The following is a 56,786-nucleotide window of genomic DNA, read 5'->3' as shown; positions in this document are numbered from 1 at the left end:
GCATCAGCCGGTCCTGCTGGATGCCGACGGCTATCTGGTCGGCGATGCTCTCCAGGACCGACAGGGTGGACCCGGGCAGGGTCAGCCGGGTGGTCAGGGACAGCACGCCGAGCAGCTCGCCGCCGGAGACCAGCGGATAGCCGGCGAACGCCCCCTTCGGCCGGGTGTCCTCGGGCACGGTGTCCAGCAGGGGACGGCGCGCGGCGGCGATCCGCTCGACCAGGGCCCGCTCGGTCTCCGGGTGGAGGGGGACACCGTCCCCGTCCACCCCGCCGTTCTCGGGGTCGGCCTCGGCGCAGGAGGTGTGCTCCGGTTCCCGGGACGGCCGCAGCGTCCAGATGCACACCCGGGCGGCGCCCAGCCGGTCCGCGGTGGCCCGCACACAGCGGTCCAGGCGCTCGACCAGCTCCCCCGGGGCCGTCATGGCGGCGGCCACCTCCGCGCTGAGCAGGGCGTGGCCGGTGCGCTCGGCGAGCTTGCGCTGCGCGTGCATCCGGTCGGTGACGTCCTCGGCGAGGACCAGGAGGCGGCGGTGGCCCTCGGCGTCCGCGACCCGCTGGGGCGCGACGCGCAGGGCCTGGCCGGTGCCGTCGGAGCGGGTGCGCTCGAAGACCACGTCGGGGCCGGCGGCGGAGTTCTCCCCGGAGACGGCCAGGTGCTGCCGCAGCGCGGCGCGGTCGCCCGGCGGGAACAGCTCGGCCAGCGGGCGGCGCAGCGAGTCGGCCCCGGTCAGCTCCAGGATGTCGGCGGCCCGGTGGTTCCAGGCGACCAGCGCGCCGCCGTCGTCCAGCATCAGCGCGCCGATCGGCGCCTGAACCAGCAGCTCGCCCAGCAACTGCTCCCCCGGCCGGTGGCCGGCCGCCGCGCCGGAGGCGAGCTGCCGCTGCGCGGCGGCCCGTACCGCGGCGCGGTCGCGCCGCCGGGCGATGCCCGCCAGCAGCTCGCGCGCCACGTCCGGCAGCAGGTCGGCCTGGGTGTCCGGCACCTGGCGGACGAGGTCGGCGGAGAAGAGGATCGGCAGGGTGGCGAGCCTGCTGTCGTGGGTGGCGACGGAGACCACGGCCACCGCCAGGTCCGAGGGGTTGGGGCGGACGGAGTGGATCAGGCCGACCGGGGCCGACACCCGCCGCCCGATCACCACCACCGTGGGGCGGCGCTCGCCGGGGGTGCCGCCGGTGTGCTCCAGCACCTCCGCGGCCGTGACCGGGACCAGCTCGACCCCCGGGGCGAGGACCGTACGGAACTCGTCCGCGGTCTCGCGCAGGACGTCGACCAGCAGGACGCGGTTCCTGGGACCGGTGGGGTCGGTGGACTCGTTCGGTGCGGTCTTCTCGGTCACTTCGGTCAGTCTTCCAGCAGCGGCTCGTCCAGCAGGGCGCGCCCGGTCCACACCCGCAGCAGGTCGGTGACCGGGGCCATCACATGGGCGGCGCGGGCGTCGCGCAGCATCCGCTGCAGCGGGGAGTCCTCCCCGTAGCCGACCCCGCCGACCAGGGTCAGCGCGTCGTTGACCGTCTCCACGGCCGCGTCGGCGACCTCGGCCTTGGCCGACGCCAGCGCGGCCAGGGCCATGGGGCCGCCGGCCTCCGCCTCGGCGGCGGCGTGGTAGATCAGCCGCCGGGTGCGCTCCACCCGCGCCCACATGGTGCCCAGCCGGTGCTGTACGACCGGCTGGCCCGCCATGGTCCGGCCCCCGCGTGCCCGCCGGGCCAGCAGATGGGTGCGGGCCTCCTCCAGGGCGGCGGTGGCCACACCCAGGTAGGTGCCGGCCATGGCCGTCAGGAAGTAGGGGGCGATGACGTTGAAGACGTACCAGATCTCGTCGCCCTCCTCTCCCAGCAGGCACCAGTCGGGGATCTCCGCGCCGGGCAGCTCCAGACCGCGCGAGGCGTTGCCGCGCATGCCGAAGCCCTGCCAGGGGGGACCCCACCGAAGGCCCGGCGTGTCGCCGTCGACCACCGTGCAGGAGAACTGTCCGGGCGGGGTGCCGGGGCCCGCCGCGACGGTGGACAGCACGTAGGAGTCGGCGTGGCCGCCGTTGGTGACGAAGCTCTTGGTGCCGGTCAGCCGCAGCCGGTCCGGCTCGGTGCGCTCCATGCGGGTCTGCGGCAGCCAGAACTCACCGCCCGTCCCCGGCTCCGACAGCGCCAGGGTGGTCAGGTGCTCCCCGGCCGCGATCGGCTCCAGGTAGCGCTCGCGCTGCTTCGCGTCGGCCTTCGCGGCGATCACCGCCGAGCCGACGAGGTGCATGCCGAAGCAGATGGACGTCGACGCGCACGCCTGCCCCGTCACCTCGCCGATCTGGGCCACCGCGGGCAGCCCGTGCCCCATCCCGCCGGAGTGCTCGGGTACCACCAGCCCGCCCAGCCGGGACCGCAGGGCGGTCACGCCCTTGTCCGGCCACCGCCGCTCGGCGTCCACCGCCGCCGCCTGGGGAGCCAGGATCTCCTCGGAGACCTCACGTGCCAGGGCCACCGCGGCGCCCAGTCCGATCCGTACCACCGCTGTACTCCGCTTCTTCGAACGTGAACCGGTCGAGAGTACCGGTGGGGAGGTGCTGCCGTGGGCCCGCCCGGTGAGCGGGCCGCGTTCCGCCCGGGTTGGTACGTACCGATCGGTAAGAATCCCGGACCCTCTGGACAGGACTCTGCCACAGTGTGCCCGGAATGACGTGACGGGCCACCCCCCGGTACGCGCCGGAGCGGAACGACGCTCCTGCCCTTCGTGCACGGGCCGTCGCGGACCGTGCCCGTGCGAGGGCCGGTCACAACGGGTGAGGCGGGCACAGCCGCGGTGCCGCCCGCTCGGCGGGGAGCGTCCCGGCCCGGAGCCGGAGCTCCCCGATCTCGTACGACTGCCCGCAGGGCTGCTTCCGGACAGCCGCCCCCGGCGGGGGTCTCCACCCGGTCGCCGCGGCCGCCCGTCCCGGGCCGCGAACGCGGCTGAGGTTCCCGTGCCGGGTCCGCGATCCGGCCAGGCGCGGGATTCGGGGAGCCCGGCCGATGCCGTGCGGAACCCCCTGCGGGATGTACCGGCTTCTTCCGGAGCCGACGGTGCACGGGAGCGGCGCGCTGGAGCCCGGCGCCGTTCGGGCTTCTCGCCACGGCCTGCTCCCGGCGCGGGGAGTCGGCGGGCGGGCCCCGGGAGGCATCGCCGGAACCGGACACGTACCCGGGAACCACCGCTTCGGGCAAGGGCCGGGCCGGGCCGGGCTGGGCCCGTCAGGGATCCGGCACGGTCACGGTCAGGGACCAGCGGACGCTCTGGTCCGAGGCGTCCACGCCCACGGTGAAGCCCCGCTCAGGGCCGGGCGGGATCACCGTCGAACCGGTCCCCGGAGTCCCGGCGGGGCACTCCGCCCGGAACTCCGCCGGGGCCTCCGCACTGTCCGGCTCCATCGTCACCAGCACCTCGCCGCCGCCCTGGCAGGCGACGGTCACCGTCGTCGGCCGGTCGGCGCTCATACCGCCCGAGACCGCCCCGCCGTCCCCGAACCGTTCCGGAATCCACCGGAGGACCCCAGGGCCCGGGTGCGGCAGCAGGGGGTCCTCCGGCCCGGTCGCGTGCGCCGTACCGGTGACCGCGGCCGGAGCGACGATCAACGCGGTGGCCACCGCCGGTACGGCGGCTGTGAGCTTTCCCGTCCTCATGGGCGGCCCTCTCGCGGACCGCGGTGGGCGGTGGTCGGCCGCCCCGGCCCGTCATCGGCAGATCATCGAGGCCAGTGGGGCGGGTGAGGCGCCCGAAGACGCTTTCAGGCCGATGTCCGGCCGATTCGGCGTTCGCCCGCCGGTCACCCTTCCGGGGGCTCCGGGGTTTGGCCGGGACTCCCCGGGTGACTTGTGGGCGTTGCCCGGCGTCCGGTTCGCCGGGTGCCGTGGAACGGACGCCGGACGACCGGCTGGAGGCGACGTGAGCCGGGTGACGGGTATGCCGGACGGACCGGTGGGCGGGCCACCGGCGCGGCCCCGTACGGCGTCCGCCGCCGGCGGCGCGCCCCCGGGATCCGGTGCCCCGCGGCGGGCGCACCGGCGGCTGCTGCCGGTCTGCGCGGCGGTGACCGTACTGGCCGCCCTGCTCGTGCCCGTCACCCTGCGGCTGGGCTGGGACGAACTCGTCTACGCCACCCGCTTCGGCCCGTACGGCCCGCCGACCCCGTTCAGCGCCCCGCGCACCCGGGGCGTACCGCTGCTGCTCGCCCCGGTCGCCTCCTGGAGCGACTCGGTCCTCCTGCTGCGGCTCTGGCTGCTGCTCCTGTCCGGTGCCGCGCTCTGGCTGGGGTTCCGCCCCTGGCTGCGGGTGCTGCCCCGGCCGTCGGCGGTGTGGGTGGCCGCGGCGCTGTACGGCACCCTGTGGATCCCCCTGTTCTACGCGAACTCCGCCATGCCCAACCACTACACGGCGATGGGCGCGGTCGCGGCCACCGGCTGCCTCCTGCACCCCCGCCCCGGCCGCGCGCGGTACGCCGGGGCGGGGGCGGGCCTGGCCGTGGTGACCCTGATGCGGCCCAACGACGGCGTGGCCGTCGCCGCCCCGCTGCTGGCGGCCGCCCTCGCGGTGCCCGCCCTGCGGGCCGGGGGGCGGTGGCGGGGCCGGGCCCTGGCCGTGGCGGCCGGGGTCGCGGCGGGCGCGCTGCCGTGGGTGGTCGAGGCGCACCTGCGGTTCGGCGGGGTGCCGGAGCGGCTGGCGGAGGCCGGTGAGACCCAGGGCGGCATCAGCCCCGTCCTGAGCCTGACCGCCCATCTCACCGCCCTCGACGGGCCGCTGCTGTGCCGCCCCTGCGACGGGGACGGCGTACGGCTGCCCGCGCTGGGGTGGTGGGTGCTGCTCCCGGCGCTGGTCGCGCTCGGCCTGTGGGCGGCGCGGCGCGCCGGGACGGCCGCGGGCGCGGGCAGGGGTGCGGGCGCGGGCAGGGCGCCGCTGTGGCTCGCGGTGGCCGTGGCGGCCGCGTCGATGGCGCCGTACCTGCTGCTCGTCCCCTACGCGGCACCGCGCTTCCTGCTGCCCGGCTACGCCCTGCTGGCCCTGCCCGCCGCCCTCGGCCTGCTCGCCGCCGGGGACCGGGCCCGCCGCTCCCGGCCGGCGGCGGCCGTCCTGGTCCTCGTCCTGGCGGGCCATCTGGCCGTGCAGTTCGTCCTCGCGCACGCGCACGGCGCCATCCAGGAGCAGGCGCGCGAGGACTGGCGGAGGATCGCCGGGGTGCTGCGCGAGCACGGGGTGGAACCGCCGTGCGGGATCAAGGCGACCAGCATGACCATCCCCCTCGCCCACACCGCCGGCTGCGCCCCGCTGGAGTACGGCTCCCCGGCCCGGCCCGACGCCGTGGTGCTGCGCGAGGCGGCGCCCCCGGAGTGGGCCCGGGACTGGCCGCTGCACCCGGTGCCGGACACGTACAACCCCGGCTGGCGGGTCGCGGTCCGGCCGTGACGACGTCCGGCTCCCCGCACCCGCACCGCGCAGGCCGGTCCGGTACGGCCCGGGCTCACGCGACCAGCGCGGCGACCTCCTCCGGCGTCCAGTGCCCGGCCGCCCCCGGCCGGGTGGCCAGGTACTCCGCCGCCCGTACCGCGCTCCAGCCGTGCGCCGCCGCCAGCCCCGCCGCCAGTTGCCGCAGATACGCGGCCGACGGCGGGTTGCCGGCCACCTCGCCGCGGTGCCAGGGGGCGGTGAAGGTGAGGACGGGGCGGCCGTCCAGCAGCCCGGGGCACACCAGCGTCTCGTAGCGGCCCGGTCCCAGCCGCACCCGGCCGTGCGCCACCGCCCCGGCGAGGTCCGGATCCGGGTCGGGGTCCGGGTCCGGACCGGCGCCCGGTTCCCGGTACATCTCCTGGGCCGCGATGTCGCGGAACTGGGCGGCGGTGAGGAGATGGGCGTACGCGGGCGTCTCGCCGCCGCCGTCGGGATCGTGGAAGGCCCGGCCGCCGCCGCCCCACACCGGTGAGGAGGTGGCGAAGTACAGCAGTCCCGGCAGCAGCACCGGCAGCGACCGCTCGGGCGGCCGGGGATCGCGGCAGCCCGGATACGTCCGGGCACCGCCGGGCGGGCGGCCCCCGGCGAGGTAGCACATCAGGCGCTCGCGGTGCGTGTTCGAGCCGTAGGCCGCGTACCAGACGCGCCGGGTGTCCACCGGGCGCCCGGCCGGCACGGGCCGCGGACGGTGCGGGGGGCGGCCGGTCACCGCGTTGGTGCCCATACCTCCACTGTGCCCCGTCCCGGCCGGTCAGCCCGTCACGAACTGCGTCAGGACCGCCTGCACCTCGTAGATGTCGACACCCTTGGTGAAGGTCTTCTGGACCGGCACGGCGTTGCCGGAGATCCAGATCTTCAGCTCGGCGTCGAGGTCGAAGGTGCCGGCGGTCTCCACCGAGAAGTGCGTGATGCTCCGGTACGGGATGGAGTGGTACTCCGTCTTCTTGCCGGTGATGCCCTGCTTGTCGACGAGGATCAGCCGGCGGTCGGTGAACAGGATGGTGTCGCGGATCAGCAGGTACGCGGCGTGCACCCGCTCGCCCTGCCCCAGCAGCCGCGCGTAGTCCTGCTGCGCGGTGGCCGGGTCTATCGCGTGCGCGTTCCCGAACAGAGCCATGTCGAGCCCCCAGTCGTCGAACCGTGAGTGATCGGTGCAATCTACCCCGGGCCGCCGACACCGGTTCGTCGGAACCGGGCCGCCGGCACCGGCCCGGTTCCCGGATATCCGGTGGTCCCGGCGGCCGCCCGTGCACCATGCTCGCGGCCTGTGACCACACCCGCGAACCCGGCACCCGCGACCCTCGTCCTGCCGCCCCGGCTCACCGGCTCCGCGCGCGTCCTCGCGGAGACCGCCCGGCGGCGCGGCCTGCGCACCGTCCGGCTGCCCTCCTTCGAGGTGCCCGGCGGCCTGCGCGCCCGGCACCTGCACGCCGGGCCGTCCTTCGCGGACGCCGTGGCACCCGTCCTGGGCATCGCCCCGCTGGAGGCGCCCGCCGACTGGCTGGCCCGGCTGCCCCGCGCGTACACCCGGCGCGAGATCCTGGCCGTGCCGATCCGCGAGGCGTACGAGCTGCGGCGGCCCGCGTTCGTCAAGTCGCCCAACGACAAGGGCATACCGGCGCGCGTCTACCCGGACGGCTCGCGGCTGCCCGGCCCGGACGCGGTGGACCCGGAGACGGCCGTGCTGGTCGCGGACGTGCTGGAGTTCACCGCCGAGTACCGGCTGTACGTGCTCGACGGCGCGGTGCACACCGGCAGCCGGTACGCGGAGCGGGGACGCCTCAGCCCCGGCCCGCTGCCGGACGGCGCCCGCGCCTTCGGCGCGGAACTGCTCGCCGCCCACGGCCGTACGCTGCCCACCGCGATCGTCGTGGACGTCGGGGAGACGGCCGACGGGCACTGGGCGGTGGTCGAGGCCAACGCCGCCTGGGCGAGCGGGCGGTACGCCGCCGATCCGGACCGGGCGCTCGACGTCGTGCTGCGGGCCGCCGGCCCGGCCGGCGCCGTCACCGCCCGGGACCGCCCCTTCGTCCGCCCGTCGTCCCGCGCGGTCCGCCCGTCCCGTGCGCCCGGGACGGCCCCGCAGGCGTAGCGCGCGGCCTCTGCGCGCGCCCCCGGCGTACGCACAGGGGGTGCGTACCGGCCGCGGCGCAGGGGAAACCTCGGTGGCGACACGGCGCCATGGCGGCGCGGTGCGGCGGGAGGGCGGGCGGGCATGGCCGAGGGGATGACCGAGGAGCAGGCGCTGCGGGCGGTCGAGCGGAGGATCGCCGAACGCGGCGGCCCGAAGGACCTGCGCGAGCTGGGCGAGCCCGACCTCACCCGGTACTCGGTGTTCACCTGCGAGGTGGTCCACTGGACAGTGGACTATGGGGAGGAGAAGGGGAGCTGGGACATGAAGCAGGGGAGGAGACCCGACCTGTCCCCCTTTCCCCGCTACCGGACCCCGGAGGAACTGAAGGCCCGCGCACTGGCCCCGCCCTCGGAACCGGTGCGGGAGGAGCGCGTCCTCCTGCTGCGCGACGGCACGGAGAAGGAGTGGCACTGCCCCGACACCGACCGCTGCGTCAACGGCAGGCTGGGGTGTCCGCAGTGCAAGGGCAGCGGGCGTTTTCCCTGCGAACCCCGGCAGAAGTGCCGCTGTCGCGACACCAGGCGCTGCACCGCGTGCAAGGGCAGCGGAAAGCGACGGAGCCCGGCACCGGCACAGCCCGTACCGTCTGAAAAGGACGGGACCGGACCACGGGTCATCTGCGAGAAGTGCGAAGAGACCGTGCAGCGGGTCACCTGCAAGAAGTGTGAGACGCCGGATACCGCCTGCCCCGACTGCGCGGGAGGGGGGAGCAAGGACTGCGAGCACTGCGGGGGCAAGGGCTGGTACCACTGCAGTACGTGCCGGGGCGGGGGAACGGTGGAGTGCGGTGCCTGCGGCGGCAAGGGGCACTGGATGACCTGGACCCAGGGAGTCATCGAGATCACCAGCCAGAAGGGGAAGCCACCCCGGCAGCGGCGGAGCCTGCCGCCCGTCGTCCGGTGGAAGGCCGCCCGGCGGGGAGCGCCCTGGAGGTTCCCCATGCGGCACGGCGGCCGTCCGCCGGAGGGGTACGAATCCGTGCACCGCGCGGAGGTCGAACGTCTCGCCGTCGAGAAGCGGGCCAACCAGGTGGCCATGGAGGCGGAGATCGAGGATCTGCCGGTGATCGGAGCCGCCTTCCCCGGCCTCCCCGGGCGGGTCTTCTACGCCTTCCCCGCCCACTCCGGCATCGAGGTCGTCCCCCTGCCCGCGCGGCAGCGGGTGATCAGGGCCGCCGCGCTGACCCTGTGCGCCGCCGTCCTGTGCGTCCTCGTCGTCCTGCTGCTGGTCTGACCGGATCGGACCGGATCGGACCGATACGGCCCGGCCCGGCCGCCGCGCCGGTCACCGAGCGGATCGGGCTCGGGCCGTACGCGGACACCGTCGGGCTGAGCGGGCTCGGCCGCACCTTGGAGGACGGGCACCGCCACGAGGTGCGGTGGCGGGCCGGGGACGTCGACCGGCAGGTCGAACTGGTCGAGCGGGCCGCCACCGGGCGGGAGAACGGGCCGGTGCGCGAGGCGCTCGTCCAGGTGGTGGAGGTCACCGACGACGCGGAGGCCGCCGCGCACCGCTTCGCCGGGCAGGTCGGCTGCGCCGCGCGGGACGTCCTGGCTGCGCCGCGCGGGACGTCCTGGCCGCGCCGTACGCCTGGATCGGCACCGAGGAGGAGAGCGCCGCCGCACTGGCCGGATACGAGCGGTGCTGGGGCATCACCCACCATGTGGTGCGCGAACCCGCCCTGGACGCCGCCGAGCGGCTGCTCGCCCGCCTCCACCGCCCGCCGGCCGGGGAACCGGGCCGCTGAGACGGAACGGTCGGCCGGGCCCGCCCGGCCGTGCGGCGGCCCGCACCGTACCGCCCCGGTCGCCGGTGCCCGGTCCGGCGCCCGGCCTGGGCCCCGGCCCCGGCACCGCTCCGTTTCGGCCCCGGCGCACAGAACGCGTCAATCCCGGTACCACCGCGCAACCCCGCCCTCCCCTCGTCCATGTGACGAAGTGAACGCACCACCCGGACCGTGTGAGCGCTCCGCACATGTGCCGCACCTCTGCTCCACGCACTCGCGGCGTGCTCGCACCGAGCGAGACGGGAGCACAGGGCACATGCCCGGAAGACATCTGAGACATCTGAGCCACCTGAGGCATCTGGCGCGCCTGAGACACCCGGGCACGCCCGCCGTGTCGGCGGGTCTGGCGGCGGTACTGGCCGTCACACCGACCGGCGGCGCCCTGGCGGCGCCCTCTCCCGACACCGGGGGGACCGCCGGAGAGGGCACCGGCGACCGGCGGGCGGTGACGCTGGTCACCGGCGACACCGTGCACGTCGGGGCGTCCGGCCGGGTCGTGGGGATCGAGCGGGCGGAGGGCCGGGAGAAGGTCGCCTTCTCGATCCGCAGCGTCGACGGCCACACCCATGTCCTGCCGGTCGACGCGGCCCCGCTGGTCGCCCGGGGGAAACTCGACGCGCGGCTGTTCGACATCACCGGGCTGATCGAGATGGGCTACGACGACCGGGAGCGGTCCGATCTGCCGCTGATCGTCAAGCACGCGGGCGAGCGGACCCCGCCGGAGAAGCCGCTCACCGAGGCCGGGGCGAAGGTCGGCCGGAAGCTGCCGGCCGTCAACGGCAGCGCCGTACGCCCCAGCAAGAACCGGGGCGACGACTTCTGGGCGGCGGTCACCGACGGCGGCGGCTCCGCCGGCGACCCGGCCCGGCTGGCGTCCTCCTCCGGCGTCCGGGAGATCCGCCTCGACGGCAGGGTCGAGACGGCCCTGCACGAGAGCGTCCCGCGGATCGGCGCCCCGGCCGCCTGGGAGGCGGGCTACGACGGCGAGGGCGTGACGGTCGCGGTCCTGGACACCGGCGTGGACGGTTCCCACCCCGACCTGGCCGGCCAGGTGATCGAGCACAAGAACTTCTCCGAGGCCCCGGACACCGCCGACCGGCTCGGCCACGGCACCCATGTCGCCTCCACCGTCGCCGGCACCGGGCAGAAGCTGAAGGGCACCGGCGTGGCGCCCGGTGTCCGGCTGCTCGACGGCAAGGTCCTCGACGACGAGGGCGGGGGCCGGGAGTCGGATGTCGTCGCCGGGATGGAGTGGGCCGTCGAACAGGGCGCGCAGGTGGTCAACATGAGCCTGGGCTGGCCCGACCAGCCGCACACGGACATCCTGGAGGAGGCCGTCAACCGGCTCTCCGCCGAGTCCGACACCCTCTTCGTCGTCGCCGCGGGCAACGAGGGGGCGGACGGCCCCGGCGCGCTCCGCTCCCCGGGCACCGCGGAGGCGGCGCTGACCGTCGGCGCCGTCGACAAGGAGGACCGGCTCGCCGGCTTCTCCTCCCGGGGACCGCGCACCGGCGACGGCGACGTCAAGCCCGACCTGACGGCTCCCGGCGCCGGCATCGTCGCCGCCGTCGCCGGACTGTTCGACGAGGAGGGCACCGGGGTGGCCTCCCTGGACGGCACCTCGATGGCCGCCCCGCATGTGGCGGGCGCCGCCGCGCTGCTGCTCCAGAAGAACCCCGGCTGGGACGGCGAGCGGCTCAAGTCCGTGCTGACCGGCAGCACCGAGCCCGGTCCGTACACCGTCTACGAGCAGGGCACCGGCCGGGTGGACGTGGCCACCGCCCTGGAGCGGGAGGTCCTCGCCGAGGGCGGCCCGGTCAACTTCACCCTGGTGCCCTGGCCGCACACCGTCCGGGAGCCGGAGACGAAGGAGGTCACCTACCGCAACATGGGCGGGGAGCCGGTCGAGCTGGAGCTGTCGGTGCGGACGGACGACGCCGCCGTCCCCGAGGGGATGTTCACCGTCTCGCCCCGGACGCTGACCGTCCCGCCCGGCGGCACGGCCACGGCGGAGGTGACCGCCGACACCCGGACCACCGAGAAGGAGGAGGCGTTCGGCGGGGTCCTCACCGCCGTCTCCGCCGACGGGGCCACCACCGTGCGCACCGCCCTCGGCGTGCACCGCGAGCCCGAGTCGTACGACCTGACCATCCGGCACCTCGACGCCGACGGCAGACCGGCCGAGGACGGCTTCACCTTCCTCCTCGGCCCGGACGGCTCCGAACGCCCGTTCGTCGGGGACGAGTTCACCTTCCGGCTGCCCAGGGGCCGCTACGCCCTGGAAAGCCTGGTGCCGGTGAAGGAGGGAGGGGACGAGACGGCCCTGCTGCTGCGGCCCGGGCTGAACCTGGACCGGGACACGACCGTCACGATGGACGCCCGCGAGGCCGAGCCGGTGTCCGTCGGCCTTTCCGGCGACGGGGCCGGCGAGACCAGGGCCGTGTACGCGGAGGTGGGGTACTGCGTGTACGAGTGCGCGGAGAGGCTGGCGCCCACGGCCGGGGGCTACCCCAGCTACTTCGACGCCTTCTCCCACTTCGGGGACGAACCGGACCCGGACCTGAACGGCACCCTGGTCGGCCACATAGGCCCCGAAACGGACGACGAGGCGTTCGTGCAGTACCAGGGCATCTGGGCCCGTGAGACGGGGGAGGGCGAGCCGGCGGACCTGTACCACCTGGCCTGGAACCGGCGCGGCGCGGACCTGGGCGGCTTCACCGCCGAGGTGGGGCCCGAGGACCTGGCGGAGGTCGATGTCACGGCCTCCGCACCGGTCCCCGGCGAGAGTGCCGCCCTCTTCATGGCCCCCGTGGACCCGTACGGCAGAAGCGGCACCCTGGCCAACTGGCTCGTCACGGACCAGCGGCGCGCCCTGCCGGCCACCTACACCACCCACGTCCTCGGCGGCATCGCGTGGCGGCCCCACCTGACCGCCGACGGCGAGGACTCCGGAACCGAGCGGACGCTGTTCGGCGACCGGCGGACGTACGAGGCGGGCCGGAAGTACCGGGAGCAGCTCGGCACGGGCGTGTACGGGCCCGGCCTCCCCGCGGACCGGATCGATCCGCAGGGGCTGCCGCTCGGCGCCGCCCGGCGGGGCGACACGCTGCACCTCCAGCTGCCGCTGTACTCCGACGGCGCCGGGCACGGCGGAGCCATGACCGCCGCCGAGGGACGCGTCTCCCTGCGGGCCGGCGGCGAGGAGGTCTTCACCGACGAGTACGACGGCCTCCTGACGGAGTACGGCTACGAGGGTCCCTTCTGGGAGCCGTTCCCGGAGGACGAGGACGGCGAACCGTTCGCCCTTCCGGCGGAGGAGCGGCGGTACACGCTGACGGCGGAGGAGTCCCGGCCCGCCTCCCACGCCTCGGTGAGCAACCGGGTGCGGGCGGAGTGGTCGTTCGACTCGGCGCGCACGCCGGAGGACACCTGGGAGCGGCTGCCGCTGTCGGTGGTGCGCTTCTCGCCCAGGCTGTCGCCGGCGGTGACGGTGACGGCGGGGCGTACCTTCACGGTGCCGTTCGCGGTGGAGGGCGCGGCCCGGGAGGCGGGGGTGCGGAAGCTGTCCTTCGAGGTCTCCTACGACGAGGGGAGGACCTGGCGGAAGGCGAAGGCGGTGGACGGAAAGCACCTGCTGCTGGAGCACCCGGAGGAGCCGGGTTCGGTCTCCCTGCGGGCCCGTCTCACCGACCGGCAGGGCAACACCCTGGTCCAGACGATCGAACGCGCCTACCTGACCACGGGGTAGCCCCCGCGCTCCGCTGGACACGGCAGCCGGTGCCCGGCCGACCCACCCGGTCGGCCGGGCACCGGACGTCCGTGTCGCGTCGGCGGGCCGCCGTTCCGCCGGCGCGCCCTCCGCGGCAGGCGCAAACCGGTGGCCGCCGGACCGGTTGCCGGGCATGATCACCAGGCACCGTTCCGCCATGGGCACCACCACCGTGCCGCCACCCCGGCCGGTCACCGACGAAGGGCCGTTCACCCGTGCGCAGACTCGTCTACTGCATCGCCGCCACCCTCGACGGCTTCATCGCCGGTCCGGACGGCGCCGACCCCACCGGCCCGGACGGTTTCTGGCCCATCCCCGAGGACTACCTGCGGCACCTGATCGCGCGGTACCCGGAGATCCTGCCCGCCCGGGCACGGGCCGCGCTGTCCGTCACGGATCCGGGCACCCATTTCGACACCGTCCTCGAGGGCCGCCGCACCTACGAGATCGGGCTCGCGGCCGGTGTCACCGACGCCTACCCGCACCTGCGCCACCTGGTCTTCTCCCGCACCCTGACCGAGAGCCCGGACCCGGCCGTCGAGCTGGTCGCCGGCGATCCCGCCGCGAAGGTGCGGGAGCTGAAGCGGGAGGAGGGCAGGGACATCTGGCTGCTGGGCGGCGCCGAGCTGGCGAGCGCGCTGTACGGCGAGATCGACCGGCTGATCCTCAAGGTGGGGCCGCTGACCATCGGCGACGGCATTCCGCTGTTCTCCCGCGGCACCGCCTTCGCCCCGGTGCGCTGGCAGGTCGTGGAGCACACCGCCCTGGAGAGCGGGGCGTTCTTCCTCACCTACGACCGTGTCCCGGAGGGTTCCTCGGACGGGGCCGTCGACGGCCGGTAGGCCGCGCCGGAGGCACACCGCCACCCCGGCCGTCGGAGCGCCCGCCCCGGCTATCCGATCCGATCGAGGAAGCCGAGCACTCGTTCCCTGAGCAGCGCGGCGGCCCGCTCGTCGTACGAGGGCAGGCCGCTGTCCGCGAGCAGGTGTCCCTCACCCGGGTAGAGGTGCAGCTCGGCGTCCTCGGCGGACTCCACCAGGGCCCGGGCCGCCTCCAGATCGCCCTCCCCGGTGAAGAACTCGTCCCCGTCCATGCCGTGGACCTGCACCGGCACTCCCCGGGGCCACGCACCGCCGAACTCGGCCACCGGTGCGCAGGCCTCGAACAGCAGCGCGCCCCGCGCCCCGGCCCGGGTCTGGGCGAGGTACTGCGCCGGTAGGACGCCGAGGGAGAACCCGGCGTACACCAGCCCGCCGGGCAGCTCCTCGGCCGCGTGCCGCCCTCGCCCGGTGAGGGTGCCGAACCCGACCTGCCGCGCGTGCGCGGCGCCCTCCGCCAGGCTGCCGAAGACCTTCCCCTCGTACAGATCCGGTATGTGGACGGTGTGTCCGGCCCGCTCCAGCTCCCCGGCGAACTCGCGCACGCCGGGCGTCAGTCCGCACGCGTGATGGAACAGCAGCACCTCGGCCATGTCCGCCCTTTCGTCCCCGCGGCGCCCGGACAGGGCCCCGCCGGTGCGAGTATCGCCCGTGGCAGTGACAATCCCGCTGCCGTCTCCGCCGCCGTCACAACTCCCGCAGTCCGAGGAGCGTACGGGCCACGAGCCCGGTCGGCACCTGCTCGCGCTGCTCGCCGGAGGCGGCGAACCTGCCTTTCTCCTCGTCCGGATAACCGTGCGGCAGCCGGAGGGAGAGCTCGGCCCACACGATCTTCCCCGGGTGCCGGTCGGGAAAGTAATAGCCCCAGTTCCGGCTCATCGCCGTGACCAGGAACAGTCCTCGCCCCTGTGCGGCCTCCGCGCCCGCATCCCGCACCACGGGCGCCTGCGGGTCGCCGTCCTCCACGAGGACCAGCAGCTGGTCGCCCGCCAGCCGGAGCCCCAGGATGACGGTGCGGACCCGGGAGAGCGGGGAGTAGGGGGAGACACCGGGGCCCGGCCGGGCGTGCCGTATCGCGTTGGTGGTCAGCTCGGAGACCAGCAGGTGCGCGGTCTCGACGACGCCCTTCGGCACTCCCCACCGCAGGAGGACATCGGACGCGTACCGCCGGGCCCAGGCCACCGCGTTGGGCGTGTCGGCCAGGGTCAGCCGGTCGGTCCTGGGGAGCGCTTCGGACACGGAAGGCGCCTCCGGTTCGGATGTCGGTCGGCGAACTGCGTTCACCTTCCGTGCTGCCCACACACCCGCCACTGACACGACGTATCCGGCAGATCATCCGGAACCGCTTGTTCCACCCACAACTTCCACCCACGGCCCGGAGCGTGCGGACGGTGACGCGACACCGGAACCCCCGCACCGCACCGCACTGCCCCACCCCGGCCCGTCCCGCACCGCGAACGCGCACCGCGAACGGCAGGGCCGGAAACGCCCGGCCGGAAATGCCCCGGCCCGGACGGGGGCGGAGAACGCCTCCGTCCGGGCCGTAGAGGGGGAGGATCCGGCGGGTCCCGCCGCTCCGGCCGCCGCTCAGCGTGCGGCCTGCGCGGTGACGCGTTCGATGGCCTCGGCGGCGACGTCCGGCTGGTCGACGTGGATGTAGTGGCCGCTCTTCTCGGCGGTGGAGAGCCTGCTGTCGCCGGACACCGCGAGCCACTTGCGCTGGCCCTCGGCCCAGGTCCGCTCCAGAAGCGGTCCGTACTCGGGGACGGCCGCGAGGTACGGCTGCCCGTGCTGGACCACCTCTACCGGGATGTCCCCGGCGGAACGGACCTCGCCGTCGGGGATGACGAGCTGCTCCGGGTTCTGCCCCTCGTGGATCGCGAGGGCCTGGGTCCGCAGTTCGGCTCCCGGGCCGGTGGCGGACTCGGGTATCACCTTGTTGACGTCGGCGACGTTCGTCGGCGAGGTGGCGTCCAGCAGCACCAGTCCCTTGACCCTGTCCTGGTGGTCGGTGGCGTACCGGGCGGCGATCACCCCGCCCAGCGAGTGCCCGGCCAGGACGACCGGGCTGTCGCCGGCGACCCGGTCGAGCACCGCGGTCAGCACCTCCCCGGTGCTCTCGAAGCTCTGCGGGCCTTCCGGCTGGTCGCTGGCGCCTTCACCGAGCCGGTCGTAGGAGCAGACGCGGTTCTTCTCGCTCAGGGTCTTCTGGAAGGCGGCCATCTTGTCCAGCCCGTCACCCAGCCCGGACAGCAGAACGATGACCGGCCCGTCCTCCGCCGCACTTCCGGAGCAGGACACGTTCACCGACATGCCTTCGACATCGATCTTCCCGGTTCCGGAGAACACGCTCTCGTCGGTGTCCTGTGCGGTGGGGGTGGTGGCGGCGGACGGTTTCGAGTCCACCGCCGTGGACTCCTCACAGCCCACGAGCCCCACGCCGGCGACGGTGCAGCACAGCGCGGTCACGACGGAGGCGTTGATCTTGCGGAACATGATTTCTCCCATGAAACGAAGTAACGGTGCCGAAAGAAAAGTGGTTCACATGGTGGTGCGGCGGAAATCGATGTCATGTTCCGGTGAAGTACGGATGGTTTTCCGCAGATTTCCGGAGTTCGCCGCGTTCTGACGATGCAACAGAGCCTAGAAAAGCTCCCGCGGCGATTCAGTGGCCCTGCTCCCCCAGTTCTCAGGGGGGCTGGCAACACCATCCCTATGCGCGGCGGGTGCACCGCCGTCGGTCCGGCGCCGTGCCGGCGGTTTGGCACGTCCACGAACCGTGGCCCCGGCCGCGCCCGCGGACCACCGGCCGTGCCCGGGGGAGGGCCGGTCAGCGCGGAACGGGGCCGCCGGCGCCCGGGAGCCGGCCCGGGGCGGGCTCGGCGCGGCGCTCCACGGTCTCCGGGGCCGCCGCGGAGACCGGCAGGGCGAAGGCGCGCAGTTCCCCGGCCGCCGCGCTGCGGAGCACCAGCCGTATGACCAGGTACCCGAGTGCCCCGCCCAGGGTGTTGGCGATGAGGTCGTTGACGTCCACCGACCGGCCGTTGTTGAACAGGACGTACATGAGGCACTGCGTCACCTCGATCGACAGACTGAGAAGCGCCGCCTGGACGGTGACCCGCTTCAGCGAGGAGCCCTGCCGGGAGATCAGCGGGAGCAGCATCCCGAAGGGGACCAGCATGACCACGTTGGGCACGAAGCTGAGGTCGGCGACGAGCAGGGGTATGGGCTGGACCATCGCGTACCAGGGCACCTGGTTCGCGTACGTGCCGTAAGTCACGGCGACGGGGAAGACCGTGAGGCTCAGCACCCCCGCGAGGTAGAGGGCGCCGGCCAGGCGCGTCACGGCCCGCTTCCCGGCCCACCCGGGCCTTCCCCGTGCCGCGCGGACGGCCAGCAGAAGGCAGTACACGGCCAGCAGCGGTCCCAGCACGGTGGCGGAACCGATCTCGAAGTTGATGTCGCCCATGGGGCACGCTCCTCGCTGTGACGGACAGCCGCCCGTATGTCGTCCGGGCGGCTGTGCCACTCTCGCCCGTCGCACCATGGCGGCGGATCTCCCCGAAGACGGAACCTCCGGCCGTCCACTGCGACTTTCGGCCGACCCCTGACCGGCTCCTTCCGGATACGCTCACCGCCATGAGCTCTTGGCGAGGGCCCCGGCCGCGCGCCGTGGTGCGGACGGTGGCGGCGGCGGCACCGCTGCTCGGCCTCGGGCTGCTCGACCACGGCTACGGCATGTTCCACGGCGCCCCGGCCGGTGCGCTCAAACTCGGCTGCGCCCTGCTGGCGGCCGCCGCCCTCCTCCTCTCGCCCCGGCTCGGCCCCCGGGGACTGCCCGCGTCGGCCGGTGTCGCGGCGGCGGCTTCACTGGGCACCACGGCCGTCGTCCGCGCCGGCCAGACGGGCGCCGCGCCCCCGGACCCGTACGGCCTCACCGAACCGGTGGCCCTGCTGGTGCTGCTGGCCCTCGTCGCCTGGCGCGCGGCACCGGTGTGGGCGGCGGTGACGGCGCCGGTGCTGATCGCGGCGGTCGTCCTGCGGCCACTGGCCGCCGGGGTGAAGGAGACCGGCGTCGTCGTGGCGCTCTTCTTCGCCCTGACGGCGGCGGCGGTGCTGGGCGCCGGCCTGACCGTACGCCTGGTCGCGGCGGACAGACGGCGGCGGGAGGCCGCCGTACGGCTGGAGCAGCGCGCCGAGTTCGCCAGGGACCTGCACGACTTCGTCGCCCACCACGTGACGGGCATCGTCGTCCAGGCGCAGGGCGCCCGCGCGGTCGCGGACCGGAAGCCCCAGCTGGTGCCGCCCGCGCTGGAGCGGATCGAGCGGGCCGGGACGGAGGCGCTCACCTCCATGCGCGCCATGGTCGGAATGCTGCGCGAGACGGATCCGGGCCCCGTCCCGGCGGGCGCCGCCCTCGCACCGCTCGCGGGCATCGACGAGGTGCGGTCCCTGGTGGCGGGGTTCGCCCCGGTCGGCGACGGCGACGGCGACGGCGACGGAAGCGGAGGCGGCCGGGCGCGGCTGCGGACGGAGGGCGAGTTCGGCGATCTGCCGGTGGAGGTGACCACCACCGTGCACCGGGTGGTGATGGAGGCCCTGACCAACGTGCGCAGGCACGCCCGCGACTGCACCGGGGTGGACGTACGTCTGGTCCGGTCAAAGGGCCGGGTCACGGTGGAGGTGAGCGACGACGGGCGGTCGCGCTCCGCCCTGGGCCGTTCCCTGGGCGGGGGCTTCGGCCTGCGGGGGCTGACCGAGCGGGTGGGCATGATCGGCGGAACGGTCCGGGCGGGCCCCGCGGCGTCCGGAGGCTGGACGGTCAGGGCGACACTGCCGGTGAAGGAGACCGCATGACGATCCGGGTGCTGATCGCGGACGACCAGGCCATGGTCCGCACCGGCTTCGGGATGATCCTGTCCGCCGAGGACGACATCGAGGTCGTCGGGGAGGCGGTGGACGGCGTGCAGGCGCTGGAACTGGCCGAACGGCACAGGCCGGACGTGGTGCTGATGGACATCCGCATGCCCAGGCTGGACGGCCTGGAGGCGCTGCGCAGACTGACCCGCCCCGGCCTGGTGGACCCGCCGAAGGTCGTCGTGGTCACCACGTTCGACGACGACGAGTACGTGCACCGCGCGCTGCGCGACGGCGCGTGCGGCTTCCTCGTCAAGGACTCCGGCCCCGCGCTGCTGGTCGAGGCGATCAGGGCGGCGGCCTCCGGGGAGGCCCTGGTCAGCCCGTCCGTCACCGTCCGCCTGCTGCGCGGCCTGGCGGGTGGCCCGCCGGGCGGCGCCGCCCCGGCCGGGTCCGGGCCCCGGGAGGAGTGGCACCCTGAGCTGTCGGCGCGCGAGACGGAGGTGGTCCGGCTGGTGGCCACGGGGCTCACCAACGCGGAGATCGCCGCCGAACTGTCCATCTCGGTGGGCACGGTGAAGACCCACCTCGGCAACGTGCAGAGCAAGCTCTCCGCCCGCAACCGCGTCGAGATCGCCGCCTGGGCCTGGCGCTCCGGCCTCGCCGCCCGCCGTCCCTGACCCCACCGCCGGTCACCGGCACCGCCGCCCCGCGGGCAAGCGTGCCGCTTACCCGCCAGGTCATCGACCCCGGCGCGCCGACGTGCCACGCTCTCGGCGTACGGATCCCGAACGACCGGAAGGACGTGCCATGTCCGCCTACGTCATAGCCCACCTGCGGGAGGCCGCCCCGCACCCGGAGATCGCCGAGTACATCGAGCGCATCCCCGCCACCTTCGAGCCGTACGGCGGCCGCTTCCTCGTGCACGCCGCCCAGCACGAGGTGAAGGAGGGCGACTGGCCCGGACACGTCGTGGTGATCGGCTTCCCCGGGATCGCCGAGGCGCGGGCCTGGTGGGACTCACCCGCCTACCGGGAGATAGCACCGCTGCGCTCCCGGCACATCGAGGGCGACATCATCCTGGTCGAGGGCGTCCCCGAGGGCTACGACCCGGCCGCCACCGCCAAGGCCATGCGGGAGGCCCTGCCCGCCGAGTAACCCTTCGGGGTGAGCCGAGCCGTGCGGTTCCGTCGCGCTCGTGGTCGGTCTCCGGGAAAACACGGACGTCACGACTGTGCGGCTCGGCCTCGTCAAGGGCAGGGGACGTCGCAGATCTCGAACGCGCCGCGCTCGGTCGGCCTGTGGGCGGCCTGCCGGCAGCTGCCCGCCGCCGTTCGACCGCGTCCACGCAGGATGGCTCCTGGCGGTCGGCCAGGTGCGGCGTACCGTTCCGGACGGCTCCGTACGGTGATGAACGATCCGGAAACGGAGACGGTCCGGCGGGCTCATGAAGAGCGGTCCCACTCGTTCAGCCTGATCCTGACCTGACAGTTGTGCGGCGTGTGCCAGACGACCTTCCCTGCGACGGTGGCCCCGACAACGGGCAGCTCCATGCCACGGGGCATGCTGGTGATCTCGGCCAGCGCCACAGCGCTGGGCAGCCCGTCGAGCCGGACGAAGACCCCGAACGGCCGGCGACCGATGACCTGCCCGCTGATGTGGGCTCCGACCGGTAGCGCGGAGACTGTCGCCTCCCAGCTTCGACGGACTTCCTCAGCGGTCGGTACCTCGGGGCCACTCGGCCAACTGAACTCGGACACGGCACGATCATGGCAGCACAGGCCGTGTTCGGCTTTTCTGTGCGCGTCGTTGCGACGTGTGGCAGGAGACCAGGGCTGGGACGGTGGCGGAGAGTTGATGTGTCGCCTCGGTGATCGGCGGCGCTCGGCGGTCCCTCAGACACGGAGGACGGCAGGAGCCACCGTGCGGGCGCGGTCGTGGAGTTCGCGGGCGGCGCGGTTGCGCCGGTGGGGGCGGATCAGCGAGGCCATGGTGCGGATACGGTCGTCGACCCGGCCGCTCTGCACATGCGGGTACTCGTCCAGGGCCGAGTGCCAGGTCGCGGACGCCTCCTCGAGATGCCCGAGCCGCAGTTGCCTCTCCGCGAGCATTGCCCGGCGTAGCACCCGGATTCTGCGGTACACGGGCTCCCGGAGCCTGTCGGCCTCGGCCATGGCTCTGATCGCCCCGCTGAGGTCTCCCAGTTCGTACCGCACCTGGCTGGTGGCGTACGAGAGCGCCGTCGGGTCGTACGAGCCGAAAATCTTCGCCTGCGACTCGGCTTTCTCCATGGCGGTTTCGGCGTCCTTGAGATGGGTGAACGCGCTGCGTCGGTCGCCGGTCCGGGCGGCGGCGTGGGCTTGCTGGCCCGAGAGGAAGGCGCGCATGCGTGGTCCGGCCTGGGGGGAGGCGGCGGCTGCCGCGTCGGCCAGGCGCAGCGCCTGCGGGCCGTGGCCGAGATCGACGGCCTGGACGCTCATGCCGCGCAGCGTGGTGCAGTAGGTCAGGTGGTCCTCGGCCGCCCCGGCCAGTTCCAGGGCCTTGAGGTAGTACTGCTGGGCCAGGCCCTGGAGTCCCTCGTCGACGGCCATGTAGCCGGTGAGGTAGCACAGGTCGGAGGCGGCCGACAGCATGTCCTTGCGCACGTCGTCCGGGGCGTCGGCGCGCAGGAAGGGCGAGACGGTGTTGACGATGAAGGAGGCGGCCATCGGGCGGGCGTGCCGGCCGCCGAACTGGTCGTCCAGCTCGCTGATGCGCTCGGTCATGGCGGTCACCATGTCCACCTCGGGCCGGCCGACGCGGGAGGTACGACCGCTCTGGACGGCCTCGGCCCTGCCCATGATCTCCTGCCAGCCGGGGACGGTCAGCGCCACGGAGAACAGCCCGGCCCCGAGAACGCTGCGGCGGGATGGGTCCATGTCCGTCCTCCCCAGGTCCATGAGCCCTTCCACGGTATCCGCGCCGCGCGTCGGGCCATCGGTGCCCAGCCCGATTTCGGCCAGCGTGACGGGCCTGCGCAGCCTGCGGGACAGGGCCTCGCGGACGAAGGGCCGCACCATCTTTCTCGGTGTGGTGCCGCTCAGCCAGTGGCTCACGGCCGACTCGTCGTACCGCAGCGGCATCCCGGCCTCCGCCCCGACGCGGTTCACCGCCCTGGCCAGCTGTGCCTGCGACCACCGGCTCTCGTCCAGCAACCGCCGCAGGCCCTCGTTCGGTGTCCTGGCTCCCATGCCAACTCCCCACGTCAACGCGTTTTCAGGGGCTTCATGTCTCGCCGTCTCCCTCACGGTACCGCGCAGAGTGATCGCGCGGTTACGTATTGGTGAGAGCGGAGCCGAGCGCCAGGAGGACGAGGATGAGCGGGACTGCCTTCCCGGAAGAGGCCGGAGAACGGACCGGAACGGACCGCCCGATCCGGGCGGCGTCCGCCGCCGCACTCCCGCACCCGTCCGGTGTCGGGCCGGACGCGGTCCCCGTTCCTTATATCGCCGCCTGGAGCGAGGAACGGGCCCGCCGTCCGCTGGTGGTGCGGCGGGCGGACGCGGGCGGCGAGCGGATCGGGTATCCGGGGGAACCCGCGTACGACCGGGACGGGCACGGGGCGCTGTGGGTACGGCAGTCCTTCGCGCCGGGCCGGGGCAGGCCGCAGTTCCAGAACGTGCACGCCCTGCGGCAGCGGCGGGCGGCGCGGCGCATGCTCTGCCAGGTCTGCGGACGCCCCACCCCGCGCGGCGGACCGTGGCTGTTCGTGCTGCGGGACGTGGGGCGTCCGGTGGAGGAGGGCGAGCGGACGACCGCGCCGCCGGTGTGCGTACCGTGCGCCCGCGTCTCGGTACGGCACTGCCCGCGCCTGCGGGAGGGGCACGTCGCCGCGATGGTGGGCCGCGCGGAGGTGTGGGGCGTGGCCGGAGTCGTCCACCGCCCGGCCACGCTGGAACCCGCCGACGGCGCCCTGCACGTGGTGGCCTACGACAGTCCTGCGATCCGCTGGACCGTGGCCCACCGCCTGGTCCTGACCTTGCACGACTGCGCCCCCGTACGCCTCGACGCCCTCCCGGCCTGACCGGCCGCCGCCCCGGGCCGGCCGGGGCCCGGCGGTGCTCTGCGAGCTGTCCCGCTCGTTACGGGCGGCGGGTGGATGTACGCGATCACCGGCGTCCGGAGCCCGGGTGAGGGAGCATCACCTTGCCCGGCAACCCATGTCATCCCCTGTAGCCTCACGTTGATCACTCTGCTCACCGATCACCCGGCCTGGACATCCGAACCCGGCGGTGCCACCGCCCGGCTCGTGCCGGACGGTACGGCCCTCTGGTACGCCCGCTGGGACGGCTCCGGTCTGGAGTGGCAGGCTGTCGGCGCCGCCCCGGGCTCTGCCCCAGGCATCCGCCGCACCCCGGCGGACGATCTGCCCCAGCGCGCCCCCGCCGCGCTTTTGCAGGCTCTGAGCGGTTTGGGCACGGTCGAACGCGTGGCCAATCCATGGCTCTGGGACGCCATCACCGCCGCCCTGCTGCGCCGCGTCGTCCGCGCCGCCCAGGCACGGCGGCTCTACCACCGCTGGTGCGCCGCCTACGGCACCCGTCACGACACTCCGGCCGGTCCGCTGGCCACCGCCCCCGGACCGGAGACCGTACCCGGGCTGGCGGGGGAGAGCCCTTACCGGGAGGTCGGCGCACTGTCTCGGCACCGGCATGACGTGCCGATGCCGATGCCGATTGATCATGTGCTGACCCTGCCGCGTTCCTGAGCGCCGACCTGCAAGGAGGCCGGGCCCGAACAGGTTGCTCCTCGCCGGTGAGGAGGATGCCCCTTCCCGGTTGTCGGCGGTCAGTGGGAATTCCCCAGCGGCGGCCACTTGGCGGGGAGCTATCTGGCCGCCGGTGGTCACTCTGCGTTCCCGGATGGTTCGTCGTTCTTGATCGGTCCCGGCGGCAGCCAGGGTCTGGCTCCGGTGGCACCTGGATGGGGTTGTTGCACATGCCGTAGCGGCATGTGGTGGGGTCGGGGCACCACAGCACGAAAGGCTCTGTCTGCGATGTACCCCTCCCTCACGCCTCCCCGGCAGGTCAAGATCGGTGATGCCGCTGCGTTCGCCGGGATCACCCCACGCGCCATCCGCCACTACCACGAGATCGGTCTGCTGCCGGAGCCCGAGCGCGGCGGGGACGGCCGCCGCCGCTACGGCTATGACGACATGACCCGCCTGCTGTGGATCCGCAAGATGGCTGATGCCGGTATCAGCCTGGACGACATGCGGGCCGCCTTCGGCGAAGCCCGGGACGAAGCTGGAGACGAAGCCCTGGACCACGCCCCGGATATCGAGTCGGTCCTGAGCAGGCTGGAGGAAACCTTGGCGGCGCAGGAGGCCGCCGTCAAACGTCGGCGCGCGGCTGTCCAGCGCCTGCGGGCGGTGGGCAGCCCGCTGGGGCTGCTCTCCGAACTGGTCACGGACCGGCTCAGCCACCTGCCCCCGGGCGCGTTGCGCCCCTCCGATCTGGACGCTCTGCTGGTCACGGAACGGATTTTCGGGCCGCTGGGCGCCGCCATCCAGGCCAGCACGTTCATCGTGCTGGCCACCCACCCCGACCTGCGGGCCGAGGAGGACCGTCTAGAGGCGGCCGAGGCCGCCCTCGACGACGGCGTCGAACCCGACGACCCGCGCGTCGAAGAGCTCGCCGTACAGCGATGCGCTCACCAAATGGCCCTGAATCAGGCCATCGAGGCAGCTGGTCTCGACGCGGCCGAGGAGAAGATCTTCGAGATCTACGACGCCGACCTGAAAGGGGAGGAGGGCACAGAGATGAGTGCCGCCGCAGCGATCACCAAGATGCCTTACGACTTCTCTCCTGCCCGGATGCGCTGCGTGGAACTCGCCGGACGGCTCTTCGGCGAGGCCCTTGCCGACGCCCACTCCGCGGACAGCTGATCGCCTGTGCCTGGCACTGACGTGGCCCGACAACCGGTCGCGTCCATCCGCATGTGACCGATCGGGTCAGACGTCGAACCCGGGCCGTAACCAAGAGTGACATCACAACTGGCCGTACGTGGGGATTCCGAACTGGCCGCTGACACCCGGTGATCCCCTTCCTGGCACGGATCTGGCACGGGCCGCTTGGGACGGCGCGAAAAGATCCGGACAACGAGCAAGGCCCGGGTCTGTGACCTGGGCCTTCGTTGTGGAGCGGGCGACGGGAATCGAACCCGCGCTCTGAGCTTGGGAAGCTCATGTTCTACCATTAAACTACGCCCGCGAGAGCGAACGATCATCGTTGCTCATCGACGCATACTGTACCGCATCCCGGACCCCCGGCGCACAGCCGCGGGGTCCTTTCGCTGTGCCCGCCCGGGTGCGTCGCCGACGTGTCGCGAGTGTGATCCCGTGCGGTGAGGGAAGGGAGTTGGGGCGTACGGTTGCGGGGGTGCCGGTGCGGCGGGCCGGGTGGTTCATCCCCTAACGTGGCTTTCGTCGTTGACGTACCTGGGGAGAGGCAGGCGATGGAGTCCACCGTCGTTCAGTGTGCCGAGGGGCATGTTTTCAGCACCGCTACGTTCCCGATGCAGAACCTCGGCAGCAGCCGGATCGGTCCCGGACGGCTGCTGCGGTGCCCGCGCTGCGCGCGGCTGCGGCAGGCCGTTCCGGTGCGGGCCCGGGCACGGGCCGGCCGGTACTGAGGGTGCGCCGGGAGGGCGCGGAGAAGGTGCCGGGAAGGTGTCGGACGGCCGGGTAGACGGCCGGGAATGACGGCAGGCCGAGGGAGCCGCGGGCCCGGGGCGAGATCGCCGGGCCCGCGGCCTGTCTGTACGCTCGGCACGTGCTTCTCTCAGACAAGGACATCCGGGCGGAGATCGACGCCGGGCGGGTGCGGATCGAACCGTACGAACCGGTGATGGTGCAGCCGTCGAGCATCGACGTACGGCTGGACCGCTTCTTCCGGGTGTTCGAGAACCACCGCTACCCCCACATCGACCCGGCCGTCGAGCAGTCGGACCTGACCCGGCTGGTGGAGCCGGAGGGGGACGAGCCGTTCATCCTGCACCCGGGCGAGTTCGTGCTCGCGTCCACCTACGAGGTCGTCACGCTGCCCGACGACCTCGCCTCCCGGCTGGAGGGCAAGAGCTCGCTGGGGCGGCTGGGCCTGCTGACGCACTCCACGGCCGGGTTCATCGACCCCGGTTTCTCCGGGCACGTGACGCTGGAGCTGTCGAACGTGGCGACGCTCCCCATCAAGCTCTGGCCGGGCATGAAGATCGGTCAGCTGTGCATGTTCCGGCTCACCTCACCGGCCGAGCACCCCTACGGTTCCGCCCGCTACGGCTCCCGCTACCAGGGGCAGCGCGGGCCGACGCCCTCGCGGTCGTATCTGAACTTCCACCGCACACAGGTCTGAGAAGGTCCGGGGACAGGTACGGGAGGAGACGGGGGCGCATGAGCGGCAGCGGCAGTGGCAGTGGTGGCGGGGAACGGGAGAAACTGACCTACGAGCTCTTCGGACGGGCCGTCCGGGAGCTGGCGCGGGCCGTCGCGGACGACGGCTACGAGCCGGACATCATCCTGGCGATCGCGCGCGGCGGGCTGTTCGTCGCGGGCGGGCTCGGCTACGCGCTCGACGTGAAGAACCTGTATCCGGTCAACGTCGAGTTCTACACCGGGGTCGGCGAGACGCTGGAGATGCCCGTCATGCTCCCGCCCGTGCCCAACGCCGTGGACCTGAGCCGGAAGAAGGTCCTCGTCGCCGACGACGTCGCCGACACCGGCAGGACGCTCAAGCTGGTGCACGGCTTCTGCGCGGAGCACGTGGCCGAGGTGCGCTCCGCGGTGATCTACGAGAAGCCGCAGTCGCTGGTGGCGTGCGAGTACGTGTGGAAGCGCACCGACCGGTGGATCGACTTCCCGTGGTCCGTGGAGCCGCCCGTGGTGCGGCGGCAGGGGCAGGTCCTCGAGTCCTGACCCGGCCCCTGCCGGAAGACCCCTGCCGGAAGGGGCCTGCCGGGCCGCACGGGGAGGCGTCAGAACGTGCCGAGTTTGATCAGGAACAGCAGCGCGATCAGCTGGATGGACGAGGCGCCCAGTGCCTTCGGCCAGGGCAGCTCGTGCGAGCGGCTGACCATCGAGGTGAACAGCGCGCCCGCCGCCAGCCAGGTGATCCAGCCGACGATCTGGACCAGTGAGTCGTCGCCACCGAGGAACATCGCCAGCAGCAGCCGCGGGGCGTCCGTGATCGACATGATCAGCATGGCCAGGCCGATCGTGGGCGCCCACAGCCCGTTGCCGCCGAGCTGCCGGGCCAGGGTGTGCGTGACCGCGCCCATCAGCAGGGCGGAGATCACCACGGCCACCCCGGTGATCAGGACGAACGGGATCGCGGTGGAGAGCGTGGAGTTGATCGCGTCCTCGCGGGCCTGGTCGAAGCCGAAGACGGCGAGCAGTCCGTAGAGGAAGGTGACGCCGACCGCGGGGCCCCACACGGTGTGGTCGCGCATCTGCCAGAAGGTGGCGTTGGGCCGCAGCACGATGCCGCTCAGCAGTTGCTTCCAGTGCAGCCGGGGGCCGACGGGAGCGGGCTGGCCGCCGGCGCCGTAGGTGGCACCGGCGCCGTAGTCGTCACCGCCGCCCTGGGGGCCGCCCGGGCCGTGCACGTCGCCCACACCGAAGACCTGGGTGTGCCCGGGGTTGTTGGCGTACGGGTCGTGCCCGCCGGGCCGGCCGTGACCCGGGTCGCCGAAGTACTCCGGCTCGCCGTGCCGGTCACCGCCCTGGCGCCACTGGGGCTGCGTCGGCTGCCCGGGCCCGTACGGCGGCCGGCCGTGCGCCGCCGGAGGCCCGTACGGCCCCGCTCCCGGTCCCGGCCCCGCTCCCGGCCCAGGGGTCTGCCGAGGGGGGTGCTGCCCATGCTGCTGTGCGCTCCGGGAATTCCGGCCGCGTCCCATCCTGAATCCAGCCACGCCTTCGAACGTACCGTGTCGCACGGACGGCGGTGACGGTCCCCCGTCGGTGGCGGTGCCTTTGCCGCCGAGCTGTTACAGCCCCTAGGGGGCCCCGGTGGGGCTGTCCCCAGGGCCGGAGGTGGTGCCCGCGGGAAGGGCGCGTGCGGGCACGCGCGGTACATGGGCGGTACACGGGCGGGGGAGACGGAGGAGACGGCGCGGCGGCCGGTCCCGCGCGGTGCGGGGCCGGCCGCCGTCCGGTCGCCCGGCTACCTGGCCGGTTCGGGCTCGGGGGCCGGTTCCGGCTCGGTCGTGCCGCCGCCCGCCGGGTCGGCGGGGGCCTTCACGGAGTCCAGCAGGAGCTGGGCCACGTCCACGACCTTGAGGTCCTCCTTGGCCTTGCCCTCCGCGGCGGAGCCGCCGTCGGCTGCGGCCTTCTTGCCGTTGACCGAGTCGGTCAGCATCACCAGGCAGAACGGGCAGGCGGTGGAGATGATGTCCGGGTTCAGGGAGAGTGCCTCGTCCACGCGCTCGGTGTTGACGCGCTTGCCGATGCGCTCCTCCATCCACATCCGGGCGCCGCCGGCGCCGCAGCAGAAGCCGCGCTCCTTGTGGCGGTGCATCTCCTCGTTCCGCAGGCCCGGCACCTTGGCGATGATCTCGCGCGGGGGTGTGTAGACCTTGTTGTGGCGGCCCAGGTAGCAGGGGTCGTGGTAGGTGATCAGGCCCTCGACCGGGGTGACGGGGACCAGCCTGCCCTCGTCCACCAGGTGCTGGAGCAGCTGGGTGTGGTGGATGACCTCGTACTCGCCGCCGAGCTGCGGGTACTCGTTGGCGATGGTGTTGAAGCAGTGCGGGCAGGTGGCGACGATCTTCTTCTGGGACTTCGGCTTCCTGGTGGCCGGGTCCTCGTCGTCCTCGCCGAAGGCCATGTTCAGCATGGCCACGTTCTCCTGGCCGAGCTGCTGGAAGAGGAACTCGTTGCCCAGCCGGCGGGGGGAGTCGCCGCTGCACTTCTCGTCGCCGCCCATGATCGCGAACTTCACGCCCGCGATGTGCAGCAGCTCGGCGAAGGCCTTGGTGGTCTTCTTGGCGCGGTCCTCCAGGGCGCCGGCGCAGCCGACCCAGTACAGGTAGTCGACCTCGGTGAGGTCCTCGACGTCCTTGCCGACGACCGGCACCTCGAAGCCCGCCTCCTGCTGGAGCTCCTTGGTCCACTCCAAGCGCTGCTTCTTCGCCAGGCCCCAGGGGTTGCCCTTCTTCTCCAGGTTCTTGAGCATCGTGCCCGCCTCGGAGGGGAAAGCGGACTCGATCATCACCTGGTAGCGGCGCATGTCGAGGATGTGGTCGACGTGCTCGATGTCCACCGGGCACTGCTCGACGCAGGCGCCGCAGGTGGTGCAGGACCACAGCACGTCCGGGTCGATGACGCCGTTCTCCTCCAGCGTGCCGACCAGCGGACGTTCGGCCTCGGCCAGGGCGGCGGCCGGGACGTCCTTCAGCTGCTCCGCGCTCGCCTTCTCCTCGCCCTCGGCGGTCTTGCCGCCGCCGGCCAGCAGGTAGGGGGCCTTGGCGTGGGCGTGGTCGCGCAGCGACATGATCAGCAGCTTCGGCGACAGCGGCTTGCCGGTGTTCCAGGCGGGGCACTGCGACTGGCAGCGGCCGCACTCGGTGCAGGTGGAGAAGTCGAGGATGCCCTTCCAGGAGAAGTGCTCGACCTGGGAGACGCCGAAGACGGTCTCCTCGCCGCCCTCCTCGTCGAACACGGTCTCGAAGTCGATCGGTTTGCCGCCGGAGGTCATGGGCCGGAGCGGGCCGAGGGCGACCTCGCCGTTGGAGGCGCGCTTGAACCAGATGTTGGGGAAGGCCAGGAAGCGGTGCCAGGCGATGCCCATGCCGATGTTGAGCGACACCGTGATCATCCAGATCATCGAGGTGCCGATCTTGACCATCGCGGTGAGGTAGATCAGGTTCTGCAGGGTGCCGGTGTCCAGCCCGTCGAAGGCCGTCACCAGCGGGTACGAGGCGAAGTACGCGGCCTCGTAGCCGTCCACGCCGTGCAGCGCGCCGTCCAGGCCGCGCAGGACGAGGATGGCGACGCCGATGGTCAGGATGACGTACTCGACGAAGTAGGCCTGCCAGGCCGTCGAGCCGGTGAAGCGCGACTTGCGGCCGGGGCGGGTGGGCAGGTCCAGCAGCCGGATGACGATCAGGGTGAGGATGCCCAGGACGGTCATCAGGCCGATGAACTCGATGTACATCTCGTACGGCAGGAAGCCGCCGAGGACGGGGAGGGTCCAGTCGGCCCGGAAGAGCTGCCCGTAGGCGTGGGCGAGGGTCGGGGGCAGGGTGAGGAAACCGACCGCCACGAACCAGTGCGCGAAGCCGATGATGCCCCAGCGGTTCATCCTGGTGTGCCCCAGGAACTCCTTGACCAGGGTGATCGTGCGCTGTTTGGGGTCGTCGGTGCGCGAGCCCGCCGGTACCGGCTGTCCGAGCCTGACGAAGCGGTAGATCTGCGCGACGGCGCGTGCCAGGAGCGCAACGCCGACCGCGGTGAGTACCAGCGAGACGACGATCGCGGCGAGTTGCATGGCGGCTCCTCGAACCTGCGGGGCGGTGCCTGCTGCTGCAAGCTTACTAAGCGGTAACTTATCCGATCTGTTCGAGACTACCCACTGGCGAAGGCCGTCCGCAGCCACTCGTACGGTGATCTGCGTCGCTGCGGCGCCCCTTCCCGGAATCACCCGTCGGACACCTTGTCCGGGAGGCGGTGTGCGGGGATCGTCGGGATCCGGTGGCCGGAACGCTCGCGGTCCGTGGGAGCCCCCGTGGGAGCACGGTCATCTTACGGCTCACGGCCGACAGAGGGTGATGAAGCCGCCGAAAGCGGTAGAAATGGATGAGTCGTTTTCTCGCGGGTGGGAGGAAGGTCCCTATGCGCCCTCTGAGCGCGGGGTCCGCCAAGGCCGCCACGGGCCTGTGGGGGCGCCGGTGGTTCTGGCTCCTCCTGCCCTGGCTGCTCGTCGCCGGGGTCGCGGCCGTGGAGATCGCCGACGCGCTGCGGGGGCGCGCCTTCCACGCCGGGCCGCTGCTCTCCCCGGTGCCCGCCCTCGCCGCGATCCGCGGCGGCCCCCGCGACGTGCTGGCCCTCACCGCGGCGGCGCTGGCCGTCGGGCTGGCGGGCGCCGTCGGCCAGGAGTGGGGGAACTGGGAAGACGCGGGCAACCACACGGTCGTCCTGGCCTCGGTGGCCGTGGTCGGGCTCGCCGCCCTGCTGGCGAGCGCGATGCGGGAGCGGCGCGAGGGCGAGCTCGACCGGATGCGCCGGGTGGCCGAGGCCGCCCAGCTGGCCGTGCTCTCCCCGGTGCCGGACCGGGCGGGCGGGCTGCGGCTGGCGGCCGGCTACCGCGCCGCCGAGACCGACACCCTGGTCGGTGGCGATCTGTACGAGGCGGTGTTCTCCCCGGTGCCGGGCCGGCCGGACCGCGTCCGGCTGATCATCGGCGACGTGCGCGGCAAGGGACTGCCCGCGATCCGTACGGCCGCCGCGGTGCTGGGGGCGTTCCGGGAGGCGGCGCAGTACGAGTCGGCGCTCGGCGCCGTCGCGGGCCGCTGCTCCCGGGCGGTGGCCCGTACCGCGGGCGACCTGGCCGGTGCGGAGGGGGAGGAGCTGTTCGTGACCGCCGCGCTGGTGGAGATCGAGGGCCCGGTGCTGCGGGTGGCCGCTCTCGGGCATCCGCCGCCGGTGCTGCTGGCCCCCGCGGGCTGCCGGCGGCTGGCGGCCGAGCCGCTGCCGCCGCTGGGACTGCTGCATCACTTCGCGGAGGCGGCGGGCGCCGCGGGTGCCACAGCCGCCGGGGGTGCGGTTCCGGGGGGAGGCGGCGTTCCCCGGGACGCCCTGGGCGTCCAGCCGGCCGTCACCCGGTGGGAACCCGGCGACCGGCTGCTGCTGTACACCGACGGGATCGACGAGGCGCGCGACGAGGACGGCCGGTTCTTCCCGCTCGGCGGCACACTGGAGACACTGCGCACGGCGCCCACCGAGCGGCTGCCGGAACTGCTGCTGGACGCCGTGGCCCGGCACGCCGGCCGGCGGCTGCGGGACGACGCGGCCGTGCTGGTCGTCGAGTACGGGCAACCGGGCGACCGGCTGCCCGGCGGACTGTCGGGGGATCTGTCCGGCGGCCTGTCCGAGCGACTGCCCGGCGGCCTGCCCGCCGGCGGCCCGGCCCCGGCCGGGAACTGCGAGGGGACCCGCCGGCGTACTCCCAGGAGTGGTCTCGCCGGGGGCGGTTGAGGAGACCGCAGGGCTTTTTCTAAGTCGTACACCGGGAGGAGAGTTGAGTCCGCATGACTCAGGTCTCTTGACGCTTTTCCGGGTCTGCGGCACTCTTGAGTCAGACTTACTCAAGGTATGAGCTGGAGGAACCCGAAATGGCACGTGCGGTCGGCATCGACCTGGGCACGACGAACTCCGTCGTCAGTGTTCTCGAAGGCGGTGAGCCCACCGTCATCACCAACGCCGAGGGCGCCAGGACCACGCCGTCCGTTGTGGCCTTCGCGAAGAACGGCGAGGTGCTGGTGGGCGAGGTCGCCAAGCGCCAGGCCGTCACCAACGTCGACAGGACCATCCGGTCGGTCAAGCGCCACATGGGCACCGACTGGAAGATCAACCTGGACGGCAAGGACTTCAACCCCCAGCAGATCAGCGCCTTCGTCCTGCAGAAGCTCAAGCGCGACGCCGAGGCCTACCTGGGCGAGAAGGTCACCGACGCGGTGATCACCGTCCCGGCGTACTTCAACGACCACGAGCGCCAGGCCACCAAGGAGGCCGGTGAGATCGCCGGTCTGAACGTGCTGCGCATCGTCAACGAGCCGACCGCCGCCGCGCTGGCCTACGGCCTGGACAAGGAGGACCAGACGATCCTGGTCTTCGACCTGGGCGGCGGCACCTTCGACGTGTCCCTGCTGGAGATCGGCGACGGCGTCGTCGAGGTGAAGGCCACCAACGGCGACAACCAGCTCGGCGGTGACGACTGGGACCAGCGGGTCGTCGACTACCTGGTCAAGCAGTTCCAGTCCGGTCACGGCGTGGACCTGTCCCGGGACAAGATGGCCCTCCAGCGGCTGCGCGAGGCCGCGGAGAAGGCGAAGATCGAGCTCTCCAGCTCGACCGAGACCACCATCAACCTGCCCTACATCACGGCCTCGGCCGAGGGCCCGCTGCACCTGGACGAGAAGCTCACCCGGGCCCAGTTCCAGCAGCTCACCCAGGACCTGCTGGAGCGCTGCAAGATCCCGTTCCACAACGTGATCAAGGACGCGGGCATCCAGCTCTCCGAGATCGACCACGTCGTCCTGGTCGGCGGCTCGACCCGCATGCCCGCCGTCGCCGAGCTCGTCAGGGAGCTGACCGGCGGCAAGGAGGCCAACAAGGGCGTCAACCCCGACGAGGTCGTCGCGATCGGCGCCTCCCTCCAGGCCGGTGTCCTCAAGGGCGAGGTCAAGGACGTCCTGCTGCTGGACGTCACCCCGCTGTCCCTGGGCATCGAGACCAAGGGCGGCATCATGACCAAGCTGATCGAGCGCAACACCACGATCCCGACCAAGCGCTCGGAGATCTTCACCACGGCCGAGGACAACCAGCCCAGCGTGCAGATCCAGGTCTACCAGGGCGAGCGCGAGATCGCCGCGTACAACAAGAAGCTCGGGATGTTCGAGCTGACCGGGCTGCCCCCGGCGCCGCGCGGCGTCCCGCAGATCGAGGTCACCTTCGACATCGACGCCAACGGCATCATGCACGTCTCCGCCAAGGACCTGGGCACCGGCAAGGAGCAGCGCATGACCGTCACCGGCGGCTCGGCGCTGCCCAAGGACGACATCGAGCGCATGATGCGCGACGCCGAGCAGTACGCGGAGGAGGACCACCGCCGCCGCGAGGCCGCCGAGACCCGCAACCAGGCCGAGCAGCTCGTCTACACCACCGAGAAGTTCCTCAAGGACAACGAGGAGAAGGTGCCCGGCGACGTCAAGTCCGAGGTCGAGGCCGCGGTGGCCGACCTGAAGGAGAAGCTCAAGGGCGAGGACACCGCGGCGATCCGCGAGGCCTCCGAGAAGGTCGCCACCACCAGCCAGAAGCTGGGCCAGGCGCTGTACGCCGACGCCCAGGCCCAGCAGCAGACCGCGGGCGGCGCGCAGTCCGACGGCGGCGCGCAGGCCGGCGGCGGCGCCGAGGACGACGTGGTCGACGCGGAGATCGTCGACGACGACAAGGACAAGGGCAAGGGTGGTGCGGCGTGACGGAGGAGACCCCGGGTTTTGAGCAGGAGCCCGACCTCCCCACCGAGCAGCCGCAGCACGGCCAGCAGGCGCAGGACGGTCCGGCCGAGCAGGCCGGGCCGGCCGGCCCGGCCGGCGGCGGCGCGGCGCAGCCGGCCGGACCCGCCGAGGAGGCGGGTCCGGAGGACCGGCCGGCGGACGACGGCGCGGTGGTGGCGCTGACGGCCCAGCTCGACCAGGCCCGTACCGCGCTGCACGAGCGCACGCAGGACCTGCAGCGGCTCCAGGCGGAGTTCTCCAACTACCGCCGCCGGGTGGAACGGGACCGGATCGCGGTCCGGGAGATCGCGGTCGCCAACGCGCTCACCGAGCTGCTGCCGGTGCTCGACGACATCGGGCGCGCCCGGGACCACGGCGAACTGGTCGGCGGCTTCAAGTCGGTGGCCGAGTCGCTGGAGACCGTGGTGGCCAAGATGGGCCTGCAGCAGTTCGGCAAGGAGGGCGAGCCCTTCGACCCGACGGTGCACGAGGCGCTGATGCACTCGTACTCGCCCGATGTGACGGAGACGACGTGCGTGCAGATCCTCCAGCCCGGGTATCGCATCGGCGAGCGCACGATCCGGCCGGCCCGGGTCGGGGTCGCCGAGCCCCAGCCCGGCGCGCAGCCGGGGCAGCCGGCGCAGCCGGACGGGGAGCGGCAGGCGGACACGGCGGCGGATGAGGAGAGCGGTGGCCCGGAACAGGGCTGACGCGGGGCAGGAACGAGAGGAGGGACGCCGGGGATGAGCACGAAGGACTTCGTCGAGAAGGACTACTACAAGGTTCTCGGCGTCCCGAAGGACGCCACCGAGGCGGAGATCAAGAAGGCGTACCGGAAGCTCGCCCGCGAGTTCCACCCGGACGCCAACAAGGGCGACGCCAAGGCCGAGGAGCGCTTCAAGGAGGTCTCCGAGGCACATGACGTCCTGGGCGACCCCAAGCGCCGCAAGGAGTACGACGAGGCACGCGCGCTCTTCGGCGCCGGCGGCTTCCGCCCCGGCCCGGGGGCGGGCGGCCCCGGCGGCTTCAACTTCGACCTGAACGACCTCTTCGGAGGGGGACCGCAGGGCGGGGGCGGCACCGCGGGCGGTTTCGGCGGCGGTTTCGGCGACGTCCTCGGCGGGCTGTTCAACCGCGGCGGCACGGGCACCCGCACCCAGCCGCGCCGCGGCCAGGACATCGAGTCCGAGGTGACGCTCAGCTTCACCGAGGCGGTGCACGGGGCCACGGTCCCGCTGCGGATGTCCAGCTCGGCGGCGTGCAAGGCGTGCTCGGGCACCGGTGACAAGCACGGCACCCCCCGGGTCTGCCCCACCTGTGTGGGCACCGGGCAGGTCAGCCGCGGCGGCGGGGGCGGCTTCTCGCTCACCGACCCGTGTGTGGACTGCAAGGGGCGCGGCCTGATCGCCCAGGACCCGTGCGAGGTCTGCAAGGGCAGCGGCCGGGCCACCAGCTCCCGCACGATGCAGGTGCGCATCCCCGCCGGGGTGGCCGACGGCCAGCGCATCCGGCTGCGGGGCAAGGGCGCGCCGGGCGAGCGCGGCGGGCCCGGCGGAGACCTCTACGTGGTGGTGCACGTCGAGCCGCACCCGGTGTTCGGCCGCCGGGGCGACAACCTGACGGTCACCGTGCCCGTCACCTTCCCGGAGGCGGCGCTCGGCGGCGAGATCAAGGTGCCGACGCTGGGCGGGCCGCCGGTCACGCTCAGACTCCCGGCCGGTACGCCCGGCGGCCGGACGATGCGCGCCCGCGGCAAAGGAGCGGTGCGCAAGGATGGCACCCGGGGCGACTTGCTGGTCACCATAGAGGTGGCGGTCCCGAAGGGGCTGAGCGACAAGGCGCGGGATCTGCTGGAGTCCTACCGTGACGCCACCGCGGGCGAGGATCCGCGGGCGGCGCTGTTCAAGGCCGCGAAGGGAGACTGACCGATATGGACGGCTACGGCCGGGGACGACAGGGCCAGGGTCCGGGACGCGTGCGCGGCAACCCGTACGAGCTGACGGACGAGTCGCCGGTCTACGTCATCTCGGTCGCCGCGCAGCTCTCCGGGCTGCACCCGCAGACGCTCCGGCAGTACGACCGGCTCGGTCTGGTCTCACCCGACCGCACGGCCGGCCGCGGCCGGCGCTACTCGGCGCGGGACATCCAGCTGCTGCGCCAGGTGCAGCGGCTGTCGCAGGACGAGGGCATCAACCTGGCGGGCATCAAGCGCATCATCGAGCTGGAGAACCAGGTCGCGGCGCTCCAGTCGAAGGTGGTCGAGCTCCAGCAGGCCCTGGAGGGGGCGGCGGTGGCCATGCGTCAGCGCGAGGCCCAGGTGCACGCCTCGTACCGCCGGGACCTGGTCCCCTACCAGGACGTCCAGCAGTCCAGCGCCCTGGTGGTCTGGCGGCCCCACCGCGCCGCGGACTGACCGACCCGGGCGCGCCCCGTCCGGGTGCCGCGGCGGCACGCGCCGCCCACCGGCCCGGATCCGGGCGGGTCTCTTGCGCCGGTCCCCGCCTACCCCCGGACGGGGGGCCGCGCGGCCATTCGGACGGTCACCCGGCCGGGCGCTCCGCGGCACCCGGACGGCGGTGTGCGGATGGCCCGCCGACACCGGCGGGCGCAGCGTGAGGGCATGGACAAGATACGTGCCGTCATAGCCGCAGTCCTCACCGTCGCCACCTCGGCGGCGCTGCTGGGCGCCGCGCCGCTGACCGGCCCCGGGACGGGCCCCGCCCTCCCCGGCGCGCCCGCCGCCGGCCGCGCGGCGGGCACCGTGCAGGCGCCCTGGCCGCACGGTGCCGTCCGGACGGTGGGGAAACTCATCGGCACCTACCCCGGCGGCCAGCTGCTCACCTGCTCCGGTGCCGTCGTGGACGCGCCCAACGGCAGCGTCGTGGTCACCGCCGCGCACTGTGTCCACAACCCCGGCGAGCCCCGCTGGGAGCGCGCCTGGTTCGTCCCCGGTTACCACCGCCACGGCACCGGGAGCGTGGTGCGGTCCGGCTGGCAGGTGACGTCCGTGCAGTTGGAACCCGACTGGAGGCGCGGGCGCCTGCCGCAGGCCCTGCTGCACGACTACGCCTTCCTGACCGTCGAGAAGAAGGACGGGCGGACCATACAGGAGCACGTCGGGGCCAACCGGCTCGACTTCGCCCCCGTCGACCCCGCCGAACGGACCGTGGCCCTGGGCTATCCGGCCACCGGGCCGTACGACGGCGAGACGCTCGGCCACTGCACGGGCGTCCCCACCCTGCTGACCGCGCGGGACACCCGGCCGCCGAACACCGGCGGACTGCTGATGGAGTCCTGCGACCTGACCCGGGGGTCCAGCGGTGGGCCGTGGCTGCGGGACTACGACCCGCGCAGCCAGTCCGGCACGGTCGTCGCCGTGGTGTCGGTGGGCGACGACCGCGGGCGGGTGCTCGGCCGCCCCTTCCCCGCCGGGGCCCGGCGGCTGCTGGCGGCGGCGGGCCGCGTACCGGCGCCCTCCCGGTGAGCCGGCGGCGGGCGGGTGGACCGGCCGCCGCGGGGGAACGGTGACATGAAGCTGCGGCACTCCGTGCAGCATGCTGACAGCGCTGCACCTACCCTCGTTCCCCGAGCCCTGGCATCTTCTTCGGTGCCGGAAGAAAACCCAGCGATTACATGGGGAAATCATGGACGTGCGCGACATCTTCAGCCCAGTGGCAGGATCTCTCAGCAGCGCCACCCGCCTGCTGCGCGGTGTTGTGGTCGCCGGAGTATCCGTGATCGCCTTCTCGGCAACCGCCGGTGCTGCGGCGGCGTCCTCCCCCGAGGTGCCCCCGTCGTCGCCGCAGCACCTCTCCCAGCAGGACTCCGCCACGGTCTCCGAGGGCGGGGACGCGGTCCTCACCGACCAGGTGAACGGCTGGCAGTGAGGGGATGCGGTTCCAGTTCACCGGGCCGCTGAACACCGCGGAAGGGCGGGACTCCGTGACCCTGCAGCCGATCACACCGACCACGCCGGTCACTCCGGCCGCGCAGCCGGCCGCGGCGCCGGACACGCCCGGCGCGGAACCGGCCCCGGGGTGCCGCGGTGAGGCGTCGGTGGAGTACCGGCGCATCAGGGAGTACCTGTCCGCCGCCCGGCAACCACTCGTCCGAGTTCGACCCGGACGTCCGCACGGTCCCGCCGACCGGGGGGCCGGCGACGGCCGGTGCGGCGCCCCACTCCCTGCGGGAGACGGCCCGGTGGACAACCGATCCGAGCAGACCCGCGAGTACGCCGGGGAGTACGTCGAGGTCGTCGCCGTACGGGACGACACCACGGCTCCCGGCGCGGCGACCACCGCGGTACGGCTGCTGGGCCTGCTTCCGTCGCACTGGTCCTGTGCCCCGCGGGTGGAGCAGGACCGGGTGCGGCTGCTGATCCGCCTGGAGGGCACCGGAGGCCATGCCGCGATACGCGGCACCGTCCACCGGGTGCTGGCGGACCGGGCGCTGCGCGGCTGGCACGCGGAGGGGTGATCCGGCCACCCCTGGCGGGCCACCGCGCCCCCTGAGAGCCATTTCCCTCCCCCCACGGGCCCCTGTTTCGCCGGGGCCGGCGGGCGGGTCCCTGGCCGGACCCGCCGTACGAGCCGTCGCCCGCCACCCCCCGGGTGGGCGGCGGCTCGTCGCTTTCCCCGCCCGCGCCCGTCTCCCGTTGGTCCGCTTCCGCTTCCGCTTCCGCTTCCCGGCCCGGATCAGATCCAGCCGCGCTCCCGGGCGAGCAGGGCTGCCTGCGCCCGGCTGGCGGCGCCCAGGACGCGCATCAGGTCGGCCACATGGCGCCGGTAGGTGCGCACCGACACGCCCAGCTCGCGGGCGCCGACCTCGTCCTTGCCGACGGAGACCATCAGATCGAGCACGCGCCGCTCGACCCCGCTCGGCACGTACTCCTCCCGGTCCCGGCCGTCCTCGCCCACCACGGACAGCAGGTCCTCGGCCTGGTCCCAGATCTTGTCGAACAGCGCGATGATGTTGGCGACGAGCCCGCTCTCGTGGGCCAGCAGCGCGCCGCGCGAGGTGTCGGCCGGATCCAGGGGCACCAGGGCGGTGCGGCGGTCGTAGACCAGGATGCGCTCCGAGACGTCCTCGGCGACCCGCACCTCGGCACCGTGGGAGACCAGCTCCCGCAGGTAGTCCCGGGTGGGCCGGTGGTCGAGGGCTTTGCGCAGCACGACGCTGCGGATGCGCACCCCCCGGCGCAGGCAGCGCATGTCCAGCGGCCGGGCGTGGTCGATGTTGGCGGGGGACAGCTCGGTGTACGGCTCGACGGAGAGGATCTCGTCCCGGGCGAAGAAGGCCAGGTCGTCGATGCGGCTGCGGATCCGCCGCAGGTCCCCGAGCTGCTCCACGCCCTGCTGGGCGGCGGCCCGGGGCCCCTGCTCGGCCAGCAGCGCGTCGACGATGTGCCGGGACCGGGTCACCCGCTGGAGCTCCTCGTACAGCTCGCGCAGCCGCAGGTCCGTCAGCAGGGTGACGGCGGTCTCCGGATCGGCGGGGACGACGCTGCCGGAATCCGGCTCGTGTCTGAGCAGGCCCAGCTCCAGCAGCCGGTCCAGACAGCGCCGGACGGTGTCCTGGTCGGTGTGGATGCGCAGGTGGATGTCGTCGGCGGGGGTGCCGGGGTGCCGCAGGAAGTGCCGGTAGGTCTCCTCCTCCTCGGCGGAGATCCCCAGCACGGACATCGCGTTCGTACCCACAACTCGTCCCCCCGCTGTGTGATGGGCCGCGGCGGAGTCCACCGGGCGGGTGAGCACCGCGGCGAACAGCGGCCGGAGCGTTCCGGAAAGGTCCCCGGAACAAACAGCGTAGGGGCTGACCCGGGGAACGTGACCATGACGAGGAGAAGGTGTCCGGTGCGTGAGAGGGGCGTGTGTGCACGATGCAGAACGTTCCGGTCCGTACGTGTGCGTTTTCTCCCGCCCGGGCCGTACGGAAACCGGGCGGGAACCGATCGGGCGGGAACTGACCGGACGGGAACCGATCGGGCGGGAGCGGCTCGGGGAATCGGAGGCCGGGTGGCGGGAACCCTTTGGTTCGCTCTCCCGTTCCTCCCTTGAGTGCAATAGACTCAACTTACTGCATGTTGTTCAGTGCAGAGTTGGCGACAGAGGAGGAGCACGTACCCGTGGACGCCGAGCTGACGAACAGGAGCCGGGACGCGATCAGCGCGGCCAACAACCGCGCCCTCACCGGTGGGCACCCCGACATCACCCCGGCCCATCTGCTGCTGGCCCTGCTGGAGGGCCAGGACAACGAGAACATCCAGGACCTGCTCGCCGCCGTCGACGCCGACCAGGCGGCGCTGCGCTCCGAGACCGAGCGCCTGCTGGCCGCGCTGCCCAGCGTGCAGGGCTCCACCGTCGCCAAGCCGCAGCCGGACCGCGACCTGCTGTCCGTCCTCGCCGACGCCGCGCAGCGCGCCAAGGAGCTCGGCGACGCCTACGTCTCCACCGAGCACCTGCTGATCGCGCTGGCGGCCCGGGGCGGCCGGACGGGCACGCTGCTCGACCGGCAGGGCGCCACGGCGAAGAAGCTGCAGGACGCCTTCGAGCGCGCCCGCGGCGGGCAGCGCGTCACCACCCCCGACCCGGAGGGCACCTACAAGGCGCTGGAGAAGTTCGGCACCGACCTGACCGCCGCCGCCCGCGAGGGCCGCCTCGACCCGGTCATCGGCCGCGACCAGGAGATCCGCCGGGTGGTGCAGGTCCTCTCCCGGCGCACCAAGAACAACCCGGTGCTCATCGGCGAGCCCGGCGTCGGCAAGACCGCCGTCGTGGAGGGCCTGGCCCAGCGCATCGTCAAGGGCGACGTCCCCGAGTCACTGAAGAACAAGCGGCTGGTCGCCCTCGACCTGGGCGCGATGGTCGCCGGCGCCAAGTACCGCGGCGAGTTCGAGGAGCGGCTCAAGGCGGTCCTGGCCGAGATCAAGTCCAGCGGCGGGCGGATCGTCACCTTCATCGACGAGCTGCACACCGTCGTCGGCGCGGGCGCCGGCGGCGACTCCGCGATGGACGCGGGCAACATGCTCAAGCCGATGCTGGCCCGCGGTGAGCTGCGCATGGTCGGCGCCACCACGCTGGACGAGTACCGCGAGCGGATCGAGAAGGACCCGGCCCTGGAGCGCCGCTTCCAGCAGGTGCTGGTCGCCGAGCCCACCGTCGAGGACACCGTCGCTATCCTCCGCGGCCTCAAGGGGCGCTACGAGGCCCACCACAAGGTGCAGATCGCCGACGGCGCGCTGGTGGCCGCCGCGGCGCTGTCCGACCGCTACATCACCTCCCGCTTCCTGCCGGACAAGGCGATCGACCTGGTCGACGAGGCCGCCTCCCGGCTCCGTATGGAGATCGACTCCTCGCCCGTGGAGATCGACGAGCTCCAGCGCGCCGTGGACCGGCTGAAGATGGAGGAGCTGGCGCTGGCCGGCGAGAGCGACGCCGCCTCCCGCGACCGGCTGGAGCGGCTCCGCCGCGAGCTGGCCGACCGCGAGGAGGAGCTGCGCGGTCTGACCGCCCGGTGGGAGAAGGAGAAGCAGGGCCTCAACCGCGTCGGCGAGCTGAAGGAGCGGCTCGACGAGACCCGCGGCCGGGCCGAGCGCGCCCAGCGCGACGGCGACTTCGAGACCGCCTCCCAGCTCCTCTACGGCGAGATCCCCGGCCTGGAGCGGGAGCTGGAGGCGGCCTCGGCCGCCGAGCAGGAGGCCGCCACGCAGGGGGACCGGCACACCATGGTCAAGGAGGAGGTCGGCTCGGACGACATCGCCGACGTCGTCGCCGCCTGGACCGGCATCCCCGCCGGACGGCTGCTGGAGGGCGAGACGCGCAAGCTGCTCCGCATGGAGGACGAACTGGGCCGGCGGCTGATCGGCCAGCGCGAGGCCGTCCGCGCCGTCTCCGACGCGGTGCGCCGCTCCCGGGCCGGGATCGCCGACCCGGACCGGCCCACCGGCTCGTTCCTGTTCCTCGGCCCCACCGGCGTCGGCAAGACCGAGCTGGCCAAGGCGCTCGCCGACTTCCTCTTCGACGACGAGCGGGCCATGGTCCGCATCGACATGAGCGAGTACAGCGAGAAGCACTCGGTCGCCCGGCTGGTCGGCGCGCCCCCCGGCTACGTCGGCTACGAGGAGGGCGGCCAGCTCACCGAGGCGGTGCGGCGGCGCCCGTACAGCGTCGTGCTGCTGGACGAGGTGGAGAAGGCCCACCACGAGGTCTTCGACATCCTGCTCCAGGTGCTCGACGACGGACGGCTCACCGACGGGCAGGGCCGGACGGTGGACTTCCGCAACGCCATCCTCGTGCTGACCTCCAACCTCGGCAGCCAGTTCCTGATGGATCCGCTGGCGAAGGAGGAGGAGAAGCGGGAGAAGGTCATGGCGACCGTCCGCTCCTCCTTCCGGCCCGAGTTCCTCAACCGGCTGGACGACCTGGTGATCTTCACCGCGCTCGGCGGCGAGGAGCTGCGCCGTATCGCCCGGCTCCAGATCGACGCACTGGCCCGGCGGCTGGCCGACCGGCGGCTCACCCTGGACGTCACCGACGCCGCGCTGGACTGGCTGGCGGTCGAGGGCAACGACCCGGCCTACGGCGCCCGCCCGCTGCGCCGCCTGGTCCAGACGGCCATCGGCGACCAGCTCGCCCGCGCGATCCTGGCGGGCGACGTCCGCGACGGCGACACCGTCCGGGTGGACGTCGGGCTGGAGAAGACGGGCCTGGCCGTCGCGCCGCTGCGGTGACCGGTGCGGCGGGGCGCGGGGGCTCCCGGGACCGGGAGCCCCCGCGCCCCGCCGCTCACAGGGTGAACGCCTCCAGGGTGACGAGGGCGGCGCCCCCGCCCTCGTCCGTCACGGAGACCCGCACGACATCGGCCTCGCCGCCCGCCCCGTCGGTCTCCACACACCGGTCGGCCTCGCACGGGGCGGCTTCCGGGAGGGGCCGCGCGCCGGGGAAGGCGCGCTCCAGCCACGGCCCCGCGTCCGCGCCCGGCATCCGGAAGGTGCCGCGCACCAGGGTGTCGATCCCGGATTCCGTCGAGCACTCCTGATCGGTGGCGCCCTCGGGCAGGGTGCCGCCGGCGAAGTCCATCGCCTCGGCGCAGCCGATCGGCGAACGGACGCCGAGCCGGCCGTCGCCGCTGTCGTCGCCTCCGCTTCCGCTTCCGCCGCTGCCGGCGGCCGTGCAGGCCACCGCCGCGCACAGCAGCGGCAGGGCCGACAGCGCCCGTAGCACGGCGTGCGGCCGCCTTCCGCGCGCGGGCCTCCCCGGTTCCGTCATCGTGTACCTCCCTCGTGGCCACCCCGGTTCTCACCCGTACAGACCCGTCATACCGGTCCGCCGTTCCGGGGCCGGCGGTCCTGGCTTGCCATGACCCGGCCGGGGTGAGGGAGGATGGCAGGAATCGTATGAAGGGAAATCCACGGTGAGCATCGACCCGTCCTCGATCCCGAACTTCGGGGGCCAGCAGCCCGAGCAGCAGCCGACCGGGCCCACCGGGCCGGTCATCCCCGACCAGGACCTGGTCAAGCAGCTCCTGGACCAGATGGAGCTCAAGTACGTCGTCGACGACGAGGGTGACCTCGCGGCGCCGTGGGAGGAGTTCCGCACCTACTTCATGTTCCGGGGCGAGAAGGAGCAGCAGATCTTCTCCGTCCGGACGTTCTACGACCGTCCGCACTCCATCGAGGACAAGACCCGCCTGCTGGAGCTGATCGACGACTGGAACCGCCGCACGCTGTGGCCGAAGGTCTACAGCCACACGCACGACGACGGCACGGTCCGGCTGATCGGCGAGGCGCAGATGCTGATCGGCGTCGGCGTCTCCCTGGAGCACTTCGTCTCCAGCACGGTGAGCTGGGTGCGCGCCTCGGTCGAGTTCGACCGCTGGCTCGTCGAGCAGCTCGGTCTGGCCAAGGACGTGGAGGAGTCCGACGGCGGCGAGGACTGACCCTCCTCGGCCCGCAGGCACCCCCGTGACACGCCGGCCCCGGGCGCGGACCGGTACGGCCGCCGCGCCCGGGGCCGGCGCGCGTCCGCGAGTGCGGACGCGCCGGTCGGCCGGCGCCGGATGACGCCCGGAACGGGCCGTTCCGGGTGCCGTCCCGCCCCAGGCGCCGTTCCGTGCCGCGCCCCTCACGGCCCCGGCTCCGCCGGTGTCAGGCGGCCCCGCCCCGCAGCCCGTCGTTCAGACGCCGTACCGCCTCCTCGAGAACTGCCTCGCGCTTGCAGAACGCGAAGCGCACGAAGTGCGCCCCCTCCGCCGCGTGGTCGTAGAAGACGACATTGGGCACCGCCACCACTCCGCAGCGCTCCGGCAGCGAACGGCAGAAGGCCATCCCGTCGCTCTCGCCCAGCGGCCGGATGTCGGTGGTCACGAAGTACGTGCCCGCCGGGCGGTGGACGGTGAGGCCCGCCGCCCGAAGGCCCGCGACCAGCAGGTCCCGCTTGGCGCGCAGGTCCTCGCGCAGCCCGCGGTAGTAGGCGTCCGGCAGGGCGAGCGCCTCGGCGACGGCGTACTGGAAGGGGCCCGCCGAGACGTAGGTCAGATACTGCTTGGCCGACCGCACCGCCGCCACCAGCTCCGGGGCGGCCGTCACCCAGCCGACCTTCCAGCCGGTGAAGGAGAAGGTCTTGCCGGCGCTGGAGATCGTCACCGTGCGCTCCCGCATCCCCGGCAGGGCGGCGATGGGGAGGTGCTCGCCCTCGTAGACCAGGTGCTCGTACACCTCGTCGGTGACCACCAGCAGGTCCCGTTCCACCGCCAACTCGGCGACGGCGGTCAGCTCGGCGCGGGTGAGGACGGTGCCGGTGGGGTTGTGCGGGGTGTTGAGGAGGAGCAGCCGGGTGCGGGGGGTGACGGCGTCCCGCAGCTCGTCCAGGTCCAGCCGGTAACGCGGCCCGCCGTCACCGCCGCCGTCACCGCCGCCGTCACCGCCGGCGGGGCCCGGTCGCAGGGTGACCGGCACCCGGGTGCCGCCCGCCATGGCGACGCACGCGGCGTAGGAGTCGTAGTACGGCTCCAGCGCGATCACCTCGTCGCCCGGCTCCACCAGGGCCAGCAGCGCCGCGGCGATCGCCTCGGTGGCCCCGGCGGTGACCAGGACCTCGGTGTCCGGATCGTACGACAGGCCGTGGAAGCGCCGCTGGTGCTCCGCGACGGCGGCACGCAGTTCCGGGATGCCGGGGCCGGGCGGGTACTGGTTGCCGCGGCCGTCGCGCAGGGCCCGTACGGCCGCCTCGCGGACCTCCTCGGGGCCGTCGGTGTCGGGAAAGCCCTGGCCGAGGTTGATCGCGCCGGTCGCCACGGCCAGCGCCGACATCTCGGCGAAGACGGTGGTGCCGAACTCGGCCAGGCGGCGGTTGAGCAGCGGGCGTCCGGTGGCGGTCATGGCGGCCATCCTCCGCCGAACCTCTGGAGTTCCTCAACTCCGCTTTGGCCCGTGCGGCCACCGGGCATCGTGGCCGCAAGCCCCGGAAGGGGAGCAGGGGAGTAGCGGAAAGGGGGGAGCGCCATGTCGGGCTCCGACATCATGGTTCTGGCTCTGGTCCTGGTGCTGGCACTGGCCGTGGTACTGCTGATCCTCAGGGGAGCCGGGGCGTCGAGGAGGCGGCGGCGCCGCGGTGGAGTGGCCGCCGAGGGCGGTCTCTGGGCCGGGCTGGTCACCGCGGACGGCGGCTCGGGCCACGACGGGGGCGGCTCGTCGTCCTGCGACGGCGGTGGTGGTGGCGGTGGCGGTGGCGGCTGCGGTGGGGGAGGCGGCTGCGGCGGCGCCTGACGCAATTCACCCGTACAGCGGTTGCAGGGCAACGGGGAGAACATCTGAACTGACAGGTCCCCTTTGGTATGGAAACCCGACGAAGCCCAGTAAAAACTCTGTGGGCGGCGGGCGTTCCATGGTTCGGTGACTGTGTAACGGGCCCCACGTGGGCACGAGCCGGCGTTACGACGACACCCTCCGGTCCCTCCTGGGCCGTCCGAGGGGCCGGCCCACTCTCACTGCGTGCTTGCGGAGCCGATCGATGCTCACCACTCTCAAGACCTCGTACACCGACACCCGAGCCGGCGACCTCGCCTGGGCGCTGGGGCGCGAGCCCCTGCCCGCCCTGGCGGAGCTGGACCTCGAACTCCCCCGCGCCCGTGTGCAGCTGAGGCTGCTCGGCGCCTCGCACCAGGTGCTGCTCCAGGACACGGACGGCACCGCCTGCTCGGAGACCGTGGCGTGCATTCCCGGCAGCCGGACACCGCTGCCGCTGGGGGTCTCCAAGCGGATCGACGACTGGGAGTACGCGTTCGCGGCGCGCGTCGAGACGCTTCCCGGCGGCTCCTTCGCGGGACGGGCCCAGGAACTGCTCGCGCTGGTCGCGGACCACCCCCACGGCCTGGCCGGGATCTTCCCCGGCGATCCGCACGCCTTCACCGCCATGCTGGTGCAGCGACTCGGCGGCCAGGTGCACTGGCGGACCTGGCACTCCTACCCGCGGGAGGGGCGCCTCGTCGTGACGCACACCAGGGTCGGGGCACGGGTGCGGGAGCCGGAGCGGGTGGGTGTGTAGGCCCGCTTCCGCCCGCGCGTTCGGCGCGCGCCGTGTGCGCCGTGCGTGCGGCGCGTGCGATCGGGCGAAGCGCCGTGCCGGTCTCCCGTGCGACCCGTTAACCCGTGTGAGTGACGAATCCTGCGGAAAGGGTCCCGTAGCGTTCTTGACGTGATCGAAACGACCGCTTCCGTGCCTGCGGGTTCACCGGAGTCCGCGCCGGAGCATGCTCCGGCGCGGCTGCCCGTGCCGGCCGGAGTCGGCCGGTTCCTCGTTCTCGCCGCGGTCTTCGTGTGCGCCGCCTGCGGGCTCGTCTATGAGCTCGAACTCGTCGCCATCGGCTCCTACCTGGCGGGCGACTCCGTGACCCAGACCTCCGTGGTGCTGTCGGTGATGGTCTTCGCCATGGGGCTGGGCTCGCTCCTGGCCAAACGGCTGCGCACCCGGGCGGCGGCCGGCTTCGCGCTGGTCGAGGCGGTGCTGGCGCTGGTCGGCGGCTCCTCGGCGATGGTGCTGTACGCGTGCTTCGCCTGGTTCGGCGGGACCGGGTTCCTGGTGATCGGCTTCTCCCTGGTCATCGGCGTGCTCATCGGCGCCGAGATGCCGCTGCTGATGACACTCATCCAGCGGATCCGGAAGCAGGACGCGGGCGGGGCGGTCGCCGACCTCTTCGCCGCGGACTACGTGGGCGCCCTCGTCGGCGGGCTCGCCTTCCCCTTCCTGCTGCTGCCGTTGCTGGGCCAGCTCTCGGGGGCGCTGGTGGTCGGGACGGTGAACGCCGTCGCGGGCGGCGCACTGGTGCTGTGGCTGTTCCACGACGACCTCTCCCGCCGCGCCCGCCGCGTCCTGCTGACCGCCAACGTCCTGGTGGTGGCGGTGCTGGTGACCGCCACCACCGTCGTCGAACCCTTCACGGCGGCCGCGCGGCGGGCGGTGTACGGCGGGGAGGTGCGGGTGGCGCTGAGCACCGGTGTCCAGGAGATCGTGCTCACCGGGAGCGACCGGCACGGCCGGGACGGACCGCCCGCGTTCGGCATGTTCCTCGACGGCCGGCTGCGGGTGTGCGGCGAGGACGAGCGGCGCTACCACGAGTCGCTGGTCCACCCGGCGATGGCGGCGGGTCCGCGCGAGCGCGTGCTGATCCTGGGCGGCGGCGACGGCCTCGCGCTGCGCGAGGTGCTGCGCCACCCGGGCGTGACCTCGGTGACCGTGGTGGAGATCGACCCCGGTGTCATCCGGCTGGGCCGCACCGACCCGGTGCTCAGCCGCCTCAACCGGCGGGCCTTCGGCGACCCGCGGGTGCGGGTCGAGGCCGCCGACGCCTTCGACTGGCTGCGCGCCTGGCCGCACTCCGGACGGCGGCCGTACGACGTGGTCGTCTCCGATCTGCCCGACCCCGGCATCCCGGCCACCGCCCGGCTGTACTCCCAGGAGTTCTTCGGGCTGGCGGGCCGGGTGCTCACCGCCCCGGGCCGGCTGGCGGTGCACGCGGGGCCGGCCGGCGGCCGTTCGCACGCCTACTGGACGGTGGAGAGCACGGTGCGGGCCGCGGGGCTGCGCACCACGCCCTACGTGGTGGACGGGCGGACCTCCGGCTCCACCACCGGCCCCGAACGTACGCGGTGGCGGGAGCGGAAGGACGACACGCGGTCCGGCCACTGGGGGTTCGTCCTGGCGGCGCGCGGCGTACGGCCACCGCTCGGCCTCGCCCCCGGCGGCCCCGCCCCGCACGCCGTCGACCGGGCGGACCTGGCGCGTGCCGCCGGACGCGCGGCGCGCGACCGCGTCACCGGACTGCCGCCCTCCACCCTGATGCACCCGCGCTACCGGGCGTGAAGCGCCTCGGCAGTCGCCCGGTGGGTGCCCGGCGGAGCGGCGCGCGGCATGCCGATGTCGGTGCGGACCGGGTACTGGTGCCGGGGGTACTGGGTAGGCTCCGCCTCATGGAGCATGAGGTGTACGTGCCGTTCGCCGCCGAAGCCGTCCGGGCGGCGCTCGCCGAGCCGGAGCGCGTCGCACGCTGTGTGTCCGGGTTCCAGCCCGATACCGCGGAGGCGGGCCCCGGGGGAGAAGTGGCTCTCCGGGGGCGGCTGAAGGTGCGGATCGGCGGCTCCAGCATCACCTACCGGGGAAGTCTGCGGCTGACCCGGGAGGAGGGCGGCGGAGCCGGCGAGGGGGACGGCGGCGGGACGTACACGGTCCGGGCCGAGGGCGGCGAGGCCCGGGGCGAGGGCTCGGTGGAACTGACCCTGACGGCGGCGACACGCCCGGCCGACGACGGCGAGGGCACGGTGCTCGTCTGCACGGCGGAGCTGCGCGGCGAGGGCCGGATCACGGAGTTCGAGGAGCGACAGCGGCACACGGCGGGCCGCCGTCTGCTGGACCGCTTCGGCGGCGAACTGGCGGCCGGCCTGGCCGCCGACCCGATCGGCCCGGGTACGGCGGCGGGCGCCGCCGGCACCGCCGCCGCGCCCGGCGGGATCGGTGAGCCCGACGACAACGAGCCGGTGATCCCGGGCATCCCCGCCCCCGAGACCCCCGCCTCCGCCGAGGCCCGGGACCGGGCCGCCGCCCGCGCCGGAGAGCCGGAGGAACCGGAGAAGTCCGGGGAGCCCCACGGGCCTTCGGCCGGGGCGCGGACGGAGAAGCCGGGGGACGAACGGCCCGGGGACGGCACGACGGACGGTACGGGGGAGACGGAGAAGGGGGTCTTCGAAGTCGAGATCCCCCCGCCGGCCCTGGAACCGGCGGGTGACGAGGAGTTCGACGGCGGCATCGGCGACGACCTCGCCGCCGGCGCCGGTGACGGTCTGGAGGATCTCGACGAGACCGACGGACTCGACGGCATCGAAGACCTGGACGAGGGGCCCCGGCACGCCGCCGAGGCCGCCCATGCCCGCCGGACGATGATCGGCCGCAGCGCCGAGGAGGTGGACCACGCGCCGCCGCGCGGCCGTTACGCACCCGTACCGCCGCCCCAGGACACCCCCTCGGCAGCCGCTGTACTGCGCTGGGCCGCCCCGGCGGCCGCGCTGGTGGTGGCCTCGGCGGTCGTCGTCGGCCGCGTGCTGCGCCGCCGCCGCTGACCGGCACTGCTGACCGGCACCGGCCGGCGGGCACCGTCGGTGCCGCCAACACGGCTCCGGGTGAACGCCGTTCGAGTACGCCGCGGTCTAGGGTCCTGGGTGTGGCTGCTCATGACATGAAGAACGACGCGGGGAGTGCCCCGGAGAACACGGTGCGCCTGCGGGCGGGCGACACCGAGGTGACCGTCGAGCCGGAGCGCGGCTGCCGGATCGCCTCGCTGCGCATCGGCGGCACGGAGGTGCTGAGGCAGGGCGAGCGGTTCGGCTCGTTCGTGATGGTGCCCTGGTGCGGGCGGATCCGGCAGGGCCGCCTCCACAGCGGCGGGGAGACGTACCAACTGCCCGTGGACTCGGGGGAGCACGCCATACACGGCACCGTGCGCCGCCGGGCATGGCGCACGGCCCGCAGCGACGAGCGCACCGCGGCCTTCTTCTGCGACCTCACCGAACCCTGGCCCTGGCCGGGCCGGGTCACCCAACTGGTGGAGCTGGCCGAGGACGGCGGCGGGCTCACCCTGACGCTGGGCGTGGAGACGTTCGGCGACTCCTTCCCCGCCCAGGCCGGCTGGCACCCCTGGTTCCTGCGCAACCTCGGCCGGGGCGGCAGGGACGTCACCCTGGACTTCGCCCCCGCCTGGCAGGAGGAGCGCGGCGCGGACCACGTTCCCACCGGCCGCCGCACCGACCCCGGGCCCGGCCCCTGGGACGACTGCTTCGGCATGCCGGAGGGGGTGGACGTGACCCTGACCTGGCCCGGCGAACTGGAGTTGAGGGTCACCAGCCGCTGCGAGTGGGTGGTCGTCTACAACGAACAGGCCGAGGCGGTCTGTGTGGAGCCGCAGACCGGCCCGCCCAACGGGCTCAACACCCACCCCCGGCTGGTCACGCCCATCGACCCGCTGGAGGCCACCACCACCTGGACCTGGCGCCGCCCCGACCAGGAGCTGTCCTAGGCTCGTCGCCATGAGCGACGCACGCGAGAAGCTGCTGCGGCAGATCAAGGACAAGGCCGTGGTCCACGGCAGGGTGACCCTCTCCTCCGGCAAGGAGGCCGACTACTACGTCGATCTGCGCCGGATCACCCTGGACGGCGAGGCCGCACCGCTGGTCGGCCAGGTGCTGCTCGACCTCACCGACGGACTGGAGTACGACGCGGTGGGCGGTCTGACCCTCGGCGCCGACCCGGTGGCCGCCGCGATGCTGCACGCCGCCGCCGCGCGCGGCCGGCGGCTGGACGCCTTCGTGGTCCGCAAGGCGGGCAAGGCACACGGTCTCCAGCGCCGGATCGAGGGCCCGGACGTGGCGGGCCGCCGGGTGCTGGCGGTCGAGGACACCTCCACCACGGGCGGCTCGGTGCTCACGGCGGTCGAGGCGCTGCGGGAGGCCGGGGCGGAGGTCGTGGGCGTCGCCGTCATCGTCGAGCGCGGTGCGGCCCCGGCGATCGAGAAGGCCGGGCTGCCGTACTACCAGGCGTACGGCCTGGCCGACCTGGGCCTGTCCTGACCGGCCCCGGCTACCGGCAACCGGAGGAGGGCCGGAAGCGTCACCGTTTCACGTGAAACGGTGACGCTGGGTAGGCCGGCCGGCGGTGCGGGGCCCGTCCCCGGCGGTGAACGGGTGCTGGGGTGGAGCAAGCCGCCCCGTCTGGGAGGATGGGGACGACGATGACGTCGTTCCGTTGACCCACACCGAGCCGAACAGCTTTCGCACACCATCAAGGAGCGGACAGATGCCCATCGCAACCCCCGAGGTCTACAACGAGATGCTCGACCGGGCGAAGGCAGGCAAGTTCGCCTACCCCGCCATCAACGTGACCTCGACGCAGACGCTGCACGCCGCGCTGCGCGGTTTCGCCGAGGCGGAGAGCGACGGCATCGTCCAGATCTCCACGGGTGGCGCCGAGTTCCTGGGCGGCCAGTACAACAAGGACATGGTGACCGGCGCGGTCGCGCTGGCCGAGTTCGCGCACATCGTCGCAGAGAAGTACCCGGTCAACATCGCCCTGCACACCGACCACTGCCCCAAGGGGAAGCTGGACGGCTATGTCCGCCCGCTGCTGGAGCTCTCCCGCAAGCGGGTGGAGGCGGGCATGGGTCCGCTCTTCCAGTCCCACATGTGGGACGGCTCGGCCGAGACCCTGGCCGACAACCTGGAGATCGGCCAGGAGCTGCTGGCCGCCGCCGCTGCCGCCAAGATCATCCTGGAGGTGGAGATCACCCCGACCGGCGGTGAGGAGGACGGCGTCAGCCACGAGATCAACGACGAGCTGTACACCACCGTCGACGACGCGATCCGCACCGCCGAGGCGCTGGGCCTGGGCGAGAAGGGCCGCTACCTGCTGGCCGCCTCCTTCGGCAACGTCCACGGCGTCTACAAGCCGGGCAACGTCGTCCTCCGTCCCGAGCTGCTCAAGGATCTCCAGGAGGGCGTGGCTGCCAAGTTCGGCAAGCAGAGCCCGTTCGACTTCGTCTTCCACGGCGGCTCCGGCTCCACCGAGCAGGAGATCGCCACCGCGCTGGAGAACGGCGTGGTGAAGATGAACCTCGACACCGACACCCAGTACGCGTTCACCCGTCCCGTGGCGGACCACATGTTCCGCAACTACGACGGTGTGCTGAAGGTGGACGGCGAGGTCGGCGACAAGAAGACCTACGACCCGCGCAGCTGGGGCAAGCTCGCAGAGGCGGGCATGGCCGCGCGCGTGCTCCAGGCGTGCGAGAACCTGCGCTCCACGGGCACCAGGATCAAGTAACGGGCACACACCCGCACCCCGGACGGGCCCGGCACCCGCATGGCGGAGGCCGGGCCCGTCCGCACCCGGGCCGGGACCGTGCAGACTGGGGGCATGGCCATTCACGAGAACCTGCTCGGGGGGCCTCCCCCGACCCATCTTCCCGACGACCCCGAGCCGCGCGAGCTGCTCGCCGCGGGCACCCCTCCCGCCGATGTCGCCGCGAAGCACCCGGCCTCCTCCCTGGCCTGGGCGCAGCTCGCCGACGACGCCTACACGGCCGGGCGCATGGTCGAGTCGTACGCCTACGCCCGCACCGGCTACCACCGGGGCCTGGACGCCCTGCGCCGCAGCGGCTGGAAGGGACACGGCCCGGTCCCCTTCGAACACGAGCCGAACCGGGGCTTCCTGCGCGCCCTGCACGCCCTGGCCCGGGCCGCCAAGGCCATCGGGGAGCAGGAGGAGTACGAGCGCTGCACCGCCTTCCTGAAGGAGAGCTCGCCCACCGCGGCGGCGACCCTCTCCTGACCGGTTCTTGCCGTCGCCGGGCCCCGAACCGATGATCTGCGGGTAAGGGCCCGGCGATCCCGGGCGAGCGCGCAAGGAGAACAGCCCTCATGACCTCACAGTCGCCGCAGCATCCGGAGACCGGCACCACCGGCCCGGAGGAACCCAACCTCGACTTCGCGGGCACCACCCCGTACGAGGACTACGTCAAGGCCGATGTCCTCACCCACCTCCAGCACCCGCTCTCCGACGACCCCGGAGAGATGGCCTTCCTGGTGACCACCCAGGTGATGGAACTGTGGTTCACCGTCATCGTCCACGAGTGGCACACCGCCTCCCGGGCGCTGCGCGCGGACGACCTGAACCGCGCACTGGCCGCACTGCGGCGCTCCACCTACGAGCTGACCTCGCTCAACGCCTCCTGGGAGCCGCTGGCCCACCTCACCCCGGCGCAGTTCAACTCCTACCGCTCCGCCCTCGGCGAGGGCTCGGGCTTCCAGTCCGCGATGTACCGGCGGATGGAGTTCCTGCTCGGCGAGAAGTCCGCCGCCATGCTCGTCCCGCACCGCGGCGCGCCGCGCGTGCACGCCGAACTGGAGAAGGCGCTGCACGAGCCGAGCCTGTACGACGAGGTGCTGGGCTACCTCGCCCGCCGCGGCGAGGACGTCCCCCGGCCGGTGCTGGAGCGGGACGTCTCCCTGCGCTACGAGCCCGACCCGGGGGTGGAGGCGGTCTGGGCGCGGATCTACTCCGGCGACCCCGGCAGCGACCTGCTGCGGCTGGGCGAGGCGCTGACCGAGGTGGCCGAACTCGTCTGGCGCTGGCGCAACGACCACCTGACGGCCACCCGCCGCGCCATGGGCGCCAAGCAGGGCACCGGCGGCTCCGCCGGGGTGGCCTGGCTGGAGAAGCGCGCCCGCAAGAACGTCTTCCCCGAACTGTGGACGGCCCGCAGCCATGTCTGAGAGCACCGAACCGCGCGACGAGGCGGCCGCGCTGGACGCCGCCGACGAACTGGCCGCCCGGCGCGCCGACTTCGTCCTGACCGACGAGAAGGACGAACCGGTCGTCTACCTCGACGGCAACTCCCTCGGCGCACTGCCCCGCACCGTGCCCGCCCGCCTCGCCGAGGTCGTGGAACACGAGTGGGGGCGGCTGCGCATCCGCTCCTGGACCGAGTCCGGCTGGTGGACCGCGCCCGAGCGTGTCGGCGACCGCATCGCCCCGATCATCGGCGCCGCGCCCGGCCAGGTCGTCGTCGGCGACTCCACCAGCGTCAACGTCCTCAAGGCGGTGGTCGCCGCGATCCGCCTCGCCCGCGAGGACAACCCGGCCCGCACCGACCTGCTGGTGGACGAGGCCACCTTCCCCACCGACGGCTACCTCGCCGTCTCCGCCGCCCGGCTGACCGGCGCCGCGGTGCGCGCGCTGCCCGCCGAGGGGCTGCCGGGCTCGGTGGGGCCGCGTACCGCCGCCGTCCTGGCCAACCACGTCGACTACCGCACCGGCGAACTGCACGACCTGCCCGGCATCACCGCCGCCGCCCACGAGGCCGGCGCGTACACGGTGTGGGACCTGTGCCACAGCGCGGGCGCCCTGCCGGTCGGGCTGGACGAGCACGGTGTGGACCTGGCCGTCGGCTGCACCTACAAGTACCTCAACGGCGGCCCCGGCGCCCCCGCCTACCTCTACGTCCGCCACGACCTCCAGCCGCGCTTCGACTCCCCGCTGCCCGGCTGGAACTCGCACGCCGACCCGTTCGCCATGGCCCCGGAGTACGAACCCGCCGACGGCGCCGTACGCGGCCGGGTCGGGACGCCGGACATCCTGTCCATGCTGGCGCTGGAGGAGGCGCTGAAGGTCTGGGACGGAGTGGACATCGCGGCGGTACGCGCCAAGAGCCTGGCGCTGACGGACTTCTTCCTGTGCCGCGTGGACCACTACGCGCCCGCCGGGCGGCTGGAGTGCCTCACCCCCCTGGAGCACGACAGGCGCGGCAGCCAGGTCGCGCTGCGCTGCGCGGACGCGGGCGCGGTCATGGACGCGCTGGTGGAGCGGGGCGTGGTGGGCGACTATCGCCGCCCGGACGTGCTGCGTTTCGGCTTCACCCCGCTGTACACGTCCTTCGCCGACACCGAGCGCGCCGCCCGCGTCCTGGGCGAGGTGCTGGGGGAGCGGTGAGCCGGGACGCCGGCGCCGCTGAGGAGGCGGCACTGCTGGGCCTGGCCCCGGTGCCGCCACCCGCCACCGAGCGGTACGGGCCCCGCCCCTCCCAGGTGATCGACCTGTACGGGCCCGGGGAGGGGTCCGGCGCGCCCCTGGTGGCCGTCCTGCACGGCGGGTTCTGGCGCGAGGCGTACGACCGCGCCCACCTCTCCCCGCTCGCCGCCGCGCTGGCGGACGGGCACGGTCTGGGGGTGGCGCTGGTGGAGTACCGGCGGGTGGGCGGGGGTGGTGGCTGGCCGGGCACCTTCGAGGACGTCGAACGCGCACTGGCCCGTCTGGCCCGGCTCGGGGAGGTGCGGGCGCTGGTGGGGCACTCGGCGGGCGGCCACCTCGCCCTGTGGGCGGCGGCGCGTGGTCTTGTGCGGGGGACGGTCGTCGCCGTCGCCCCGGTCGCCGACCTCGGCCGCGCCCACGAACTGGGGCTGAGCGGCGGCGCGGTGGTGGAGCTGCTGGGTGGCCCGGAGTGGGTGACGGCCCGGCTGCGGGAGGCCGACCCGGTACGGCTGCCGCCGCCCGACCCCGCCGCGGTCACCGTACGGCTCCTGCACGGCACCGAGGACGCGGACGTGCCCGTCGAACTGTCCCGCCGCTACGCCGCCGCCACCGGCGCCCACCTGACCGAACTGCCCGGCACCGGCCACTACGCGCCCGTCACCCCAGGCACGGGCGCCTTCGCCCGGTTGAGGTGTGCCCTCTGACGAGGGGTGCGGGTTCCGTGGGTGCGGGGTGCGGGGTGCGGGTGCGGGTGCGGGTTGGGTGGGTGGTGGGGTCGGGGCCGGTCCGGGGCGGCCATTCCGGACGGTACGATTTACGGCCGTTGCCGTCCCACGTGTCGTGAACCACTCATTGGCCGCAAATCGTACTTGAGTGTCCGGAACGGCCGCCCCTCCCCGTCCCCTCCCCGCCGTCGCCGGGTGCGCCATCGCCGTGCCTGCGGTCCTCCACCCCCGCCGGTTCGCGCACGTCGGGTGACGCCCCGCCCCGCGGCCGCACTGCCGGCCACTCGCCCCCGCACGTGAGGGCGGCCAGGACGTGCCGCTGCCGCGAGGCCGGCCGCCCGGCCGTTCACCCGCGCGTGGGAGGGCGGCCGGGGCGTACCTCCGGTCGGTGGGGTGCCGGTTGTTCGGCGGGGCCGTGGGGGTGGCCGGGGCGCTGCCCGCCCCCGGTGTGCAGGGGTGTACTCCCTGGTGGGACCGGGGTGGCCTGCGGGTGCGTCCGGAGCCGGGGCCGGTCCGTATCGGCTCCGGGCGGCCCTGTCGGGAGTGGGTTCGGTCCGGGGTGCGCGGCAGGCGGAGGAGGACATCCCGGGGACGGGTCCGGGGCTGCCTCTCCCGGGGGCGGGTTCGGCCCGGGGCTGTGGGGGGTGTGGTCGGAGGAGCACCCCGGGAGTGGGCCTGGTCTGGAGCGCAGGCACGGCGGTGGTGCACCCGGCGACGGCGGGGAGGGGACGGGGAGGGGCGGCCGTTCCGGACACTCAAGCGTTATTTGCGGCCAATGAGTGGGTGACAGAACGTGACACGATCACGGCCGTAAATAATGCCGTCCGGAATGGTCGCCCCGGACCGGCCCCGACCCC

The 56,786-nt window shown here is 73.5% G+C and carries 50 protein-coding genes and 1 tRNA gene (1 of these 51 running past the window's edge); 34 read left to right on the top strand and 17 right to left on the bottom strand.

The features are described 5' to 3' along the window. The 3 genes from CUT44_RS16010 to CUT44_RS16000 all read right to left on the bottom strand — a co-directional run. Positions 1–1,339, bottom strand: the 5' portion of a protein-coding gene (locus CUT44_RS16010; protein WP_100202540.1) for a SpoIIE family protein phosphatase. 788 nt of this gene lie to the left of the window's left edge; the window shows 1,339 of its 2,127 coding nt (coding positions 1–1,339); the start codon lies at positions 1,337–1,339; its stop codon lies beyond the left edge, outside the window. A gap of 5 nt (positions 1,340–1,344) precedes the next feature. After that, entirely contained in the window at positions 1,345–2,502 is a 1,158-nt protein-coding gene (locus CUT44_RS16005) for an acyl-CoA dehydrogenase family protein (protein ID WP_100202539.1), read from the bottom strand. Positions 2,503–3,221: 719 nt separating this feature from the next. Next, complete coding sequence (locus tag CUT44_RS16000; RefSeq protein WP_100202538.1) at positions 3,222–3,650, bottom strand: hypothetical protein; 429 nt, start codon at positions 3,648–3,650, stop codon at positions 3,222–3,224. A gap of 280 nt (positions 3,651–3,930) precedes the next feature. Here CUT44_RS16000 and CUT44_RS15995 point away from each other — a divergent pair, with 280 nt between their 5' ends. Beyond that, complete coding sequence (locus CUT44_RS15995) at positions 3,931–5,427, top strand: hypothetical protein (protein WP_233221432.1); 1,497 nt, start codon at positions 3,931–3,933, stop codon at positions 5,425–5,427. Positions 5,428–5,482: 55 nt separating this feature from the next. Here the strand turns inward: CUT44_RS15995 and CUT44_RS15990 are convergent, their stop codons facing one another. Both CUT44_RS15990 and CUT44_RS15985 read right to left on the bottom strand, forming a co-directional pair. Continuing rightward, a complete protein-coding gene (locus CUT44_RS15990; RefSeq protein WP_408646748.1) occupies positions 5,483–6,193 on the bottom strand; it encodes a histone deacetylase in 711 nt (236 codons plus the stop codon). Between the two features lie 27 nt (positions 6,194–6,220). Continuing rightward, on the bottom strand, positions 6,221–6,586 hold the full coding sequence (locus tag CUT44_RS15985) for a PH domain-containing protein (protein ID WP_100202537.1): 366 nt from the start codon (positions 6,584–6,586) through the stop codon (positions 6,221–6,223). 150 nt (positions 6,587–6,736) lie between these two features. On the opposite strand from CUT44_RS15985, the gene CUT44_RS15980 reads away from it, so the two are divergent. From CUT44_RS15980 to CUT44_RS15965, 4 genes are all read left to right on the top strand, one after another. Continuing rightward, entirely contained in the window at positions 6,737–7,561 is an 825-nt protein-coding gene (locus CUT44_RS15980) for an ATP-grasp domain-containing protein (protein WP_100202536.1), read from the top strand. Positions 7,562–7,684: 123 nt separating this feature from the next. Continuing rightward, positions 7,685–8,836 (top strand): hypothetical protein, encoded by a 1,152-nt coding sequence (locus CUT44_RS15975; protein ID WP_100202535.1) that lies wholly within the window; start codon positions 7,685–7,687, stop codon positions 8,834–8,836. Positions 8,837–9,645: 809 nt separating this feature from the next. Continuing rightward, complete coding sequence (locus tag CUT44_RS15970; protein ID WP_100202534.1) at positions 9,646–13,137, top strand: S8 family serine peptidase; 3,492 nt, start codon at positions 9,646–9,648, stop codon at positions 13,135–13,137. 236 nt (positions 13,138–13,373) lie between these two features. Continuing rightward, the gene (locus CUT44_RS15965; RefSeq protein ID WP_100202533.1) at positions 13,374–14,000 is read left to right on the top strand and encodes a dihydrofolate reductase family protein; all 627 of its coding nucleotides are present in this window, start codon (positions 13,374–13,376) and stop codon (positions 13,998–14,000) included. 50 nt (positions 14,001–14,050) lie between these two features. Here CUT44_RS15965 and CUT44_RS15960 read toward each other — a convergent pair whose 3' ends face one another. The 4 genes from CUT44_RS15960 to CUT44_RS15945 form a co-directional block, all read right to left on the bottom strand. Beyond that, positions 14,051–14,629: a dienelactone hydrolase family protein gene (locus CUT44_RS15960; protein WP_100202532.1), complete on the bottom strand. Its 579-nt coding sequence runs from the start codon at positions 14,627–14,629 to the stop codon at positions 14,051–14,053. 94 nt (positions 14,630–14,723) lie between these two features. Next, entirely contained in the window at positions 14,724–15,275 is a 552-nt protein-coding gene (locus CUT44_RS15955) for an ATP-binding protein (protein WP_158239618.1), read from the bottom strand. A 348-nt stretch (positions 15,276–15,623) separates the two neighbouring features. Further along, positions 15,624–16,544: an alpha/beta fold hydrolase gene (locus CUT44_RS15950; RefSeq protein ID WP_100202530.1), complete on the bottom strand. Its 921-nt coding sequence runs from the start codon at positions 16,542–16,544 to the stop codon at positions 15,624–15,626. A gap of 322 nt (positions 16,545–16,866) precedes the next feature. Further along, entirely contained in the window at positions 16,867–17,505 is a 639-nt protein-coding gene (locus CUT44_RS15945; protein WP_100202529.1) for a VanZ family protein, read from the bottom strand. Between the two features lie 170 nt (positions 17,506–17,675). Between CUT44_RS15945 and CUT44_RS15940 the strand changes: the two genes are divergently transcribed. From CUT44_RS15940 to CUT44_RS15930, 3 genes are all read left to right on the top strand, one after another. Then, positions 17,676–18,893, top strand: a complete 1,218-nt coding sequence (locus CUT44_RS15940) for a sensor histidine kinase (protein ID WP_100202528.1) — start codon at positions 17,676–17,678, stop codon at positions 18,891–18,893. Further along, positions 18,890–19,573 carry a response regulator gene (locus tag CUT44_RS15935; protein WP_100202527.1) on the top strand — a complete coding sequence of 228 codons (684 nt, stop codon included), beginning with the start codon at positions 18,890–18,892 and terminating at the stop codon, positions 19,571–19,573. The genes CUT44_RS15940 and CUT44_RS15935 overlap by 4 nt, the downstream gene beginning before the upstream one ends. Before the next feature lie 130 nt (positions 19,574–19,703). Continuing rightward, complete coding sequence (locus tag CUT44_RS15930; protein WP_100202526.1) at positions 19,704–20,051, top strand: DUF1330 domain-containing protein; 348 nt, start codon at positions 19,704–19,706, stop codon at positions 20,049–20,051. 287 nt (positions 20,052–20,338) lie between these two features. On the opposite strand, the gene CUT44_RS33555 is transcribed toward CUT44_RS15930, so the two are convergent. Together CUT44_RS33555 and CUT44_RS15920 are read right to left on the bottom strand one after the other, a co-directional pair. Next, positions 20,339–20,653, bottom strand: a complete 315-nt coding sequence (locus tag CUT44_RS33555; protein ID WP_199185719.1) for a hypothetical protein — start codon at positions 20,651–20,653, stop codon at positions 20,339–20,341. Between the two features lie 135 nt (positions 20,654–20,788). Beyond that, positions 20,789–22,123: a tetratricopeptide repeat protein gene (locus CUT44_RS15920; RefSeq protein WP_199185718.1), complete on the bottom strand. Its 1,335-nt coding sequence runs from the start codon at positions 22,121–22,123 to the stop codon at positions 20,789–20,791. Positions 22,124–22,248: 125 nt separating this feature from the next. Here CUT44_RS15920 and CUT44_RS15915 point away from each other — a divergent pair, with 125 nt between their 5' ends. The 3 genes from CUT44_RS15915 to CUT44_RS15905 all read left to right on the top strand — a co-directional run bounded on the left by CUT44_RS15915 (position 22,249) and on the right by CUT44_RS15905 (position 24,819). Continuing rightward, the gene (locus CUT44_RS15915) at positions 22,249–22,956 is read left to right on the top strand and encodes a hypothetical protein (protein ID WP_233221431.1); all 708 of its coding nucleotides are present in this window, start codon (positions 22,249–22,251) and stop codon (positions 22,954–22,956) included. Between the two features lie 159 nt (positions 22,957–23,115). Beyond that, entirely contained in the window at positions 23,116–23,640 is a 525-nt protein-coding gene (locus CUT44_RS15910; protein ID WP_100202525.1) for a hypothetical protein, read from the top strand. A 288-nt stretch (positions 23,641–23,928) separates the two neighbouring features. Beyond that, a complete protein-coding gene (locus CUT44_RS15905; protein ID WP_100202524.1) occupies positions 23,929–24,819 on the top strand; it encodes a MerR family transcriptional regulator in 891 nt (296 codons plus the stop codon). A 251-nt stretch (positions 24,820–25,070) separates the two neighbouring features. Here the strand turns inward: CUT44_RS15905 and CUT44_RS15900 are convergent. Continuing rightward, positions 25,071–25,144, bottom strand: a tRNA-Gly gene (locus CUT44_RS15900). Positions 25,145–25,705: 561 nt separating this feature from the next. On the opposite strand from CUT44_RS15900, the gene dcd reads away from it, so the two are divergent. Together dcd and CUT44_RS15890 are read left to right on the top strand one after the other, a co-directional pair. Next, positions 25,706–26,281, top strand: a complete 576-nt coding sequence (dcd, locus tag CUT44_RS15895; RefSeq protein WP_100202523.1) for a dCTP deaminase — start codon at positions 25,706–25,708, stop codon at positions 26,279–26,281. 38 nt (positions 26,282–26,319) lie between these two features. Further along, the gene (locus CUT44_RS15890) at positions 26,320–26,841 is read left to right on the top strand and encodes a phosphoribosyltransferase (RefSeq protein ID WP_100202522.1); all 522 of its coding nucleotides are present in this window, start codon (positions 26,320–26,322) and stop codon (positions 26,839–26,841) included. Between the two features lie 59 nt (positions 26,842–26,900). Here the strand turns inward: CUT44_RS15890 and CUT44_RS15885 are convergent, their stop codons facing one another. Further along, positions 26,901–27,836: a Yip1 family protein gene (locus tag CUT44_RS15885; RefSeq protein WP_100202521.1), complete on the bottom strand. Its 936-nt coding sequence runs from the start codon at positions 27,834–27,836 to the stop codon at positions 26,901–26,903. 251 nt (positions 27,837–28,087) lie between these two features. After that, complete coding sequence (locus tag CUT44_RS15880; protein WP_100202520.1) at positions 28,088–30,412, bottom strand: (Fe-S)-binding protein; 2,325 nt, start codon at positions 30,410–30,412, stop codon at positions 28,088–28,090. Between the two features lie 344 nt (positions 30,413–30,756). Here CUT44_RS15880 and CUT44_RS15875 point away from each other — a divergent pair, with 344 nt between their 5' ends. The 8 genes from CUT44_RS15875 (at position 30,757) to CUT44_RS15840 (ending at position 38,615) form a co-directional block, all read left to right on the top strand. Then, complete coding sequence (locus CUT44_RS15875) at positions 30,757–32,118, top strand: PP2C family protein-serine/threonine phosphatase (RefSeq protein WP_100202519.1); 1,362 nt, start codon at positions 30,757–30,759, stop codon at positions 32,116–32,118. Between the two features lie 137 nt (positions 32,119–32,255). After that, entirely contained in the window at positions 32,256–34,121 is a 1,866-nt protein-coding gene (gene dnaK / locus CUT44_RS15870; protein WP_100202518.1) for a molecular chaperone DnaK, read from the top strand. Next, entirely contained in the window at positions 34,118–34,849 is a 732-nt protein-coding gene (grpE, locus tag CUT44_RS15865) for a nucleotide exchange factor GrpE (protein ID WP_100202517.1), read from the top strand. Before dnaK ends, grpE begins: the two co-directional genes overlap by 4 nt. A 33-nt stretch (positions 34,850–34,882) precedes the next feature. After that, entirely contained in the window at positions 34,883–36,064 is a 1,182-nt protein-coding gene (gene dnaJ / locus CUT44_RS15860) for a molecular chaperone DnaJ (RefSeq protein WP_100202516.1), read from the top strand. A gap of 5 nt (positions 36,065–36,069) precedes the next feature. Next, positions 36,070–36,552: a heat shock protein transcriptional repressor HspR gene (locus CUT44_RS15855; RefSeq protein ID WP_100202515.1), complete on the top strand. Its 483-nt coding sequence runs from the start codon at positions 36,070–36,072 to the stop codon at positions 36,550–36,552. Positions 36,553–36,759: 207 nt separating this feature from the next. Then, positions 36,760–37,623 carry a trypsin-like serine peptidase gene (locus tag CUT44_RS15850; protein ID WP_158239617.1) on the top strand — a complete coding sequence of 288 codons (864 nt, stop codon included), beginning with the start codon at positions 36,760–36,762 and terminating at the stop codon, positions 37,621–37,623. Positions 37,624–37,810: 187 nt separating this feature from the next. Next, the gene (locus CUT44_RS15845; protein ID WP_146252242.1) at positions 37,811–38,026 is read left to right on the top strand and encodes a hypothetical protein; all 216 of its coding nucleotides are present in this window, start codon (positions 37,811–37,813) and stop codon (positions 38,024–38,026) included. A 313-nt stretch (positions 38,027–38,339) separates the two neighbouring features. Beyond that, positions 38,340–38,615 (top strand): hypothetical protein, encoded by a 276-nt coding sequence (locus CUT44_RS15840; protein ID WP_100202556.1) that lies wholly within the window; start codon positions 38,340–38,342, stop codon positions 38,613–38,615. Between the two features lie 218 nt (positions 38,616–38,833). On the opposite strand, the gene CUT44_RS15835 is transcribed toward CUT44_RS15840, so the two are convergent. Beyond that, positions 38,834–39,835 (bottom strand): helix-turn-helix transcriptional regulator, encoded by a 1,002-nt coding sequence (locus CUT44_RS15835; protein WP_199185717.1) that lies wholly within the window; start codon positions 39,833–39,835, stop codon positions 38,834–38,836. 428 nt (positions 39,836–40,263) lie between these two features. On the opposite strand from CUT44_RS15835, the gene clpB reads away from it, so the two are divergent. Beyond that, positions 40,264–42,867, top strand: a complete 2,604-nt coding sequence (gene clpB / locus CUT44_RS15830) for an ATP-dependent chaperone ClpB (RefSeq protein WP_100202511.1) — start codon at positions 40,264–40,266, stop codon at positions 42,865–42,867. Positions 42,868–42,922: 55 nt separating this feature from the next. On the opposite strand, the gene CUT44_RS15825 is transcribed toward clpB, so the two are convergent. Beyond that, on the bottom strand, positions 42,923–43,405 hold the full coding sequence (locus CUT44_RS15825) for a hypothetical protein (RefSeq protein ID WP_146252241.1): 483 nt from the start codon (positions 43,403–43,405) through the stop codon (positions 42,923–42,925). A gap of 145 nt (positions 43,406–43,550) precedes the next feature. Here CUT44_RS15825 and CUT44_RS15820 point away from each other — a divergent pair, with 145 nt between their 5' ends. After that, entirely contained in the window at positions 43,551–44,075 is a 525-nt protein-coding gene (locus CUT44_RS15820) for a YbjN domain-containing protein (protein ID WP_100202509.1), read from the top strand. Between the two features lie 208 nt (positions 44,076–44,283). Here the strand turns inward: CUT44_RS15820 and CUT44_RS15815 are convergent, their stop codons facing one another. Then, entirely contained in the window at positions 44,284–45,525 is a 1,242-nt protein-coding gene (locus tag CUT44_RS15815) for a pyridoxal phosphate-dependent aminotransferase (RefSeq protein WP_100202508.1), read from the bottom strand. Between the two features lie 114 nt (positions 45,526–45,639). On the opposite strand from CUT44_RS15815, the gene CUT44_RS33145 reads away from it, so the two are divergent. The 11 genes from CUT44_RS33145 (at position 45,640) to CUT44_RS15760 (ending at position 55,908) form a co-directional block, all read left to right on the top strand. Then, positions 45,640–45,903 carry a hypothetical protein gene (locus CUT44_RS33145; RefSeq protein ID WP_158239616.1) on the top strand — a complete coding sequence of 88 codons (264 nt, stop codon included), beginning with the start codon at positions 45,640–45,642 and terminating at the stop codon, positions 45,901–45,903. Positions 45,904–46,147: 244 nt separating this feature from the next. Further along, positions 46,148–46,681, top strand: a complete 534-nt coding sequence (locus CUT44_RS15805) for a DUF2617 family protein (RefSeq protein WP_100202507.1) — start codon at positions 46,148–46,150, stop codon at positions 46,679–46,681. A 150-nt stretch (positions 46,682–46,831) separates the two neighbouring features. Further along, a complete protein-coding gene (locus tag CUT44_RS15800) occupies positions 46,832–48,496 on the top strand; it encodes a polyamine aminopropyltransferase (RefSeq protein WP_100202506.1) in 1,665 nt (554 codons plus the stop codon). Positions 48,497–48,603: 107 nt separating this feature from the next. Continuing rightward, positions 48,604–49,746 carry an SRPBCC family protein gene (locus tag CUT44_RS15795; protein WP_100202505.1) on the top strand — a complete coding sequence of 381 codons (1,143 nt, stop codon included), beginning with the start codon at positions 48,604–48,606 and terminating at the stop codon, positions 49,744–49,746. A gap of 116 nt (positions 49,747–49,862) precedes the next feature. Further along, positions 49,863–50,699, top strand: coding sequence for an aldose epimerase family protein (locus CUT44_RS15790; RefSeq protein ID WP_100202504.1), 837 nt, complete (start codon positions 49,863–49,865; stop codon positions 50,697–50,699). A 10-nt stretch (positions 50,700–50,709) separates the two neighbouring features. After that, positions 50,710–51,249 (top strand): orotate phosphoribosyltransferase, encoded by a 540-nt coding sequence (pyrE, locus tag CUT44_RS15785; protein WP_100202503.1) that lies wholly within the window; start codon positions 50,710–50,712, stop codon positions 51,247–51,249. Positions 51,250–51,475: 226 nt separating this feature from the next. After that, positions 51,476–52,498 carry a class II fructose-bisphosphate aldolase gene (gene fbaA / locus CUT44_RS15780; RefSeq protein ID WP_100202502.1) on the top strand — a complete coding sequence of 341 codons (1,023 nt, stop codon included), beginning with the start codon at positions 51,476–51,478 and terminating at the stop codon, positions 52,496–52,498. Between the two features lie 93 nt (positions 52,499–52,591). Continuing rightward, positions 52,592–53,005 carry a DUF3151 domain-containing protein gene (locus CUT44_RS15775; protein ID WP_100202554.1) on the top strand — a complete coding sequence of 138 codons (414 nt, stop codon included), beginning with the start codon at positions 52,592–52,594 and terminating at the stop codon, positions 53,003–53,005. An 89-nt stretch (positions 53,006–53,094) separates the two neighbouring features. Beyond that, complete coding sequence (locus CUT44_RS15770; protein WP_100202501.1) at positions 53,095–53,949, top strand: tryptophan 2,3-dioxygenase family protein; 855 nt, start codon at positions 53,095–53,097, stop codon at positions 53,947–53,949. Next, positions 53,942–55,165: a kynureninase gene (gene kynU / locus CUT44_RS15765; RefSeq protein ID WP_100202500.1), complete on the top strand. Its 1,224-nt coding sequence runs from the start codon at positions 53,942–53,944 to the stop codon at positions 55,163–55,165. Before CUT44_RS15770 ends, kynU begins: the two co-directional genes overlap by 8 nt. Then, positions 55,162–55,908, top strand: coding sequence for an alpha/beta hydrolase family protein (locus CUT44_RS15760; RefSeq protein WP_100202499.1), 747 nt, complete (start codon positions 55,162–55,164; stop codon positions 55,906–55,908). The genes kynU and CUT44_RS15760 overlap by 4 nt, the downstream gene beginning before the upstream one ends. The last annotated feature ends 878 nt before the right edge of the window (positions 55,909–56,786 follow it).

It is taken from the genome of Streptomyces carminius, assembly GCF_002794255.1.
In the GTDB taxonomy this organism is placed as follows: Bacteria; Actinomycetota; Actinomycetes; order Streptomycetales; family Streptomycetaceae; genus Streptomyces; species Streptomyces carminius.
Note: the sequence above shows the minus strand (reverse complement) of the source record. Positions and strands in the feature narration are given on the sequence as shown.

Bases quoted from the DNA above. Each gene is read 5' to 3' on its own strand.
- CUT44_RS16000 (WP_100202538.1), bottom strand. From the start codon at position 3,650: ATGAGGACGGGAAAGCTCACAGCCGCCGTACCGGCGGTGGCCACCGCG.
- CUT44_RS15995 (WP_233221432.1), top strand. From the start codon at position 3,931: ATGCCGGACGGACCGGTGGGCGGGCCACCGGCGCGGCCCCGTACGGCG.
- CUT44_RS15990 (WP_408646748.1), bottom strand. From the start codon at position 6,193: ATGGGCACCAACGCGGTGACCGGCCGCCCCCCGCACCGTCCGCGGCCC.
- CUT44_RS15985 (WP_100202537.1), bottom strand. From the start codon at position 6,586: ATGGCTCTGTTCGGGAACGCGCACGCGATAGACCCGGCCACCGCGCAG.
- CUT44_RS15975 (WP_100202535.1), top strand. From the start codon at position 7,685: ATGGCCGAGGGGATGACCGAGGAGCAGGCGCTGCGGGCGGTCGAGCGG.
- CUT44_RS15970 (WP_100202534.1), top strand. From the start codon at position 9,646: ATGCCCGGAAGACATCTGAGACATCTGAGCCACCTGAGGCATCTGGCG.
- CUT44_RS15960 (WP_100202532.1), bottom strand. From the start codon at position 14,629: ATGGCCGAGGTGCTGCTGTTCCATCACGCGTGCGGACTGACGCCCGGC.
- CUT44_RS15950 (WP_100202530.1), bottom strand. From the start codon at position 16,544: ATGGGAGAAATCATGTTCCGCAAGATCAACGCCTCCGTCGTGACCGCG.
- CUT44_RS15945 (WP_100202529.1), bottom strand. From the start codon at position 17,505: ATGGGCGACATCAACTTCGAGATCGGTTCCGCCACCGTGCTGGGACCG.
- CUT44_RS15940 (WP_100202528.1), top strand. From the start codon at position 17,676: ATGAGCTCTTGGCGAGGGCCCCGGCCGCGCGCCGTGGTGCGGACGGTG.
- CUT44_RS15935 (WP_100202527.1), top strand. From the start codon at position 18,890: ATGACGATCCGGGTGCTGATCGCGGACGACCAGGCCATGGTCCGCACC.
- CUT44_RS15930 (WP_100202526.1), top strand. From the start codon at position 19,704: ATGTCCGCCTACGTCATAGCCCACCTGCGGGAGGCCGCCCCGCACCCG.
- CUT44_RS15920 (WP_199185718.1), bottom strand. From the start codon at position 22,123: ATGGGAGCCAGGACACCGAACGAGGGCCTGCGGCGGTTGCTGGACGAG.
- CUT44_RS15915 (WP_233221431.1), top strand. From the start codon at position 22,249: ATGAGCGGGACTGCCTTCCCGGAAGAGGCCGGAGAACGGACCGGAACG.
- CUT44_RS15905 (WP_100202524.1), top strand. From the start codon at position 23,929: ATGTACCCCTCCCTCACGCCTCCCCGGCAGGTCAAGATCGGTGATGCC.
- CUT44_RS15890 (WP_100202522.1), top strand. From the start codon at position 26,320: ATGAGCGGCAGCGGCAGTGGCAGTGGTGGCGGGGAACGGGAGAAACTG.
- CUT44_RS15880 (WP_100202520.1), bottom strand. From the start codon at position 30,412: ATGCAACTCGCCGCGATCGTCGTCTCGCTGGTACTCACCGCGGTCGGC.
- CUT44_RS15875 (WP_100202519.1), top strand. From the start codon at position 30,757: ATGCGCCCTCTGAGCGCGGGGTCCGCCAAGGCCGCCACGGGCCTGTGG.
- dnaK (WP_100202518.1), top strand. From the start codon at position 32,256: ATGGCACGTGCGGTCGGCATCGACCTGGGCACGACGAACTCCGTCGTC.
- dnaJ (WP_100202516.1), top strand. From the start codon at position 34,883: ATGAGCACGAAGGACTTCGTCGAGAAGGACTACTACAAGGTTCTCGGC.
- CUT44_RS15855 (WP_100202515.1), top strand. From the start codon at position 36,070: ATGGACGGCTACGGCCGGGGACGACAGGGCCAGGGTCCGGGACGCGTG.
- CUT44_RS15850 (WP_158239617.1), top strand. From the start codon at position 36,760: ATGGACAAGATACGTGCCGTCATAGCCGCAGTCCTCACCGTCGCCACC.
- CUT44_RS15825 (WP_146252241.1), bottom strand. From the start codon at position 43,405: ATGACGGAACCGGGGAGGCCCGCGCGCGGAAGGCGGCCGCACGCCGTG.
- CUT44_RS15815 (WP_100202508.1), bottom strand. From the start codon at position 45,525: ATGGCCGCCATGACCGCCACCGGACGCCCGCTGCTCAACCGCCGCCTG.
- CUT44_RS33145 (WP_158239616.1), top strand. From the start codon at position 45,640: ATGTCGGGCTCCGACATCATGGTTCTGGCTCTGGTCCTGGTGCTGGCA.
- CUT44_RS15805 (WP_100202507.1), top strand. From the start codon at position 46,148: ATGCTCACCACTCTCAAGACCTCGTACACCGACACCCGAGCCGGCGAC.
- CUT44_RS15795 (WP_100202505.1), top strand. From the start codon at position 48,604: ATGGAGCATGAGGTGTACGTGCCGTTCGCCGCCGAAGCCGTCCGGGCG.
- CUT44_RS15790 (WP_100202504.1), top strand. From the start codon at position 49,863: ATGAAGAACGACGCGGGGAGTGCCCCGGAGAACACGGTGCGCCTGCGG.
- pyrE (WP_100202503.1), top strand. From the start codon at position 50,710: ATGAGCGACGCACGCGAGAAGCTGCTGCGGCAGATCAAGGACAAGGCC.
- fbaA (WP_100202502.1), top strand. From the start codon at position 51,476: ATGCCCATCGCAACCCCCGAGGTCTACAACGAGATGCTCGACCGGGCG.
- CUT44_RS15775 (WP_100202554.1), top strand. From the start codon at position 52,592: ATGGCCATTCACGAGAACCTGCTCGGGGGGCCTCCCCCGACCCATCTT.
- CUT44_RS15770 (WP_100202501.1), top strand. From the start codon at position 53,095: ATGACCTCACAGTCGCCGCAGCATCCGGAGACCGGCACCACCGGCCCG.
- kynU (WP_100202500.1), top strand. From the start codon at position 53,942: ATGTCTGAGAGCACCGAACCGCGCGACGAGGCGGCCGCGCTGGACGCC.